Origin of the sequence: Salegentibacter lacus (assembly GCF_020164555.1) — a bacterium.
GTDB classification, from domain to species: domain Bacteria; phylum Bacteroidota; class Bacteroidia; order Flavobacteriales; family Flavobacteriaceae; genus Salegentibacter; species Salegentibacter lacus.
Map to the genome: position 1 here is coordinate 1 of NZ_JAIQZB010000022.1, position 57,671 is coordinate 57,671.

A 57,671-nucleotide genomic window follows, 5' to 3' on the forward strand; every position below is an offset into this window, starting at 1 on the left:
TTCTGTTTTAGGATCAACCGATCTCAGAGCAAGGCTACAATATTCAATAACCTGATCACAAAAATGGTTCAGGGCAATGTCACCTATCAATCGCAAATTATAAGTAACTAACTACTGACCTCTAAAAAATAATATAACAATATATCGGTAGATGATAGATAGTTTATTTAAAATTTGAGTGCCTTATATAAAACCTTTTACTCTAATTATTTTATAAATGTAATCCTCATTCTACGGAATAAGGCCGGAATTCAATAAATTTTTGCCAACGTCCCGTATAAAAACTGTGCGAACGGGCTAGCGTGATTGTCCGTAGGACAATCGGTCGTTGCAAGCGAGCACCAACTTTCGAATAAGCAATAAATATAGCATTGGTTTTATACACTGTTGTAAACTTTGGCGACACGTGTAATTGCTAAGGAATAATACGTGAAAGCAAAAATAATATTAGCTTTATTGGTTTATCTTGGAAATGATTTTCACTATTCAATATTCCGCACATTGGATTCTGATTCTTTTTCCTTTTTCCTATAGTTTTACGGGCTAATATTCCCATAACAGATCCAAAAGTTATGAAATGAAATAAAAATCTCCATAACTGGAAACTTCCACCATCAACTAAATAGTAAAACCCAGCCATTCCTAACGCGAAAGTTAATCCCGAAATAAGAAAAGTCTTTAATAACATTTTGTTTTCACTTTCATTTCTAATTCTTTGTTTTTGTCTGAAGCCCTTGTTTACAACTTCTCAATAAATGCAATGGTACATTTATTCCTTTTATAAAAATCCAAATTTAATATTTTCAAGGAATGCCTAATCTATGTAAACCATACTTTATGTACGGTTTAAGTTATTAATTTTAAAATAATTTGATCTGTAAAATTACGGTTCAACCATACATAGAGTAAGGTTGTTCCATTGGATTTAAAAAAGAGAAAATATATTTTTGTCTCTCCCACGGGTCTGTAAATTATAGCAGGGTTTATACTATAAAATTCAAAAGTATTTATGAAGCATTTAAATGTTCTGTACACTAAATTGGTATTGGTTTATCATCACAAACAGAATAAAGATAGAAAAGAAGCGGAAAAACTAGCATTTGTTGCCATTCGGAATATGTTCGGCGTAATTCTATTTTTCTCAATCATATTTCTAATCTGTATCTTGGAACTTTCCTTTAATTCCGTTGCGGTTTCAAGTTCTATAAAAAATTTCCCCAGATTGTATTCATACGGCATATTCGCAGGTTTGATTTTTTTGTATCTGCATATTATGAAATTAATCCTCCAACCAAGATTAATTATAATTGATCGCATTGAGACTAATAAGAACTTGAAAAAATATAATAGGGTTTATTTAAAGCTAATTATCGGAATGGCATTATTTGGCGGATTGTGTTTTGTTATAATTCGTTTATTGTATTTAAAGTTTTTATAAAGATGAAGCCTTTAATTCGTCGTCGATAATAAATGGTGGCCAAAATTATAGTTATTTGGACTAACCGCAAGACAATCTGGCTTTGGAAGTTACCAGGAAATTTGGATTTGAGATTGATTTAAGCCCTGTTTTAAAGATATAATGTCACCCAACAATTGTTAAGATGTTTAATTAATTTTATAAAACGATCCGTTTGAAAATTCTAAATATTCAATTCCCTTTTCTGAAGAATAAAGTATTTTACTAATTTTTGAATCAGCACTACAATTTTCGAAAACTAACACATTTGTAAAATCATCTCCTGCTAAGGAAATATTAGTAATTCTTTCTTCTATAGGTTGATCTAAAAAAATTCTACATCCTTGGCTAAAAATATATGACTCACCTCGACCGATCTCAATTGTAAATTCGCCATCATATGATTTGTTTATTTCCAGCTTAAGAGTAAAATCTTCTGAACTAAAAAATAAATGGCTGTAGGATCTTTCATATTCAGTAAATGAACAACTTTCAGGTCCAGGCTTCCATCTGTCGCTTTCTATTTTAGTCGGTGTACTCTGGGCAAGAATGATTTGGCCATCTTCATTTAAATATTCGATCTCATCGTAGCCGTTATATGGTATAAGCTCCTTTTCATAATCTGAGAGAGGATCTTCTCCAAGAACTTCTTCTTTACAACAACCTGTAAGGAGGGTGACTAAAATTATTAAATAATATTTTCTCATAGTTTTATTTCATGTTGGGTAACGCTCCGTTTAAAAACAATGCGAGCTAGCGTGAATGGTTCTCCACAGGACAAACCACTAAGCAAACAAGCACTAATTTTTGATTTTAGACAAGTTTGTAGCAAGTTATTGTTCTTCTAATTCTACCGAAATTATTTGTTGATTTTCAAGCTTAGGAATTAATACGTGATAGGTTACAGTCAGGGCTACAGCTGCCTCATTTTGAGTAAAAATTACTTTTAGAATTAAATTTTGTGTAACACAACTTTTTGAAAGTTCATAATTAATGGACTGATTGCCCTGGCTGAGTGATTTCTTTCCAATTATTAAATCATACTTAGAAAAATTTATTTCAGGAGTACAGCTAACCATATTCAATTCTTCAAAACTTTCCTGGTTTGAAATAATTAAATAATTTTCTTCAATATCAACATCGGAATATCTTATATCAGGACAGCCATATTCATTTTCTAAGCTGGTAATATTTATTTTGTTACTTGTACAATTGTCTTTTTTGCTACAGGAAAAAACCACAATTATTAGTGTAAATAGTAGAAATCTTATCTTAAAAATCATAAAATTAAATTTATATCAATATTTACTTTTGGATTAGAGAATTATATCCTTTATTTCCTTAAATTCTTTTTTTGAAACATTAATTCTTATAATTCCATTATTAGCTCTAGAACCGTACAATGCTTGGTCTATGATTTCATTACTAAAATTAATTGACTGAATTTTTCTTTCGTTTAGAAGTGGAGTAAGGCTATTAATAGTTTCTTCAGATGGATTGGCTGACATTATAACTGGCTTCATATTTTCTGAAGTAAACATATAAATAGGTCTATAAATTGTAGTAGCATTATAACCTTCTTGCTCTTTAACACCATGTGGATTTCCAGATGTTTTATAAACATTCTGATCATTTAATATTCTATTTTTAAATAATTTAATTCTACCCTTTAGATTTTCATTTTGAAAATTTAAAATCCATTCGGAATTTTGTTCTTTAGTTACTATAATATCTTGACTATAAACTAAATGAGTGAAAAAAAGTGCGAAAATTAGTAGTGTGAAATTCTTCATTTTTTTGATTTTAAATTTATTATAAAATGGGTTATACTCCTTTTAAGATGAATAATATGTAAGAAAGTTGCTTATAAAATTTACTACAATTGTAAATATGAATGCATTGGAGCATTTGTATCTTTAAAAAACCAAATTTAGGTTTTATTAGGAACTTCTTAACGATGGTAAACCTTACTATTTATACGGTTTGTATGAATAACTTAATTTTTTATACTATTCAAATTTACCATATGCGTTCAGCAATAAATCCTTAAAGCTTTAAAGGATTAGAATAAATTGAAATATCAATACCCCACTCAGCACATTAGCCCTTCGTCCCTCCAGGCTAAAGAGCTTCATTTAACAGCACCGGACACAAGTGAAAAACCGCCACCTCCATTTCACTTTTTCCGCACAAATGGCGGAAACGCTTCACTCCTTGTTCTGGTTTTCCACTTAAGTCCTCTAAATGATTTCATAATTAATTTAATTCCGCTTCCTGCTCCTTTCCTACTCTTCCATTTCCAAATTAGCATTTCCCCGACCTTCACTGCCACTACCTTTTTTCTGTAATGCAAAATACCAAAATTTAGAAGTTAGTCCAGACTGCATAAAGCCGGTCCCTTCACTCCCTTTTTATAAGTCCTTCCTAATTCTAAATCTTGAAAGTGTATCAGCATCAAAAAAAGGTAACAGTGACGGCTCTACGGGAAGTAAATCTAATAGCGGAAAAATGAAATCATACAAAATCCACAAAAAGGAAGCGGAATTAAAAAAATCAAAAAAGGAAAACGCTCAGGATACAATAAGTAAATCAGTTAAAAATCAATTATAAACCTTTAAAACTTTTAGTTATGAAAACGCTTAGAAACACAGTACAGTTAATTGGAAACGTAGGAGAAGATCCAAAATCCCACAAGTTTGAAAATGGAATGTTAGTGACCCGATTTTCTCTGGCCACCAATGAACAATTTTTTAAAGACGGAGAGAAAATTCAGGAAACCCAATGGCATCAGCTGGTCGCCTGGAGTAAGCAGGCGGAGCTTGCTAATAAGTATATCGCTAAGGGAAAGGAAATTGCTATTAAAGGCAAATTAACTTATCGCTCCTATAACAATGAAGCTGGAGAAAAACAGTACATCACAGAAATTCTGGTAAATGAGATCCTTTTATTGAACAGCTCAAAACAGGATAATAATTAATTAAAAGCAAAGAGGGCGTCATCGTCGAAAATTGCGCCCTCTTTCATTATCTAACTTTAAACAAATCAATAATGGAAACCAAAGTTAATGAAATCGCAATAAGTTATAGCGGAAGTATTAAAACAAAATTACTTCCCAAAATATCTTCTTCCCGTGATGCTGCTACCCTTCTTTTTGAGCATTGGGATAAACAAAATATTGAACTCTTTGAAAGTTTTAAAATGCTGCTCCTTAATAATTCAAATAAGGTAAAAGGTATTTACACGCTCTCTACAGGAGGCATCACCGGAACTTTAGTAGATATAAGAATCGTATTTGCTGTAGTTCTAAAGTCCGTTACGACCTCTATAATTTTAGCACATAACCATCCCTCGGGAACCCTTAAACCCAGTCAACCCGATAAATCACTAACGGAAAAGATCAAAAAAGCAGGGGAACTTTTTGATATTAAGGTATTGGATCATTTGATACTTACTCCCGATGGGGATTACTTCAGTTTTGCAGATGAAGGGATGTTATAATACACTAAAGTAAGATTTTTATAAACGGGTTATGAGCATCATGATCCGTTTTTTCTGTTTACAGAATTCTCAATTATTCTTCCAATTCTCTACAGTTTATTTCAAAGATTTTCTTTCCCAATCATAAAAAATGAGATTCCGTTTTTTACTAATTAAAGCGCTATTAAATTCAATTTAATAGTTGAAATTTTTGTCCCTGCGGGACGAAAAGGTAAAGCAAGAGGGTAACGGGCAGAACCCCGTTAAGAATCACCTTTTTGAATATAAATAACTGTTTACCAGTTATTTAAATAATTTTATTCAAGGGTCAAAATTAAAATGAAGTTGCTTTATTACTAAAAACCTTTGAAACCCATTGAGAAATGGCAGAAAATTTACTAAAAAATGGATGAAGAATATAAAAAAGAGAAGTTCGAGACTCTTAAGATCAAGACTTCCGTAGCTAAAAAATTTAGACGGTTCAGCCGGTCTTTATCTAAATCTCAATCAATGACACTATTATCGATGGTTGATTTTTTTGAAATGAATAGTATTTCTCCAAATGAAATGATGGGTCCAAAAATGGAGACTCTGGAAAACCTTATCAAAAAAAGAATAAATGCAGTAATCGCAATTTTGAAGGATATGGAGAAGAATAAAGTAAACCCCACTTTAGGCATTTTGGAAGCACTAATGGAAGCTGCTGATCCCAAAAATAACTACGAAAATCGAAAAAGAGATTATGAGCAAGACGATACTCACCCCGACTTTTATAAATAACTCGCTATGTATATCACTATTACACCACAGAAACTGGGATCAAATTATTCTCAAAGTGCCGCAGGCTTTGTTGATTACCTGGAGAAAGAAAACCAGCTTCCCGGTATGGAAAAAGATCATGAGTTTTTCTTTTATCAGAAAGAGGATGGTATTTCTCCAGAGGTGGTCATCAAGGAAATAGATGCCAACACCGCCAAGCTCAAAAAAATTGAACCGAAATTTTACTCAATAACCGTAAATCCCTCAGCATACGAACTAAAAAAACTACAAAACAACTCAGAAGCTTTAAAGCAATATACCAGGGAACTAATGAAAGATTATGCCTCCTGTTTTAACCGGGAAATTAATGGTCGTCCTGTTACCGTAAACGATATTAAATATTTCGCAAAAATCGAACACCAGAGAGCATTTAAAGGAACTGACTTTCAGGTAAAAGAAAACCAACCTTATGCTTCTAAAATATTGCAGCTTAAAAATGAGGTTCGAAAGATCGAACGTGGCGAATTGGTGGGGGATATTAAAGCCAAAGAAGTGCAGATTCTTAAACTGGAAAGGGAAGCTCCTTACCAGCAAAACCGACAACGCATTGTACAGGGAATGCTTAAGGAAGGTAACCAAAGCCATATCCATATTATTGTAAGCCGAAAAGATGCTTCCAATTCCTTTAGTTTATCCCCTGGAAGCAAATACAAAAGTTCTGAGGTGGAAATGAATGGTAAATTGATAAAAAGAGGATTTGACAGGGATCTTTTTTTTCAAAAGGCTGAAAAGACATTTGATAAGACCTTTCAGTACCAACGCAATTTCGTAGAAACTTACCAGGCCCGGAAAGACTTTATTAAAAGTCCGAAATTATATTTTTCTGCAATTGTGGGACTTCCCGCTTCAGAAAAAGCATTGGCTATGAAAATGCTTAGGGAAACCGGAATTCCGATGCTTCCTGCGGTACCACTTTCTAAAGCCCAACTAACTGTGAAATTCATTAAATCTATTCAACGAGGAATTCATTTAGCCTCAAAATCTGCATCAATAGGAATTTAAATTCATCTGCTATGGAAACAAACTTCATTAATATAATATTCTGTATTGCTATCGGAAGTGGCATTTTTTTCCGAATGTATAAATTAACGTCATTCGCTTTTCCTTTAAATTTACTGCTTTCCAGTTTATTTATTTGGGGGATTTTACCTGATGACCCGTCCTTCAAAGAAATAGCAACTATAGGTCTTTACTTAGGTTGCCCCCTTTTGTTAATTAATACCGTCCTTTATGTGTTTATACCTAAAAAAGAACCGTCAAATATTGAGATTAAATACCAGGTGCAGTTTAAAACCCAAAATGGTAGATTTCAAATCAATAATGTTAAGCGAGGGGTTTCTGTAATAGGCGCTGCAGGTAGTGGCAAAACAGAAAGTGTGGTCTATAACCTGTTGGATCATTTCAGCCGAAATTCTTTCTGTGGACTTATACACGACTATAAAGATTTCGAAATCACCGAAATGGCTTACCCTCTCTTCAGGAATCGGAATACACCGTCTTATATCCTCTCTTTTGATAAAATAATTCATCGGGTAAACCCTATTGCACCGAGATATATGGTAAATGAAGAGGATATTAATGAGGTGTCTCGAGTTTTAATTGAAAACCTCCTGGAGCAAAAAGAAACAGGTGCCACAGGAATAAATAAATTTTTTAATGATGCCGCGCAGGGATTAATTTCCGGACTTATATGGAAACTAAAAGTTTCTTTTCCTGAGTATTGTACCCTCCCTCATCTCATTGCTATTTACCAAAACCTGGACACCGATGAGCTTATTGATTTTTTGAAATCTAACCAGACTTCCCGGGCTTTTGCAGATGCTTTTATTAGTGGTAAGGATTCTGAAAGACAAACTGCCGGAGTAAAAAGCACGCTTTCTACTGCCCTGATGAAGATTAGTAGTAAACGTATTTTCATGGCACTGGCAGCAGATGATATTCCTCTCAATATTAATAATCCTCAGAATCCAGCGGTGATTTCTTTGATAAATAACCCAAAATATGACTCCTCATATTCCCCGATCATCGCCACTATAATGCATACCATTGTAAAGCAAATGAGCGTGAGGCATTCCAGGTCATCTTTCCTCCTTATTGAAGAAGCTCCAACTATAAGGCTATTAAATATGCACCGCATCCCGGCTACCTTGAGAAGTTATGATATAGCCACCGTATATGTGATGCAGGATAAAATTCAGAACGATATGATGTATGGGGACAAAGCCAGTAAGGCAATTTTAAGTAACCTGTCCTATCAGTTCTTTGGAAAAGTGAATGATCCTGACACCGCACGCTTTTACGAGCGTTTTTTCGAAATTATAAAAGATGAAACAAAAACAGTAATGCGGGGAACCGGTCTGGATTTCGATACAAAAATTTCTACCGGAGAAAAAGAGATTTATAAGGTTAGGGCTAATGTGTTTTTTAGTCTGAAACAGGGAGAATTTATTACTTATGCTGATGGAATTGATAAAAAAGTTCAATTTAAACAGCAGAATATTAAACGGGAACTACCCGATGTGACAAAGTTCTTTTCCGAGGAAGACATCAATGAAAATTATATAAAGATTTATAGAGAGGTTCGCTCAATCTGTAAGGATAAAAAAGTAAAGAAAGATCTAAAATAATCTAAATAAAGTTTCAAGTATCACAAACCAAAAAAAATTATATCTTTGTATTATACAAGATGTATAATACTATATGTTTATGAGCAAAGATTTATTACCCGATCTACTCTCCTCCTGGGAAGAAACCTATAAAAAAGGGCAATTAACTTTATGGATATTCCTGGCATTGAAAGATGGACATAAATATGTTGATGAAATCAAGAAATTTATTGAAGAAAAATCCAAAAACACTATCCAGTGTGAGGAACAGAGCCTTTATAGGAATTTACGCAAATATGAACATATTGATGTAGTAAGTTATGAAAATAGAAAGGGAAATAAAGGTCCTGATAGAAAATATTACTTCTTAACCCAAATAGGAATGGAATTACTTGAAAAATTTATTGACAGAAATATCAATTTATTTTTCAACCCTGAAATAAATAACCTTTTAAAAAAATAGATATGAAAACTCTAATAACTTCTAACCTATTAAAATTCACTTTAACTGCAACAATACTTACAATTATCTTCCGGTTTGGTTTAAGTATGTCCCTAACAAATCAAATGTTTATAGCAGTCTTTATCTGTGCAGTGTTTTATGCTGTATTAATGTTTCTTAGTGGAATGTACTTTGGGAAAAAAGAGTATTATGAGGATCTGCCAATTTATGATATCGGTTTTAGATTTCATCTTTGCACATTTTTGGCATATAACTTAATCTCATTTTTCTGGTTTATATTGGGTTTTCAATCTAGCTATGAAAATATTAGTAATATTTACATCACAGCAATAATCTGGGCAGTATTTCTAATTATTCATTTTATTTATTATTTATCACTTAGAAAATCCAGTATCAAAAACTTGGATAAAAACGACATCTTCGAATAAAGATTTTAGTTTTTAGTACTCTTGAGCTTGCCCACGATGTTAAGGAAAACCGGTTCGAACTAAAATTGCTATAATCAACAGCCCACACAGGCTTTAAGTATGGATAGAAAAGAAATACTTACACTAGTAATAATATTGAAATCCAAGGGGCCAGAAGAGTTGTTTTTGATGTTACCTTCGATTAAATTAAATTTGTGATTAGTATTGGCTCGGAAAAACATCCAGAAAATTAAAATAAGATTTGTGGGAATTGCAACCAGATTTATTTACTAAATTTATCTTTTTCCATCTAAAGCTATTCTGTCAAGTTTAATTCTATTAAAATTTGGTGTTAGATTTGAGAAGATTTAAATTTAAAAATTACCTCTTTATTAATTGAATAATTATACGATGAAAATTACCAAACCATTAATATTAATATTTTGCCTTTTTTCAAGTTTATCATTTTATGCACAAACAAAAGATTCCATAAAAAGCATATCATCTAAATTTTATACTCATGTTGGCTCTTCTGCTATAGATCAACCTTTATCTCTCAAAAAATTAAACTTCCAAAGAAGCACACCAAGCCTTGTACTATATAACAGTACAACCAACTTGTACGATATTTATTTAGATGGGAATGGCAGTTATAGCTACAGTGGCTCTAATATTAGGTTCAGACATAAATCAAATTTTTTAACTACTCTATTTCTTGGAAATGATTCTTTTACTGAAAGTAATACTCTTTTACCAAACAGTACTTTATTATTAGACGAGGACGATACTTACAGAGTACGGGATTCTTTTAATCCCCATGGGGCTTCTAATATTTCTGAAGCTCTGATAGGTGGAGTTTTAGGATTATTATTTAATTAATGCGCTATTGCGATTAATGATAAGTGAGTAAACAGAGTATTTTCAAAATAGAATTAAAATGCCAGTCAAAATTAATTGGCACAAAAAACCACCAGAACATGAACTAATCGGTGGGTTTTTGAAAATATAATGAATATCTAAAAAAACTTCCCTTGTTCCCCCTCTGTATCTTCCACAGGTTCTAAAATTTCGGGGGTATTGGTATTAATATTGCGTTTATAGATATTGGCTACCGAATGTGCTTTAAATGGTTCTCTCATAAAGCTGGTTGCCAACACTTCTTTAATTCCACTATCATTGAGATCTGGATCCAACCATTCCTTTACAAAATCAGGATCCAGAACCAGGGGCATCCTTTTTTTCTTATTATGAATTTTTTCAAAAAAATCATTAGCTTCAGTGGTTACCATGCTTACAGTCCAATAATCATCATCAATTTCGGTGTAAATTCCTGCAAAGGAAAATAGCTTCCTGCCTTCCAGGTAGCAATATTTTGGAACGGCCTTAGCTTTGAAATTGTCATTTGGATAATGGGGTTCAAAGAATCCATCGGCAAGGATTAAACAGCGTCTTTCCCTGGTTGCTTCCCTATACAATTTACTTGTCAGTAGTGATTCTCCTCTTGCATTAAGTGTGTTATAGTTTTTTCGGAATCCCTCAATATCTATCTCTTCCTTCGGAACTAAGCCCCACTCCATAGCTAAAATAGCATCCGGTTCGTTCATTGGAATACAGAACATATAAGGATGCAAATGTCCCGACAAATGATACCAGGGCTCGTAAACTTCCGGATATCGCATAATTGCGTCGGTTTGCTTTTCAATAGCCCTTAATTTTTTGGTAAGACTGGTTTCGTAACACATAATTTTAATTTTGGATTTATTCCTATTATATGGATTTTTACCTAATTTTGCTTTTCAATCTGTGACTAATGAAAATTTACGAAAAATATTCTTTACATAATTTAGTATTTCCCATTTCTTCTAACGGAATTTCTGCCGGTTTTCCCTCTCCGGCAGATGACCACCTGGAAGATCTTATTGACCTTAACCAACAGCTAATCAAGAATAAAGAAGCAACATTCTTTGGCCGGGCAGAAGGTGATAGTATGATTGGTGCCGGGATTGGTAATGGTGATTTATTGGTAATTGATAAAAGTCTAAGACCAAAAAATCAAAATATTGCAGTATGCTTTTTAGATGGTGAATTTACCGTGAAACGTATTAAAATTGAAAAGGATATTATCTGGCTGGTAGCCGAAAATGAAAAATATAAGCCAATTAAAGTGACTAGTGAAAATGATTTTGTGATCTGGGGAATTGTTACTCATTGCATTAAAGACCTATAATATGTTTGCCCTGGTAGATTGCAATAATTTCTATGCGAGTTGTGAACGCGTTTTTGATCCTTCCCTCCGGAATAAACCCGTTGTTGTGCTAAGCAATAACGATGGCTGCGTAATAGCGCGAAGTAACGAAGCTAAAGCAATGGGTATTCCTATGGGTGCACCGGCTTTTCAATTTGAGAAAGATTTTGAAGCTAAAGGAATTTCGGTTTTCTCCAGTAATTATTCCCTTTATGGAGATATGAGCGGACGGGTAATGAATATCCTATCCCAGTTCACCCCGGATATTGAAATTTACTCCATAGATGAATCTTTTCTTAAGTTTAATGGTTTTGAATTATACGATCTGGAGCGAATTGGCAAAGAGATGGTGGAAAGTGTGCTCAGGCAAACCGGTATACCTATAAGTGTTGGTCTGGCTCCTACCAAAGCTCTGGCAAAAATTGCTAATAAGATCGCCAAGAAATTTGCCGAACGCACCGGTAGTGTTTATGCAATTGATTCTGAAGAAAAGAAAGAAAAAGCACTACGCTGGACTAAAATTGGTGATGTATGGGGAATTGGCCGCCAACACGAAAAACGATTACTGGATATTAACGTAAAAAATGCCTGGGATTTTATTCAGTTACCCAATGAATATGCTCTGAAAAAAATGAGCGTAGTAGGCTTAAGACTAAAACGGGATTTATCAGGTGAAAGCACCCTGGATTTTGAAGAAGTAAAAAATAAAAAGAACATTGCAGTAACCCGAAGCTTTGAAAAAATGTACAGTGAGTTTGAGGATCTTAGGGAACGGGTAGCTACCTATGCGGCAAAGGCTGCGACAAAACTACGCAAACAGGATTCCAACTGCACCATACTCTATGTATTTCTACTTACCAATCCTTTTAGAAGCGACTTAAAGCAGTATCGCGCCAATATAGTGGTAAAACTATCCAACCCTAGCAATTCTACTATGGTATTGACCAAAGCTGCATTATATGGCCTTGAAAAGATTTTCAAGCCCGGTTACCAATACAAAAAAGCAGGAGTAATTATTATGGGAATTACACCGGCCTCTGAACGTCAGCTTTCATTGTTTTCTGCGGAAGATCCCCGACACCATATACTTATGAAAACTATAGACCGGCTAAACACTACGGAAAATGGAAAAGTAAAATTTGCTGCAATGGATCTTGGCCGAACCTGGAAAATGAAACAGGAACGGTTGTCAAACAGATACACTAGCAGGATTGATGAGATTATTCGGGTTAAGTGTAATTAAATTTTATTGTGAACAAAACTTTTCTCGAAATCGTCTTTATTAGCATTCTGCTCTCTATTTAAATAATTACTTTCCGTAATAGTATAATTGCAATAGCCAAAATTGTCGCACGAATAGAAATTCCCATAAGGACCCTTTTTAAACATCAATTTTCCTGTTGTACACCATTCACAATTGGGCCTTTCATCCTCTTGAACTTCCTTGTCAATTTCCTCTACAAATTTAGAAGGGTTTGTCAAGTCCTTTAGTAAATAAACACGTTTTTTAGCACGGGTTATGGCAACATAAAATAATCTACGTTCTTCACCATTTGGAAATTGATCTGCTGAAGAAAGTAAAATGCTCAATAATGGATCATCGGCAACTTCTGATGGGAATCCATAGGTTCCTCCTTTTCCATTAATAATTATTACGTGATCAGCTTCCAGACCTTTTGCTGAATGTACTGTCATGAAATCTAATTTTATTTGAGGACTGCTTTTTAAGTAAAATCTAAATCTGTTCAATTTAGAATCAAATCGTTGAATTATCAATTCAGAATTTTTAAATATTTTTACGTCATGATTATACCTACCCAACATCATTATTGAAGTATCTAACTTCTCGGTTTTGTTAATTATTTCTTTCAAAATTTCATCAACTACAGAGACTGCTTCTTTATTCTCATAAAATGGAAAAATACTTAAAACCTCCTCTTGGTTATCATTTCCGCTTATAAGATTTTTATTTAACTGATTCGGGTTTTTTAAAATAAATTCACTGGATAGATCAATAAGCTCTTGATTAAATCTATAGGTTTTTTCTATAAATTGCTTTTCTGTTTTTCTATTAAAACCACTTATTTCTGAACTTCCAAATCGTTTCTCAAATTCTGTAAAAAACCCAATATCACTGCCTGTAAATCGAAAAATACTTTGCCAGTCATCACCGACACAGAATAATTTAGTTTCCGGTTGAGTATCCAATAAGGACTTTACTAATCCGTAACGAGCCTGAGAAATATCTTGAAACTCATCTATGATAATATATTTATAAGGAGATTCAAATTTTCCATTACCAATAGCTTCGGTAGCCAGATTTATCATATCGCTGAAATCAATCTCCCCTCTACTATTAAGGAAATTCTCGTAAAGTTTATAGACCGGTTCAAAGATTTCCAGAAATTTTAATACTCTTTGATTATTATTGTTTTTAGCAGTTCTTTTTAAAGTCTGTATATCCTGATTATTCGACTTCAATAAAACAAGAAAAGTATAAAGTAATTGAGTTAAATCACTTATTTCCCTAGGGTGATTAGCTTTTATAAAATCCCAAAATTCCTTATCCGTCATAGGATTGAAAGTAACTCCTTTCTGAATAAGCTTTTTTTCTAATTCATCCAGCAAAACCCCATTTCCTTGTTGGTAGGAATATGTTTCGACAAGAGTTGTTCCGTTTTTCCTGTGCTCATTCTGTTTCCAATGAATCCCTTCCGTATAAATCTCCTGAGCAGATCTTTCCTGACCATCTTGAAACCAGGAAGGAACATTTCCGTCTTCGCCAATTGCAAAATGTTCAATATAAATATCACTATCTGTTAGATGGAAATCAGGTTTATACTGTCCGAATTTTTTACTCGCAGTTTTAAATTTATAGGGCTCTTCATATTTATATTTTATTCGGTTTCTAAATAAAAAATTTGCAATGTTAACTTCTTCCTGACTTTTATACTTTTCCCTAAATTTTCCCTTCCCATTTAAAAAGCTTATTTCCTTATATCCATACAACTTCTGCTCGCGAATATAATTGTAATAATCACTTTCGCTCTCAAAACTGTCCGGGTCCTTGTATGGTTTTAGATAAAAGCTTAGAAATTCGTTTAGCTTATTAAAGTATTCGTTATCTTTTTTAGCTATGGAAAGTAATTCTTCAATAAGTTCAAGGTTTTGCTTCTGGCCGAAACCAAGAATAGTAGGTTTTTCATTCCCCGCTTCTGCAATAATTTCCAAACCTAGCTTGTGAAATGTTTTCACGGGAATATTTAATTCCATTTTATCCCGAATTCTTTCATTCATTTCATCTGCCGACTTTTTTGTAAAACTGATAAGTAATATTTCATCTTTCTTATAGTCGCACTTTTCTAAAAGGTATTTTACTTTCCCGGCTATTGTGGTAGTTTTCCCGCTTCCAGCACCAGCAACTACAATATTGTTATCTTCATTTTTAATAATTGCGCTACGCTGCTGGTGATCTAAAGATTTTCCTTCAATATCATTGAAGTACTGTTGGGTTTCTTTCAATTCTTTTTTTAAAAATTCTTCATTATGAGCTATCACATTTTCAGATAGACCAGAAAAATAATTGAGAAATTTATTGAAGACTTTAGTTTCACTTTGAAAATCTGGTAAAATTTGATAATCAGAATTATTAAGGATTCCGGCCAGATTTTCTAATGGCCTTCTGTGCTGATAAATTTGATAATTAGACAAGTACTCATCTCGTCTTAAAAAATCCTCCGTAGACTTTACAAACTGAACCGCTATTGGGATGAATTTTATCAATCTTTTCTTTAACACTTCATGGGCAGCCCTTAATTCCGCCTGTTTTCTTTTATTTTTTCTAATAGTTTGAAAAATGAAATAGAAAATTAAAATGAGAAAAATAGTAAAGAAATAGTACATACGGGGGGGGGAATTAGATTGATACTGTCAAAAGTATAAATAACTCACTTATTTTTTTAAAATCAGAAAATTAATCCTATTGAAATTATTTTTTCTCATTCGCACGTAATTCTCACATCTCTTTAACTTTTAATCATTTTTGTCTAAATTGTACCCCATTAACAAGCCCTACCTTGGAACATATTGAATTTACTCAAACTATAGGGAAATTGATATGTCATTTTTGAATCGACCCCAATCAATATGAACAAGAAAGATCTTTCTGAATCTGATACCAGAGCAAATTTTATTGACCCAAAATTGGCTGAAAGCCTATGGGAATCTATTCATATTGTGCGAGAATATTATTTTACCGACGGAAGAAAGTTGTTAGGAAATAAAAGGGGAAAACGGCTTTTTCTGGATTATCTTTTAAAGTTCAACAACAAAAACCTGGCAATAGTAGAAGCAAAAAAGTTAGATGATCATCCTACTAAAGGCTTACAACAAGCGCTAGAATATGCCCAAAAGTTGAAAATTAATTTTGTATACGCCACCAATGGGAAGCGTATATACGAGTTTGACAGACAATTGGGGAAAGGCGACTATATTGAAGAATTCCCCACGCCACAAGAACTTTACGAACGTCTTTTTGGAGAGAAAAATAAACTTAAAGAAAGACTTCATAACATTCCATTTTTATTAACTGGAAATTTTGCACCTCGCTATTATCAGGAAATTGCGGTTAATAAAGTAATGGAGCATATTTCCGATGGGCACATGCGTATGTTATTAACGCTGGCAACAGGAACAGGCAAAACCTTTATTTCCTTTCAAATTGTACATAAATTGTTACAAGCAAAATGGAACTTGGAAGGTGATGATCGAAGACCTCGTATTTTATTTTTGGCTGATCGAAATGTTCTTGCCGATCAAGCAATCAATACATTCAACCCTTATGAAAAAGATGTTGTAAAAATTGATGGAGAAGAAATTCGAAAAAGAAATGGCGTAATCCCTACAAATGCTTTTATATTTTTTGCGATCTATCAGGCTATAGCAGAACGTGAAGATATCGGTGGTTACTACAAAGAATACCCGAAAGACTTTTTTGATTTAATTGTTATTGATGAGTGCCATAGAGGAAGCGCAAACGAAGAAGGTTCCTGGCGGGCGATACTAGATCATTTTAGCCCTGCAGTACATTTGGGGTTAACCGCTACCCCAAAACGCGATGATAATATAGATACCTATAAATATTTTGGAAAGCCCATTTATGAATATTCCCTAAAAGAAGGGATTCAAGATGGATTTTTAACTCCGTATAAGGTAAAACGGGTCACGACCAATATAGATGAATATATCCATACCAACGATAGCAAAATTATTCAAGGAGAGGTGACCAAAGACCGTTATGAGATCAGCGATTATAACAAAAGTATCACTATCAATCAGCGTACAGATTTAGAGGCTAAAATAATTTTACAACAAATTGGGGAAATGGAGAAAACTATCGTTTTTTGCTCCAATCAGGATCACGCCTTAGATTTAAGAGACTATATAAACAAGCATAAAAAAGTTTCAGATCCGGATTATTGCGTTCGCGTTACCAGTGATGAAGGTAAAAATGGTCGCGATTTTCTGGAAGCATTCCAAGATAACGACAAAGATATACCGGTAATTTTAACTTCCTCTAAAATGCTAACTACGGGTGTTGATGCTCGTAACGTGCGCAATGTAGTCTTAACGGCTCCCATAAGTTCTATGGTAGAGTTTAAACAAATTATTGGAAGGGGAACACGTATTTTTGAAGGAAAAGATTTCTTTACCATTATTGATTTTGTTGGAGCTTCCAATTTGTTTTATGACGCTAATTGGGACGGCGAACCAGATGTTCCTTCTGATGAAGCCGAAGGGCTCGGAGAAGAAAAGAAAGTCCGAAAAAAACGTACTCAATTAGAAGCTAAAGAAGATGGTGAAGAATACCAGCGTAAGGAAAAGCTAATTGTAGATTTGTCTAACGGCAGACAATTAAAAGTTACCGATATAGATATTCGCTATATCGATGAAAACGGAAGACCACTTACGGTAAGAGAATTTTTAGAAAAATTAATTGGAGAATTACCGGCGATTTATAAAGATGAAGCTCATTTGCGCAAAATATGGTCAAATCCAGATACCCGTGCCGATTTACTGGCTAAACTGGGGGATTTAGGTTTCGATAACGCCCAGCTAAATGATTTGCGGGATATGATTGCTTCTCCAGATTGTGATATTTTTGATGTCTTATCACATATTTCTTTTTCTTCAGAATTAATGACCCGGAAGCAACGTGTTAAATTTGTAAAAGATGATGTGCAATTTTTTGAAGTCTATAAAAACCTGGAAGCCAAAGATTTTTTGGAGTTCATTCTAAAACATTATGAAGAATATGGAATTGAAGAATTGCAACGCGATAAACTGGGAGATTTGGTAAAGCTAAAACTAGGCACATCAAAAGATGCCAAAACAGCCTTTGGGGATATGAAAACACTTCTAGGGGCCTATTACAAACTACAAGAAAATATTTATAGAGCGGGATAGACTTCCGCAGAAAAGATTAACATATCAATGAGCATACAAAACAGTATCGATAGAATTACCGATATATTACGTCGTGACGACGGTATATCTGGTGCAATGCACTATACCGAGCAAATTTCCTGGGTTCTATTTCTAAAATTCTTAAATGATTACGAAGACAATAGAGCAGATGAAGCTTTTTTAGAAGGAAAAGATTATAATTATGTACTTCGGAAAGATTTACGCTGGAATGAATGGGCGTCACCAAAAGATGAAAATGGAAAGTTAGATGTGAAACGAGCACTAACCGGAGACGATCTCATAGAATTTGTGAACAATACTTTCTTTCCGTATTTAAAAGCTTTTAAAAGCTCTACTAACGATCCTAAAACCTTAACCTATAAAATAGGTGCCATCTTTGAATATCTCGATAACCGTATAGCCAGCGGACATACCTTGCGTGAGGTTTTGGATATTATTGATGGATTAGATTTTCAAAGTAGTGATGAATTGTTTGAACTTTCACAGGTCTACGAAACTCTGTTAAAAAGTATGGGGAGTGACGGCGGTAACTCTGGTGAGTTCTATACCCCACGGGCAATTATTAAAGCTATGGTAGAAACCACGCATATTGAAGTTGGCGATACCATTTATGATGGTGCTGCAGGTAGTGGTGGTTTTCTCGTAGAAGCTTTCGATTTCCTGACTGCAGGAAAAAAGAAAGAAAAACTCTCGGCTCAAGAATGGAAAACCATACAGAATGATACATTCTTTGGGCAAGAAAAAACCAGTCTGGGTTATGTGATGGGGATGATGAATATGATTCTGCACGGTATTGAAAGTCCCAATGTTTATAAAGGGAACACCTTAACACAGAATATTCGTGATTACCAGGAGAAAGACCGGCACGATGTAATTTTGGCAAATCCACCCTTTGGAGGAAAGGAAAAGAAACAAATACAGCAAAATTTTCCGGTAGAAAGCAATGCTACTGAAATTTTATTCTTACAGCATTTTATGAAGATGCTGAAATTAGAAGGTCGTGCGGCCATAGTTATTCCGGAAGGAGTTCTGTTTCAAACCAACAATGCTTTTACTAGGGTAAAACAAACCTTATTGGAAAATTATAATGTACACACTATTTTGAGTTTACCCAGTGGTGTGTTTTTACCCTACAGTGGTGTAAAAACCAATGTTCTTTATTTTGATAGGAAAGGCGCCACCAGTGATATTTGGTATTACGATGTAACACCACCCTATAAGCTCACCAAAAATAAACCCATCGCATACGAGCATCTTAAAGAGTTTGTCCACCTTTTCCATCACCCGGAGGAACGCAATAAAACTAACGCTAAACTTCCAGTTTCTTCGAACGGAGTTGAGAAGGAATGTAACAACTGGACAGTGAACGTAGCTGAAATAAAAGACTATGATCTTAGCGCCAAAAACCCGCATAAAGTAGTAGAAGTGGTACATAAAACGCCAAAGGAACTACTGACTTCCTTTAAACAGAATGACAAGGAAATAAACTCATTAATGAACCAAATAAAAAGTTTGATTGATGGGTAAATGGCAAAAAAAAGCAATAAGTGAGGTTTATGATGTAAGAGATGGAACTCACGATAGCCCAAAATATTTAAAGGAAGGATACCCCTTAGTAACTTCAAAGAATTTAAAGAATAATGAAATTGAATTATCGAACGTAAAATATATTTCCCAAGATGATTATGATTCTATTAATAAGAGAAGTAATGTTGAAATAGGAGATGTCCTATTCGCAATGATCGGAACTATCGGCAATCCTGTTTTAATTAAAGAAGAACCAAACTATGCCATTAAAAATGTTGCTTTATTTAAAAAGAAGGATGTAAATCAAGACTCGAAGTTTTTGACTTATTACTTGGGTTTTGAGAAGACTATAGAAAAAATGACTTCTGAAGCAAGAGGTGCAACACAAAAATTTGTGGGATTGACATATCTACGAGATTTCAAAATACCCCTCCCATCGTTACCAGAACAAATAAGCATAGTCGCCAAATTAGATGGATTATTTGAGAAGATAGATCGAGCAATTGGTTTGTTAAAAGAAAACATAGCACACACAGACGATTTAATGGGTAGTATGTTGGATGGTTTATTTGATAAAATTTACGCAAACTATAAAACTGTTCCACTACTAAAGCACGTTGATTTTGTTGGTGGATCTCAGCCGCCTAAAAGTTCATTTTCATATGAAAAGAAAGAAGGTTACGTAAGATTAATTCAAATTAGGGATTACAAAAGCGATAAACATTTAGTTTATATAAAAGAGGATAGTACAAAGAAATTTTGCGAAGAAGATGATGTGATGATTGGAAGATATGGGCCACCTGTTTTTCAAATCCTGAGAGGAATAAAAGGAGCATATAATGTTGCATTAATGAAAGCAATTCCAGATGAAGAGGTTATCATAAAAGACTACTTGTATTATTTCTTGATGAATGGAAAAATCCAGAATTATATTATTTCTATATCTCAGCGTTCAGCAGGACAATCAGGAGTTAACAAAAAAGCACTCGAAGCTTATGAAATAGCAATTCCTCCAATGGAAGTTCAGAAAAAAATTGTTGCTATTATTAAGGCAGCTATTCCAAAGATTAATAAAACTCAAAACTTAACAAGACAAAATTTAGAAAATTTAAAAGCTTTAAAGAACAGTTTGTTGGATCAGGCATTTAAAGGGGAGTTGTAATTATGGATATCACAAAACTAGAAACCTTACTCGCAGACTCCCGTGAAATTGTAAATGAGCACCAGAAAAATATTATAGAAAAAGGAGAGGACTTTAATGTTTTTTCAATTCTGGATTTGGAGACAAGTGAAACTAAAACACATTCTAAATTTTTAGTGGCTCTATTAGATCCAAAAGGAAATCATTACTACAAAGAGAAATTCTTAGCCTTATTCCTTGAAGAAATCGGGTATTACAAAGAAAGAAATTTAAGCTCCGCTAGAGTAGAAACAGAATATTATTTAGGTAAAATCTCAAAAGGTTATAAAAGCGGGGGTTCCATAGATATTTTAATCACATTTCCTTCGGGAAAGGCTATAGCTATTGAAAATAAAATTAATGCAAAAGATCAAAAAAATCAATTATATAGATATAGCCAATTTAAAGGTGGTGACTGTTCATTATACTATTTAAATCTTTTTGGAAAGTCTCCCTCAAAAAAGAGTCTTCACACTTTGACAAATTCAGATTTTGAAATTATTTCCTACAATAATCAAATTTTAAAGTGGTTAGAAAAGTGTCTTTATATAACTAAAGATGGTTCTATATTGCAAAATGCCATTAAGCAATATCAGATTTTAATAAAAAACCTTACAAATACTATGGAAAAACCATTAGAGGATAATTTAAATAACCTTATAGCAAACAATCTCGAAGAGGCAAAGTACATCAATGCTCATTATCAAAAAACAGTAGATGGTATAAGAGAAAAATTCAGATTTGCGGTTATGGATAAATTAAATAGTATGCCACTGGTGGTTAAAGCTAATCTTGGCAATAAAATTCATTACAATCATTCTCAAATATGGCTAAGTTCAGATACACTAGATAGAAAAGGAGTGAAATTTGGTATAGAATCTTTTTCCGGAAAAGGTCATAAGAATGGCCGTATTTTTATAGGAATCTTCGATGTAAAAAACAATTATAGCCCTAAAAGGGATGGAGATTATAGATTAAGTGCATATTGGCCTATAGTTAGTGATATTAATACTCCAGATAATAATCCTCTAAATTTATCAAGCACTAAAATTTTGGAAGGTTTAAGTACTGATAAGATTTATTTTGAAAAAATGCTAAATGAACTTACAAAGCAAACTAAAGCATTTATAGAAGCCTATTATTCTGAAATAACTTAAACAAAAGCATACCACCATAACAACCATTTTAAAAAACAGTTTTTAATGAATAAAGAAGAATATAGCTATATTATCGTTGAGAGTTACAAACCAGAAATAAATAGAGGCTACCACGGTGAAATTCATATTAAACCAATAGCAGGGCAAGAACCTTTTACAGAAGATATGCACGTAGAATGTAATAAGGTTTTAAGTAACGAATATGACCTGGGAACTAGATTCAAAATTAAAGCAAAAATTACAAGTAGAGAAGGTAGCAAACCTTTTGCCTATAGTCATTATAAATGGCCATTTGAGGTTTTGTAACTAAAACCGTAAGTTTACAGATTATATGGGCCAGAAGGTCGGAATGTTACGTTTTATTCAGTAATACCAATTAAGATATACGTTAGTTGGGAAGGATGATACCATTCTCCAAATAATTTCCCAGAAATGTGAGAACATTGGAGGAGGTTGATAACAGTGTAATAACTGTTAGCTTCCTGAAGTTGTATTTGCTGTAAAGTGATTTGAGCATTGTTAAGATGTTTAAGAACCTAAATACAAAGATAACAATTTCTATACCTGAAAAGAGTAGCGTCGCAATAGCTCAAAAGAGTGAAAGCTTCGAGAGGCATGTACATTCTAAACCTGCTACTATTAGTATCTGGCCCTATTTTTAACTATGGAAACAGCAGACTGGTTTAAATTAAAACGATACCCACATATCGAGGAGCAATTGACCCTAAAAGATTATCAGTGGGTCAAAAAGTATGTTGAAACTCCAGAGAAAATTAGAAAACATAGTTTCCTTCCTCTAATCCATAAATGTATTGTTTCCAGAAAATATCGTGCTGATTTCTCCAGCCCTTTTAAAACTAAAAAAGGTGAACGTAAGCGAATCATAGGAAACCCCAAAATAAGACATATATATTATGCCTCACATTTAGACTCTATCGTCTTCTCTTACTATAATCACCTAATCAATAATAGCTATGAAGATTTAATTCGCACTAAAAACTTTAATAAAAGTATTGTAGCATATCGCAAATTACCTGTAGCACCTGGTTCGGATAATAACAAATGTAATATTGATTTTGCCAAAAGCACCTTTGAATTTATCAAAGCGAACAGGCAAAAAAAGCTATCTGCAATTGTTGCAGATGTAACCTCATTCTTTGACAATTTAGATCATAAAATCTTAAAAAAACAATGGTCAACGGTGCTTGGCGAAAAAACACTCCCTAAACATCATTATAATGTATTTAAAGCCTTAACTAGATTAAAATATGTGGAAGGAGATCAATTATTTGATGCATATGGCCAAACTATGCTTGTGGAAAGAGGTGTCCCAAACTCTTCTACTAAGAAACAATTAAAGCGTGTTCAAATTAAATCCAGCTCTTATTTCAAAGAGAAAAATGCGGTAGCTTTCTGCACCAAAGATGAATTTTTATCTAATAATTTGAATTTAGTTATATCTGCAAATAACAAAAAAGGAATTCCGCAAGGAAGTCCTATAAGTGCTACATTAGCCAATGTATACATGTTAGATTTTGACCAGGAAGTTTACAACAAGGTTGAATCTGTTAATGGATATTACCAAAGATATAGTGATGATTTAATTATCATTTGTGAGCAGCAGTTTGAAGATGATATTTTAAATTTTATAAGGAATCAGATCAAAAATTTAGCTAAGCTCCAAATACAGCCTAAAAAGACTGCGTTATATAGGTTTGAAGGGATTAACGGTTCTTTTAAAGGGTTTAAAATAGATGAAGACACCAAGGCTCCTAATTACGGTAAAACCCTTGAATATTTAGGCTTTTCATTTGACGGTCAGCGAGTATTAATTAAGGATGCTGGTTTTTCTAAGTATTATAGATCGATGAAAAGATCATTTAAAAAATCAACTTCCTTAGCTATTAATAGTAAAAATCCGGATAACAGAATTTTTAAATCTAGATTATATAAGCGCTTTACCCATAAAGGTGCCAAAAGGAGAAAATTATATCATCCATCCAAAAATGATCCAACTAAGTATATAGAAACTAGAAAGTATGATTGGGGAAATTATTTAAGTTATGTTTATAAGGCAAATGAAGCGATGAAACCAATTAATGAGTCCGATGTTATAAAAAGACAAAGTAGAAAATTTTGGAGAAGATTTCATCAACTAATGATGTTTCATGAAAGTAGATTGAATAGAAATTAAAAATATTGTTTACTTCAAATTTTCAATTTGCAAAAGCTTCAACTATTGAATTATATAAAAACGGAGAAACCAAGGCTGTTAAAAACAAAAAAGCCTTGAAAATCATACGATTAACAAGACTTTAAGTACTCGGGATAGGGCAGCTTCCTCATTGATTTAGAAAGGCGCCTTCTCCCCCATTCCAATTTCTGTTACTTTCCAACTTCCATTTTCCTTGATCAGTTTAAAGGTTTCCGGATTTTCCTCGTAATTCGTTTGAAACTGAACCCAGGAAATATCTCCGTTTTCGGTTTCCTGAAGAACATTAAAATTAGAATTTTCATCCTCAGCCGCCGGGAACATATCCTGGATATTCATAAAGGCCTGATAGCTTTCTTCTGTTGTATATTCTTTCAAGGTTGGAAGATCCTTTTCATAAAAACTTTCCACCACTATTTTGGCGGTTTCGGCAGGGGATTTCTCCGCTTCGGAACACGCAATAAAGATGACTAAAACTGCCATTAACAAGATTCTTTTCATAGTTATTTCAATTAGGGTTATTTATAAATCTCTTTTTTATTTTAAGTTTTATATCGCGTTCGCCTTGCTGCTCTTTTAGGTCTATTACCACAATCTTATCTTCAGCAATAGAGAATTTGGGCAGCACATAAACAAATCGACTTGTCTTTTTCTGAGGAATTATTTCCGGCACCAGATATTTATATACTGGAGAAACAGGCAGTTTCTGGATTGATTTCTTCCTTCCCTGTTTTCTTGTTTCCACAGAAATATTTAAAAATGCCGGTTCGTAATCTATGGGAGAATTATTATTAATTTCCAGCACAAAATACAATTCCGAATTGTGGAACACTATATTTTGAACCTTCAGCTCCACTCCATCTTTGCGCTTTCTTAGCTTGCCAATTCTTTGTTTGCTTCTTAATAAATGTGAACTAAAATCCTGGTAATAGGTATCTTTATCTGCTAATTCTTTTTCAGCTTTAGGGTCTGAAAAAAATGCCTGGTCATCAATGAGTTTTTCAGGAAGACCTGGAATCTCATTTCCGATTTTACCGGTTTCTGCTATAAAATAGTTTAGCTTTTCCAGCTCTTCGGAGTACTTTACAATATACGAAAAAATTGAACCGGTTGCACTGATAACCAGCAAATTACTCGCCTCTCCCGGAATAGCCTGAAGCAATCCCAGGTGTTGTTCTTTTTCTCTGTTGTAGGTGAATACAAAATTCTCTGAACCTGTTATCCCCTGCCGAATTGGTTCCGGGAAAATAAGGGCTACATTCATTCTATCGTTGGCATAGATGGTATCTAAATCTATGTTGTTCTCCTGGGCCATTCCCTTTACAAAAGCGGCCATTACGAATACGAAAATCCAAATCTGCTTTCTCATAATTTCTATTGCTTTTAGTTTCTTTTTAAAATGAGTTTATAATTATTGGTGACCTGCACCTTAACATTCCTGTTGTTTCGCTGAAATAATTGCTTAAGCCCTCCTACCTGTGGCACCCCTGCAACATTTATATCCTGGATAATATCACCTATCACTTCCTTACTGGCATCTGCACGAATATTATTCTCAATATAAATCCCTTCACTACCATCCTGAAGATCATAGGCTTTTAACTTAACGGTATAATGCGCTATGTGCTTAATTTCAATCAAAGCCCTGTTCGGTTGAAAACTGATGAATCCATAAACAGGGGTGTTTGCAGGGAACTGGATATTATTGATCATAGCGCTATCTTTCAATCTCATCTTTAACCGGTAACCGGCCTGAACAACCTGGTCTCCATCTACTTCTACCAAAATATCAGTAGCTGAATAAGTTTTCGGATTCTGAATTTCCACTTCTGGGACAGTTGCATAAAATAATTGATGCGCTAGCCTCATTTCCTGTGGTTTTGGAGAAGTTTGCGACGCATCTGGTATCTCCTGAATATCCGCTTCAAATTGTGTTTCCCATTCTTCCTCATCGTATTCATTTTCAAAGCCATAATCTTCATAGTTATTAGTGTTGACTTCATAAATGCTATCTAAGATCCTTCCCTTTTCCCGCTGTGGAAAATCAGGATCGTAATAACCCATAGAATCCAGGTATTTTTCATCATAAATGCTTGGAGTTGTAGTCTCCCTTACCTCCTTTAAAGCATTTACCGCATCAAGCTTAGACTTAAAGTCTTCCTGCTCTTGCTGGAGCTCTGGCACCAGGGTGTTTTTTAGTTCAGAAGGTTCTTCACTGTTACCGCCAAAGATCAGCACGCTGTAGGCTACTATAAATAATACAATGGTGGCCAGCACAGCGCCAAAGACAATTTTTTTCTTATCAATTTTCATCGTTCAATTTTTTTAAGGTGTTTTCAAAGTAATTGGTGATCAATAACCCGTGGGTATTGTTTGGAAAGTTTCGGTCTACGTTTATTAAGTTCCCCGATGAAATAAGTTCATACCGGTCCACTATTTTTCCACGGTTAATTTCAAAGACCGTCCTGGTCTTAAAAGTGTATGGTTCCATTTCAATATTTACTTCTGACTCAATACTTATGACTTTCTGCACGAGAGAATACTGTAGCAACCTGTTATAAACTCCATCGGACTTCTTTTGCCGGTAAACATTGTCTACAGAACTGTTTCCTAGCCAGAGTGCTTTTTCAAGGTTACGCTCATAGTTAGTAGCATCGATATTGTAGAAATAGGTATGAAAGAGATCCAGATGGGAAAGAGCTTCAACCTCCAGGTTTTCTTTCTGAGTAACCCACTTTAGCGGAATTACACTCCCGTCTGTATTTATCGCAAAAGCATTATTTAAAGCAGAGCGGTGAATGTCAAAAACCATCCATCCAAAATATAGGCTGGAAATTATTGCCCCACATACGGCAGTGAGGACTATAAATCGGTTTATTTTTAAAACCGAGTAAATACTTCTATATGGTGTTTTCATTTTCTTAATTTTTGGTGTGACTAATTGATATTAATTATAGGCTTAGCGGTTGAGTGATTCTTACCTATCCAGTAAAAAGTCTTATTGTAAATGAGGTAGCTCGGGTGTAGAGCTTAAACTTTAGAAATACGATAAATGCGATAGACCCTGCTTCGACTATAATTCGAATAATATTATTGTCTGTAGATGTACCCAATAGGTTAGACCAAAAGTTGGTATTGATTTCTGCATATAAATTGTTGACGAATACATTCACCAGAAAGAAAGCCGGCACCAGCATATATACTGCGGCATATAACCTAAAGAAGTTATAGGCCATCCCCCTGAACTTTTCAAAAACAGCAAGGCTAATCACCAGTGGAAAGAAAGCCTGCATAATCCCTAAAAGGAAAAAGCGTTCTGCCAGAAATAATGGGTAGATAAATAAATCTATCACCCATAAGAACAGGCCTACCACAAATGAAATCACCTTAACCGGATAGAGCGGTGTCACCAGGGCCTCATATAGTAAAGCCATTGCTTTTTTAGCTACTTCAAGCGCGCCAACTTCCTGTTCAATATCTATGTCCTGTAGTTGAAGTGGAATAAGCCCCGGCGCGGTATCTGCATACTCAGTTTCAATGCTTACCAGGATTCCATCGAAAACACTTAAGATTTGTGTGGAGAAAATAACGAGAAGTACTATAGCAAAATTCTTTGCCAGCTCTCCGGGGCTCAAGCCCCAGGTATATCCGTCATTATCCGCAATCCCTTCATTGTATTTCTTCAGAATATTTACCAGAAAGAACATCACTGCTAGTGACTTCATTCCCGCGATTGTATATTGGGAAAAGTCACTGCTTTTGATCGTTTGGAAAACCGCGTCTACATACTCCAAACCAATTCCTAAAAATATGCCCCCTATCATTTTTAGTAATTTATAGTTCTGTTATTGATCTTATTCTGCATCTCCCTAAAGGAAATGATGTCGTTATAGCGTTTCGTTTTTAGCGTGATCTCTGCAACCATTTCTTTAGACTGCAGTTCTCTTTCCCTAAGCACCTGTGCCCTCTCTGCATCACTCATTTTGAAATAGTCACTGGTCAAAATCTTCTCAATAAAGTCAAGATCATCCAGAGAGTTTTCCATAATGGCATTAAAAGAATCAGAGATTCGAGCGATTTCCTCAGGCTTTATATAGGGTGAGTTCAGAATGTTACGAAGGTCATCCCGCACTGTTTCAAAAAGAATCTGATTATTCCGAGTCAGTTCCCTTACCGCTTTCAGCTGCCTTACCACATTATTTACCTTTTCGATATTCTCTTTTTGTGTTTTGAGAAATTCTACTGTTTTTAGTAGCTGTGTAGTCTGCTTTGCCGATTCAATTAAGGATTTGGCGAGGCTAATAAAATTGGTGTTGTCATACACCGGCATCCCCTGGCCCCTAACTGGAGTTTGCACAGTTAAAACTAAAAAGCCCATCAGCATTAGTGTTGTAATCTGCTTTTTCATGATTTTATGTTTTAGAGGTGAATTCCTGGATTGCTTTTTCCATATTTCCATGCTTTTCATAGAGCTGCATAATGAGGTCGTTTTCTGTACCGTCAGTGAGATATGCCGCGTATACTTCTTTGGGGACTTCGAGACGAAAGACATTGCTCTCTTTCCCGATCTTGATAAAGATCTCGGTGTACTTTCTTTCTCCTATGAAGTTGTTTTTTATTGATTTTAGCTGGTTTAAATCGTGACTGGAAAGGTTTAATCTCTTTTGAAGCTCTTCATAACCCTTTTCATTTCGAAGGCTGTAGATCACCTGTGTGTTTTCCAGAATACTGGCAGAAGTCGAGTTATTAGGAAGCTGATTTATAGATTGAAGAATAATTCCAATGGCACCATTCTGTTTCCTAATGGCCTGGTAATAAAATTCCACACTCTCCAGTACATTTTCAAACTTTAGTTGCTTGGCAAACTCATCAAATAAAATGATCCCCTTCTCTGCCCGGTTCTTCCAGATGGTTCTTTGGATGGCAGATTTGATAAGCTTCAGCATTACCGAAAGGATCTCTTTATTATCTTTCACTTCATCTAATTCAAATACTATTAAGCACTTGTCTTCAATTTTATAGGTTTGGTCTTCACCTACTTCAAATAGAAAACTGTAGATTCCGTCTTCCACATATTCCGACATTATGTGCAGGAAATTATTGATGTTGAAGTAATCGGGATGGATCTTAAGCACATGAAGAAGATCATCACTATGCCTTTCTACATAGCGGTAAAAGCTTTTCAAAGAATAGTCTCCATTATAATTTATATAATAATCAAGTAAAATCTTTTTAATGGAAACAGACTGGGCTTTGGTAACCTCCATATCTGAAGCAAATAATTCAAAAAGAAACTCAGACAGGTCCTCAAGCCGATCGGCCGTGAGATCATCAGGGCTGCTTATATAGAAAGGATTAATTCCGAGGCTCTTCCCGTTCTCATAGCGCAGAATGCTGTAATCATTAGGATAAAGCTTTGCGAATTTCGTATAAGATCCGCCAAGGTCTATAATCACTAAACGAACCCCGCTTTCAAAATATTGACGAAGTATATTGTTGGCCAGAAAAGATTTACCTTCTCCTGTAGGGGCGAAAATGGCAAAATTCCTGGCCTTTATTCTTTTCTTGCTTTCATCCCACACATCTTTTAAAACCGGGATGTTATATTCCCTGTCATTAAAAATCACTCCTTTAGCATCTGATTTATAATTACTGTTATTAATAAACAGGCACAAAGCGTGTTTTAGATCGGTCACATAAAGATCCTCATTAGAGAAATTTGAAGAAAAACAGAAGTAGCTATTCAGAAAATAATTCTTGCGCTCCTCCCCTTTTGGGTAATAGGGAACAATGTCCAGGAGTTTAAACTCAGTTTTTATCCTGGCATTAATCGAAGAAAGATTAGTACGGTCATTATCCCAATAAATCACATTTAAGTGCCCACGGATAATTCTGGAGGTATCATCGTTATTTATTTGGTCCAGAATATGCTGGATTTTCTTAAGGACCACTTTATTCTGTGAACCAAAATTTGAACTCTTATTTAGTCTTCAACCTTCGCATCAAGTAGTTTTCTCCATTTTTGGCGATCATCGAGATAGATGACTTGGTTTACAATATGGTTTTCCTTTAAATTCAGACCCAGTCCGTCAATAAACCCCTGGTGAAAAACGAAATCATCTGAAGTAAACTTATCATTGGTTTTACTACTTTGAACATTCTCTCCAAAGCACAATTCACTATTTACCGCCAGCACGTCAAAATGTTTGTCGCCAATACTGATGTTATTTTTATCCAGTAAAATATTGGTATCAAATCCATCCTGGAAACCATTAAAATATTTAGTGGAGAACCTATTAATTTCGTTCTCAGTAAGAGGAATAAGCTCCAGCTTTCGGCTATTGTTTAAAAAAGAAACCGTATCATTTACTGAATTCTGAAATCTTTTTAAGTTATCATCCAGGTCTCCCGGAATATTCCTGCTCACTTTTTTGAAGGGATTTACATATTTGGGATGGTTGAAAGATTTGTTCTTTGTATGAATGAAGAAGAGATAACTACGATGTTCTAAATGTTCCCTGCCTTTAAAATAGGAATGGGTAGCTTTTTCCAAAAATGTATGGTTTGGTAATTTCTCTGCCGAATAGTTTCTTTTTAAATACACATCCTGTTTATGAACCACTGTTCCTGTAGGTAGTGATTTTAAAGCCTGAAACCAGGCACTATAAATTTCTTCAAAATCATTCTCTGATAAACTATAGATCTCCGGAAGTATCGCTTCAAAAGCCAATACAACATTCCCATTGGCAGCAAAAACCATATTTCCACGTATATCGGCGATGGGTGGTATAGAAGAAAGATTAATCTTGCTCATAATGAAAGTTGCTTAATCGTTTAGAAGAAATAGTTTCTGGAAAGACTCTTGAAACCTGGAAGACCTGCGGATTACTGGTTAACCTGGTTAAGCAGATATACAGAGTACAGTTGAAAATAAACACGCAAATTACCGCTCCGAGACTGAAGGAAAATATAATTACCAACAGTGATCCTACCACGGCTATCATCATAAGGGCAAAGAGCGAAACCGGCAATCCCCAGATCATCGCTCTTTTCCTGATGTTTCGGTATACTTCGAAACTTTTCATTACACTACTATTCCAATGAGGTATGTAAATATTCCTACAACCGCTCCTGCAATAAGCGTAAAGACCAGCACCCGGGTAATTCCTTTCTTTAAATCTGCATTCTCACCAAAGAAGTGACCTGCATTAAAGAGGAATCCGACCAGGAAAATAACCCCGAGAATGATGGGGAAAATAGCTCGAATAGTATCGGCTATGTCTGCAACTGAATTTTCAATGCCGCCAATTTGTGCAAAGAGCGGATAAGAAACCAGCGTCAAAAGGACTGATGAGTAAATTGTTTTTTTCATAATGTTCGTTTTTTTTAATCTGCCAAAGCAGAATTGATTGATGATGACCACTTGATGATTAATTTTTGAGAAATTTATTATGAAAGGGAAAGCCTGGAACAAACCGCCCAAACTTTAACGCGAGTTGAAGTTGTGAGCAATAAGATTCTTATAAAATGGAAGGATTAATTGAATTTTATTTAAAGGGAAGAAGAATTTAAGAGCCTAAAAAGAGGTAAGAATTTCTTAAGCCAAAGAATATATGGATCTATATTTAGTTTGGAATTATCGCAGCACTTTGTTTATCCGGGATATTATTATTTTAAAAATGTATATTGTTTGCGATTTCACGAGTTGTGCTTAATGCTCAAATTGAGAAAATCTTATCTTAAAAAAAAAATAACTGATTTTTATGATCGATCAGAGTAAAAAAATTTCTCCACAAGCAATTACTTCTTTAAAAGAAGCTTTATCAGTTATTTATTGGACAAAAAAGAATCTCAGAACATTTTTAAAAATAACCCTTACCAATTCAGCAATTCTAACCACTATTGATTGGGATAGCTATAAAAGATCCATTGTAAATGAATTGATTGATCGGATGATAAATAATTCTAAATTGTATCAAGAAGATTTAATGAATCTTTTAATTGCTGTAACTGACTTTACAGATTTTGAACATTTAAATTATTGGGATGAAGATGGTTCAAAAAAGAAAAAAGCCAAACAAGCAGTTGAACATTTAAGAAAACAAACAAAAGGATATATAGAAATCACTAAAGAGAAAGAACTAGCAAGAAATAGAAAAATTGAAGTAGAAAAAAGAATAGCAAAAAGTCAATCTTTAGAGAAAGAACTAAATGATTTAAAACTTGAGTTTTTTAAAATTTCTTCAAATAAAAATCTTCAAGAAAGAGGTTATCAGTTAGAAACATTTCTAAACAAGCTATTTCATTTATTTGATCTTGACCCAAAAGGTTCCTTTAAAAATTTTGGAGAACAAATTGACGGAGCTTTTACTTTTGACAACAACGACTACTTACTCGAAGCTAAATGGAAAAAACAAGTTGATCGAACCGACTTATCATCATTTTCAACAAAAGTTGAGTCGAAATTAAAAGTGGCTTTAGGTTTATTTGTTACAATTGGAGGCCTAACTAAAGAAGCAATTGCACCGCAGTTTAATTCCATAATTGTAATGGATGGTTCTGATTTAATGGCTGTTTTAGAAAGTAGAGTAACTTTACCCGACTTGCTTTACAAAAAAAGAAGAAAAGCCGCAGAAACAGGAGAGATATTTGTTAGTTTTTTCAATTTGTAATTCTGCATTCACACTAAGCACTAAATCGTTATAGCAAATAGTGGGTTTTGCCGAAAAAGTGTAATTTAGAAAACCAGGAAAGAAAAGGTTAAACCGACAAATTAGCTTCCCTACTCCCGCTACTTGTCCATAACCGTGACCATATTGGCAGAAATTTATCATAAATTAAACTTTACAGGTATGAAAAACTTTTTCTTCTTATCAACCGCACTATTAATTTGTCTTTCAGTTAACGGACAAGTTTCAGATTCAACTAATAATGAAACTAGAAACATTAGGATATACTGTAAAGCACAGGACTTAGAAAATGTACCTTATTTTGTTCTCGTTTTAGACAAAAATGAGATTGAATTCGATAACGAAAAATTAGGTTTAATTGATTTAGGTTGGGTTGAAAATATAAATGTTTTGAAAGATGAAATAGCTGTAAAAAAATTTGGATCAAAAGCTGAACACGGTGCCATATTAATAAAGATAAAAGATAAAAATCTTAAGGACCTTAAAGAAAAACTAAGGACTAATAGGTGGTGAGGGACAGTAGCCAGACGGCTAATCGCCAATAGTCGGCAGTGTTAGAAAGAAAATAATTAACTTGACCAAGAAACCAATACTAATCCGACAAATCCGCATACCTTACCCCGTAAACCGGCGATAAGCGGGACCATTACCTGCAATTATTACAATGAGAAATACTAAAGAAATTGATAAAGAACTTTCAAATTCCTTAAAAGAAACAATTTCAAGTTCTGAACTTAAGAATATTGCGTCTGATATTGGTGAGATTACTATTGATTCCATATTAAAAGATGGAATTTTAAAGGATTTTCCAATTATCGGATCACTAACTGGTATTTGGAAAACAGGAGTAGCCGTAAATGATTATTTATTCTTAAGAAAATTAATAGCTTTTCTTAATGAATCTTCGAAATTGTCAGAAAAAAAACGATTGAAATTAATTGAGAATTTAGAGCAGGAAGACTATCAAAAAGAGGCTGGTGAGAAACTGATTGCTATTATTGATAATTTAGAAACTAAATCAAAAGCTATTTTACTAGGAAAAGCTCTAAACTTATTTGGACAAGATATAATAACTAAAGAAGCGTTTTGGAGTATAGCATTTATAATTGAAAAAATTCCAATGGAAGACATTCGAGCACTTAAAAGTTGGAAACAAACTGACTTGAATAAAGTAACAGATATTAGAAGACAATTATATCTATCCGTTGGAATTGGTTGGTTTGTTCTTAATGCTTCTTCAACTGGATTCTGTTGGCAGGAAAGGATATGTGGAATATTCTCTGATTACCTATTAGAAGATTAGAAAAAAGCTGACAAATAACGGTTCATCGAAAATAGGCGGCAACATTAGAAAGAAAATAAATAACTTGACCAACAAACCAGTACTAAGCCGACAAATTCGAGTCCCTATTCCCGAAACTTGCGAACCATAAACGATAGCTCCAAGACTTACAATTGGTTCAAGGACCGAATTTTAAATTTCGATTTCAATATGAATAACAAATTTCAATACAGACTATCAAATGAACTAAAGAAAGAAATCGCCAAAAATCTAATCGATATTCTTTGTGGAGATGTAAAAATAAGCGAACCAACAAGAATATTCATTTCTAATTGGATTCTTACTGGTCCTGATGAAAAGAGGAAAGCCTTTTATGACGTTTGGGAAATTGTGCTAAAAAACTATTTACCAACGAAAAGACCAATTTTATTTAGATCCTGTGAAAGAATCAGTAAAAATTCTAAAATAAAAAGTTTTACAGGGCGTATAGAATGTGCAAAGAGATTTTGCAAAGGAAAAGGTTCCTTAATTATATGTGACACCAAAGAAAGTCTGAGGTTTGAAGAAGAACTTTACAAGATTGGTAGTTACAAGAACACATTTTATCCACTCGTTGATGTTTTGCTTAAAGCTAAAAGATCTGGGAAAAGCGGATTCTCTCAAAGAATTTTGAATGATTACATAAAAGAAGATGAATATATTATGAGATTTGAATATGATAATATCTATACCTTAAAATGGACCAGGTAAAAAAAAATTGCCCTTAATCAAGTAGACGGCTCCGCCGTTGATTGACGGAGTGCGACTCTCACACCACTTTACGTACGGGTCTTGGATACGGCGGTTCGATTATTAAACTTAAACCCAGTTTTTTTAAACAGGAATACTAAATTAAAATTGAATAAAGATTATAAATTAAAATCTACCCAAATGGCAGGATGCTCACTGGCTGCATGGTTTTTATGATTCATATTTTTATATACCGCCCACATAAGTCGTTTCTCGGGCCAGATGCCTTTTCGGTTTAATCCGCTGCTTTTAACTTTATCAAAAAGACAGGGGGATAAAAGCAGGTAATCTTTTTGCTTGATATTTACTCCCATCCTGTAAGCTCCAAGACTATAATATCCCGCATCCTCTCCTTTATCGAAATCCACATTGAATGTTGGATGTTTGGTGACTTGTTTTAAATTGGTTTTTTGAAGTAAAGGAGCAAGGGAATTACAATAAGAAACTGTATTAAGCGTACCCATCACCGCGATATGCTTTTTACCTTCAGAATATAATTTATTATAAACTTCAGCAATTTTTTCGGCCTGTACTTTTCTAATAGAATCTGAAAGATACTTTTTTTCTGTTTGTTCTTGTAGATGTGTAGCGAGGATCCAAAGAGAATTTCCTCTGGCAGTAAGTATTTCATATTCCATCAGGTCCTTATCAAAAACAATATCTCCAAGGAAATTTAAATAATAAATATGACTTCGCACAGACTGAATCTCGTAACCTTTGCGGGTAAGAATACCTATTTCCTGACCGCGTTTGCTATTTCCCTGCATTACACAAGTTTTTTGGAATGGTTTGCAACCAAACCGGGAAAGAAACTCATCATTAAATTCTTCAAGTGATGCGCGGTCTTCAATCTCCTGGAGAACTAAAATATCCGGATTCACATCTGCGATTACCCTAGCTTTATTTTCTACTGCTATAGGATCTAGAGGATAATTCTGAAGTGCTATCCAGCCGTTCCAATCAGTCAATTCCGAAGCTTTTAATTCTTTTGAATAATTCTTGCCTTTCAAAAAAAGCAACCCGGCTTTTCTCCTTAAAACGGCATAAGGTAGCTGATTGCTATTATCCATTCCCACTAAAGGCGACAATTCCCTGATACGTTCATTATCCGCTAAAGTTTTTTTGTTTTTAACAAGTAGATAATCTATTTCAGTCTGCCAGTCAGAACTACATTCATTGAAAGGCTTTTCCTTAAAACTTCTGTCCCGATGGAATAAATTCTGAATATTAAAAGTGGCTATTTTCATTTTATTTTTCAGGTTTAAACCCAAGACCTAACGACCATTTGGGATTTTGTTCATCATCAAATTATTCCAAAATCATTTGCATTTTACAAAAGGAAAGCAATTTGTTAGTAAAATAAAATTTGATCTACTTTGATTTAATTTGATCTCAAATGAGATCAGAATTCAGGAGATTTAAGAAACAGCTTGTTAATAACTATAAAGGCAGGTGAAAAGTTGGAGGTAAAAACGTCAGTTTTGTGATTTTGAAGATGCAAAAATGAGTGTTTGAATACTTGGGCAAAATTAATTTTAAGATTTCTTCTATTTCCTCTTATCAGTAGTTTTTTCATCAAAAGAGATCAGGTTAAAAAGTTCGCGCATTCTACTCCTAACCCTGGAGCCATAGCGCTCTTCAAGTTCACCGGCATTTAAATTTGTTGTAGCGTGGGTTCTTACTTTATGATTCAAAAATAATTCATAACGGGAAAGGAGAATTTCCCCCATCACATTACAATCTTTTCCGTAAAATCTTCCAACCGGCTCCACACCAAGATCATCAAAACACAGATAGCTGCTGTTTCCATAATCCTCAATGGTTTTATAGCCAAGATGATGAAAAGCAAAAGCGATATTTCGGCAGGGAATTACCTGATATTCTTTTTGGTGCGGCACCAGGTAGCGTAATAATTTTAAAAAACTCGTTTTTCCACAACCTACCGGCCCGGTTAATAAAATTCCTTTAGCGGGATCAATATCAAATTTTTTGCATTTTTCTTTATCCGCAATTATATAATTACAGAGCTTGAAAAGAAGCGGTTCATCTTTTTTGAATAAGCGGAACTCCTTACCAAAAAGCAGTTTCCCTTTAATTTGCAGGTATTCGAGCATTAGGGGGAAATCATACAACACTTCTTTTCCCTTAAATCTCCCAATCTTGTACACAACTCCGCCTTCAATTATTTCACAGGGGTTCTCCATAGTTTTTATTTTTTTCAATTTTTAAATAGTCCTGGTTTTTTAATTTTAAACCTTGTTGAATTTCTTCGGCTTTTTTCATCCATCGATGAGCCAAAGCCTGCCAGTTTACCACTTTAGTATCCCGGTTAATTTTCCAGCCTACAGCTTCGTAATGATGATAAAATTTTGAAGCTTCTGTATCTGGCCAATTTTTCTTTTTAAAAAAATTTAAAACTTCAAATTCACTTTTTGGCCAATAAGTTTTATCATGTTTATCATGTTTAATATTGTTTGTTTCATATACCAGAGCTCTTACATCACTCTTATCGAACTCTTCCACTACTTGACCAGGAGAAGTTTCGAACTTGTCTAGTTCCTGTTCACTGCTTGTCGCCTGCTTGTCCATTACTTGTTCATCACATGTCCAAAAAATGGACATCTTTACCTGACTTCCTTTTAAAGGGTTTTTAGATGGCATATAAAGAATGTAATTCCAATTACTAAGCTCCCTGATACATTTATGATAAGTAGTAAGCGAACCTACCTTGGAAGCCTGCATAATCTCTTCTCTTTGAACATAAAACTGTTTACAGAACCTAAATACATTCCAGTACTGAAATAAGGCATAATATATACTTACATGAGAGGGATTAAGCCGGTGGTCATTATTAAACTTCTCAAAAACCCCCGTAAGGTGTCTTATGTAATTCATAGCTAATAATTATTATCTACCCTGTATTTCTGCATTACTCGTTGTAAATCTTCGGTGTCATAATAAATAGTACCGCCTATTTTGGTGTAGGGAAGTGTACCATTTATTCTCATATTCTGTAAGGTGCCAGCACTTATATGCAAAAATTTCATCACTTCTGTAGATCTCATATACCTCCTGAGATTTCCTTTTAAGTGATCTGAAAGGAGTTGCTTCAGTTCTTCAAACAGTTCTAATTTAAACTCCATAAGGTCTTCGGTGGTGAGTACTGTAACTGGCATATTAAAATGTTTTAATAAAGATCCCACCGATGGTTATAGCTTTTACACGATGGGATCTTGTTAGTTTGATTTAAAGCAAAATTGAGGAGCCTACGGAAATAAAATTCACTATGTTGACGTAACTCCGATAAAATTTAACAGTACTAGGATTTACAGGTAAATAGATTTAAAAACCACAAAAACTGGAGATATTTTCCGTTTGTAAAGGCAGGGAAAGGTTGAAAAATGCCATTTCGGAGTTACGCTGAGCTACCGAAAATTAAAGGGCGTCACCCTGATTTAATTTCTGCTCCAAATGCCAGGTGATTAGGTCCAGAAATTTTGTTCTCCTCCCCTTTCTTCCCTTGATCTCAGAAAACTTTTTATAGGAATTATCAAACTTCTGACTAAAAATCTCTTCAAATAATGAAACGATATCAATAATATTACCAGCCCCGTTATTAATTGCTCCGGAAAAATGTAAGGCGTAAATAAGTTCAATTAGGTCTACTTTAGAAGCCGTCCAGTGTAGATCGTGTTTACTGATAAATTCACTTTGTGGCTGATCTAATAATTCCATTTGTCTCTGTAGAAGCGGAAGCAGCCTTTTGTAGGCTCTTAAATAAGCTAAAAGAATATCGTGAGAAGTATTGAATTCAGGATCCCAATATAGCGAAGTATCATAGTGTGCCACTTCATTTTGAAATTTCCGGGTAAAATAAAATTTATCCATATTGGTTTGTTCCAGATCTATATATAGCTGAAATTCCCTGTTACGCTGAAAAAACTTATTAATCTTTTTAATCTTCCTGGATAAATATTTCATTCTGAATTTAATCGATGAAGTTGATTCAAGTTCAAGAGCACGAAGGTTTGTATAGTAAATAAGCTGACTAAGAGGAATTTGCTTTTCCTCTTTAAAAAACTGAACCTCTTCGGAAATAGATTTAAATTTGAGAACCCTTATATTGTTTCGGTAGGTTTCAAGAACTTCGCGGCTGTATTTGATAATCCTATTAAATGCAATGAGCCTAGAGGGGGAAGATTCCTCTATTTTTGAAATTTCTTTCAAAAGTTGTTCCGATGTTATTAGAAAATTCACCTCTTGAATTATAAACCATTCATTAAATTTCAGGTAAAAGAGGTTAGAATAAAAATTGGAAGGATTTCGGTTTATAAATCAAAATGCTACATTTATAAACAAATATTGTTAAGAAGTGCTTGCTGAATTATTCCTTTCATTAATAAATAAGTTCATTTATAAATGAGTAGAAATTATTAGGCTATCGAACATACAGAACAAAAATATTTGGAAGATGGGAAAGTGTGAAGCCAGATTTGAAGATGGCTATTAATAAGATTGGGGAGTTACTTAGTGATCCTGTCTCATGTTACTCCTGGCAAAACTAAAAATTTTGCTATAAAGCTTCACAGTCTCATCGCTACCCTGGCCTTCGTGACCGTAGTGAAAATCAATATCCATTAAAATGGGAGTTTCTCCTTGTGATATACTCTGTAACTTAGCTATATACTTACCACTATCCCACAAAGGAATACGGTCATCTTGAGATGCTGGCAGTATTAAAGTCGGCGGATATTTATTCTCTGAATTCAAGTTAAAGTAGGGATCCATTTTTACCAAACCTTCAAATTCCAGGCTATCTTTTACTGTTCCATACTCCAGATAACTTGTACTACTAGCCGTAGCAGAGGATTCCAGACCTAAAGGATTTAATCTGGGTACTTCTGCTATGTATGAAGAAAAAAGATCCGGACGTTCATTTACGGCCATACCTGCAGTAATTCCACCTGCACTATATGTATATAAAGAAATTAATCCTTTTTTGGTAAAACCTTTTGTGATTAAGGCTTCTGTACAAGAAATAAGGTCTCTCCAGGAATTATGCTTAAGTGTTTTCTGACCCTGTAAATGCCATTCTTTGCCCTTTTCTCCACCTCCTCTTACGTGAGGAAAAGCGAGAATACCTCCCTGGGCTGCCCAGTCTAAAATAATAGGATAGAAAAAGGGACTTAGGCTTTCACCGTATGCGCCATACACATAAATAAATACCTCATTCTCTGAATTTAGCAAGTTGGGATCGTAAATTAGAGATAATGGCACCTCTACCCCATCGTGACTTTCAACCATAATCTGCTCTGTAATAAGATTTTCAAATTCAGGATATAAAGTTTCTGTTTTCAATCCCTCCTTCTGTAAATCTTTATTTTCTGTAATAATGAACCTGGTATAGTTCGAGATCCACCCATCTAATTCTACTCCAATAAGATTAGTTTTTACTGAACCCCCAAAAAATGTGGCGTACCCCGGTACAAATGGTGTTTTCAATTTGGCTATATTCTTTTCCTTATCAATTTCCCAGAGACTAACTTCAACACCTAACTTAGATTTTGAGTAATATATTTTATCCTTAGTGATATCAAATTGGGTGATTGGATTTTCTTTAGTTCCTTCTGCAAGTACCTCTGGATTATTAAAATTAGGGGAATGGAACTTGACACGGCTTACTTGATTTCCGGTGTTATTACCCTGCCGGAAAATAAATTCATCACCCCTTATATCTCCCTCAGTTGTATAAACTTTCTGCTCTACATTAAAAAAAGGAATCCAATTTTCATTTCCTGATACTATATCTGAAACTCTAGCAATGTATGCGTCATAGTAATCATTGGAAGTAGCAGAATATCCAATGATATATTTATCCTGACTGGAACCAATTTTTACTTTCGGATAAAAATCTGCAGAAATATTAACTGTGTTACTATTGCCAAAAACTTTCTTCTTTTCAGCCGGACTATTCCCTAATTTGTGAAGAACGGAATAAGAATTCTTTTTGTAGTCCGGTTTATTTTGATCTACTACTGGAAAATAGAGATAGATAAAACCCGAGCTATCAGGCAACCATTCAATCCCCCCAAATGAAGGATTTATATTGATGATCTCTTCTTTATAAAATTTCTTATTTTTCACATCAAATATTCTAACCCTAGATGAAAAATTTTTATCGGGTTGATATCCAATGGCAATTTTCTCTCCATCGAATGAGGGTTTTAGATAGGTGATCTCTGTTATCTCATCATTATTTCCAGGATCAAATAGTTCCTCCTCCTCTGATGATAGATCTTTTCTAAAATATAGTTTATTCGTACCTGATGTATCATCATATTTTAAGTAAAAATAGTTTCCTTCTTCATTCACTTTAATCATACTGGTTGTTCCGTTCTCACGATTTTGGTATTCTTCAAATTTTTCCAGATAATCTTGCAAAAGATCATTTTTAGAAAAATAATCTTCCGATAAAGAGTCCTGGGTTTTTAACCATTGGTCTATTATTGGGTCTTCAAGATTATTCAAGTTGTCATAATCATCCTGAAGTGTGACACCAAATTCATTAATGGTCGCCACTTGCTTGGAAAGAGAAGGATATTGTGTAAGTTTTTGTTGACCAAAAGAAATGGTTATTGATACTAAGCTCAAGCATAGTATTAGGAGGTGATCTTTGTTTTTCATTACCCTAAATTTTGAAAAGCCCAGAACATTCCGGGCTTTTTTTTAGTTACAACCGTTAATCCCTACTTACCAGGTCTAGGTCGTCTCACCTTGTCACGATCAATTACAGGGTTTCCCCCTCCCTTAATCTTTTCCAAGTTTTTTAAAGCTCTTCCCTGGTAATCTTTCAATGATTTTTTCATGATTAAAAAATTTAATTGTTAATAAATATTTGTTTGCTACTAAATAACTACATCGGACATCAAATAGCAATATTTACATACCTGCCATTTATAAATGACCGTCCACTTTTCTTGAGTTCAGCTCCTTTATAAATTTTGAAGGGTACACACCTGTGATTTTATAGAAGGCTTTAGAAAAAGATTCACTTGTTTTAAATCCAAACACTTCAGCTAATCCCTGGTTACTAAATTTTAAAAGTCCAGGATCATTATTTAACATCCTGATGGCTTTAGCTACCCGGAGATCTTTAAGATAATTAGGAAATGTTTTCCCTTTATATGTATTAATAATTACAGAAAGGTATGAGGTGTTAGTTTCCAGCTCTTGCGCCAGGGAAGACATATCTAATTCTTTATCTAAAAATCTTTCCGAGTTTTCGAACTTTTCCAGCTTATTTAAAATATCATTTCTTATATCTTCCGGCACAGAAGTAGGGTGATTAGTAACTGGCTTCTCATTTACTATTTTTTCTTTTACTATACCTTCTTCCATTAAAACTTTCAATTTTCTTTGCATACGGACCGATCTCATAAAGAAAAAAATTCCCGTAAAGCTTCCTAAACCTGCCAGTAATCCAACTCCGGTTATGATTGTTTTTTTATTTTCCAGCTGCGCTTCGGCCTCCCTTTTTTGATGCTTTAAATAAGGAATATCATAGGAGGCCATAGCTGCATTTGTCACATTTTCCTGCTTTATTGAATGTAAACTATCGTAGGTAATTAGCTTCCCGATGTATTCTATCTGACTCTCCTTGTCATTCTGGCTCATAGAATGGAGAATTAGCTGATGATAAACTTCTTTAACCTCCAAAAATGGATCTTCAGTTGCAGTAACTATAGAATCAATTTCTTTGAAATATTTAATTGAAAGATCTTTATTATTTAATCTCTCCTCTATTTTACCCAGATAATATAATTTAATGGCTTTACCGGTACCACCTAAAGAACCGCTGTATTTGAGGAGTGTATCCCTGGCCTTATCATAAGCTCCCTCATAAAAATTGATTTGTGCGTCTAGTAGAATGAAATCCTGAAAATTGACATTGTCCTTCAATTCTAAGGTTAAATCAATGCCCTGATTAGCATAGTACCTCGCCGAGTCTAAAGATTGTAATCTTAAATGTGTAAGAGATAGATTAAAAAGCAAAAGGGTATAATCTTCATAATATCGTGTCCCAAGATTTTTCTCGTTTTTCAGTAATTTTAAATATTTATTGTAAAGTTCAACCGCGGCATAATGCTGTCCGTAAAGATTTCTAATGGCGGCAATGGCTAACGAAAATTCTTTTTGCTGTTCAACATTATTTTTATTCAAAGCAAGATTATAGGCCTCTAGGTAATTGGAAAGTGCTTCCTGGAAATTTCCCGACTCATAATGGAGATGCCCCTTAAGAGCATAACCCATCGCAGGATAATTTGGATGAATACTCTCTTTAGTAATCACAATTATAGAATCTGCATATGCCAATGCAGAAAGAGTGTTCTCTAAATTTGTATAATAATAAAAAGCTCTGGCTTTTTCAATATTATTCTTCTCTGCAGTAGCTTTTCTCAGGTGTATTTTGATAAGCAACTCTAAAGCCTCGCTATCTTCACTTTGAAATGCTTCGTATTCCAGTTCTTGAATTTCTTCATAGGATAATTTTGTCCATACTTCTTCATTACTCCTATTATGACTATTCTGGGAATACCCATTAAAAGATATCATACCACTTAATACAAACATTAAATAGAGAAAGATTGATTTATATGTTGTCGGGATTGTTGCCATACTTAAATCATATTAGGTTGTCCAAAGCTGTCGAAACTGATAAAAAACACGCTCAAGCAAGGTGACTTCTTCAAGCACTATTTCTGCGGTTCCTATTAATTCTTGATGGAGAATTAGCTCCTTTCCATAGGAAGTCACTAAACTATCTACATCTAAATAAACAATATATGCTGGCACTGCATCCCTGCTAGGAACCTCTGAGATCGAATTAACACTGGCTTTAATCATTCCCCATTCCCGGTATGGATAATTGTCTAGCTTTAAATAAACCTTTTGCCCCCTATTAATCTGACCTGAATTTTGAACAGGAACAATACATTTACCCAACAAATCCTTTCTCATATAAGGAACAATGGTAAACACTATTTCGCCTTCTTCAACATTCTGATGTTCTCCCCAAACCTGATTATAAGAAAGCCTACCTGCAACGGGACTTTTTATAATATTTTTATCCTCCCACTCTGAAATCTCATTAAGAAGATTTTGCTGTGCAAAAACCAATTCCGCCTCCTGAAGACTTAATTTTCGTTCTTCAGAAGTCCTTAAAATTTCAAGATCGTTTTTCGCCCTGCTCTTATCAGCCTGGAGTTGGATCATCTGTTGTTTCAGTAAAGAGTATTGTCGATTCTTCTCGGTAAATTCCAACTCAACCTTTTCCAAATCAAATTTTGAGATCACTCCTTTTTCAAATAATTGCCGATGGCGATTTATATTTTCAGTTGAAATAGAAAGACTGTTTTCCATCAATTGAAACTCCTCCTCTTTAGAATTTAATATTGAGCCCTGGTTATCAATATTTTGGAGCAAGCCTTGCTCCATTATTTGGTTCTGGCCAAGTGTATTTTCTAAGATAAGCTTGTGATATTCTTCTAAAAACCTATTGTATGCTGCCTGTAAGGAAGTTCCCAGACTTAAGTTTACCGGAAATTCGGTTAGTAATGCTTCCAGTGATAATACTTTTAGAAAATCTTTCCCTAATCTTTCTTTTAGGAAAGTTATATCTTTTTGTTTTGCAGGATTATCAAGTACTGCAACAATATCTCCTGCTACTATGGAGTCTCCGGGTTTATAATAAATAGCAGAAAGCTTTCCATCTCTTTTCACTTTAATTTCAACAGGAGGATTCTTTGAAGTAAGAGTTACCGATCCTTTTACCACCTGATTAAAAGAAATAATACCGGCCAGAATTAACACTAGAAAGAAGAATACAAACATATAGGCTGTACCGCGGCGCAGTATATAACCAGGCTCAATATTCAGGGAATTGCTTCCGTTCCTATTAAATTTTCTATTTTCCACAATCTCAAATCTTTAATTGGTTTTTGATCAGGTTATGGTAAACTCCTTTATTTTGAATTAAATACTGGTGACTCCCCCTTTCAACAATCTCACCCTTGTTCATAACCAGAATCTGATCAGCAGTCATTACTGTGGATAGCCTATGGGCAATTATTAATACCGTTCTGTTTTTATAAAAAGGATTCAATTTATCAGTAATAAATTTTTCGTTTTCTGAATCCAGGGAGCTGGTGGCCTCATCAAGAAATAAATAATCTGGATTTTTATAAATTGCCCTTGCCAGTAAAATTCTTTGTCTCTCTCCGCCACTAAGGAGCTGTCCGTTTTCACCAATCTTTGTCTGGTACCCCAGAGGTAGTTTCTCAATAAAATCATTTAGATTAACCATTTCCACAGCTTTTCGCAATGAGATTCGATCCACCGGAATATCTGGTTGTGATTCTGTAATATTCCTTTCAATGGTATCGTTAAAAAGACAACCATCCTGCATTACCACTCCACATCTACTTCTCCAAAAAGATGTATTAATATCACGAAGATCTTCATCCCCAACTTTCAAAGTACCTTTCCAGGGTTTATAAAATTTCAGAAGCATTTTTAATAAAGTTGTCTTTCCAGAACCGCTTGACCCAACAATTGCAGTGATCTTTCCTTTGGGAATAGTAATATTCAGATCATTTAGCAAGGGAGGTAAGGAAGGGTTTCCATATCCAAAACTTAGATTCCTTAGCTGAAGATCTCCTTCGGGTATGGTATTGTCATAGCCTCTTCTGTTATCTTCAGGTGTTTGATTATGGACTTCAGACAACCTGTTAAAAGAGAGTCTGGCGCTCTGATAATCGGTAAGAAAATTGATGATATTCGATATAGGTAAGGACAGAGAGCCAATAATAAATTGGATAGCCAGCATAGCCCCTAAAGTAATTTGCCCGGTGATCACGGCTTTTGCAGACCCGAAAATTATCAAAATATTGGTTAATTCATTTAAGAATAAACCGCCTTTAATCTGAGCTTGCCCTAAGCTTAAAATCTTTGACTTTATCCTGAAAAGACCATTTTGGTTAAGTTCCCACTCCCCTTTCCTCCTGTTCTCAGAATTGTTTAATTTAATTTCGGAAACAGCAAGAATGATCTGCAGAAATAGGGATTGGTCTTTCCTGTTAAGGTCGAAAAGCTGGTTATCCAAAAGTTCCTTTCTTTTCATAAATAATAATGACCAACCGAAAAACAAAGAAGTGCCGGTAAAGAAGATAAGTGCAATATGGGGATGGAAGTAAAACAGCACTAATCCGAATACTACTATAGAAAAGATATCAAAAGGGATATTTAAACCACGGCCGGTTAGAAACTCGTCTATCCTTTGATGATCATAGATTCTTTGCATAAAATCGCCGGTGTTTTTTGATTCAAAATATTCTAAAGGAAGGCTCAATAGTTTCCCTAAAAAATCTGATAGCATTTGAATATTTACTCGGGTACTTATATACAAGAGAATCCAGTCTCTGATCACTTCTGATGCAGAACGCGTAAGAAACAAAAAGAACTGTGCTAATAATATAAGGTTGATAAAACCAAAATCTTCATAATTTATTCCATAGTCAACCAGGCTTTGTGTAAGGAAAGGAAGCATTAACTGAATGGTAGCGGCAATTATTAAACCCAGAAATAACTGGTTTATATATTTCTTATATGGTTTGAGATAATCAATTAGAAATCTCAAACCATTTTTATTTTCCACTTCCGGAGGTTCCTCGCCCAGGAAATGATCAGTGGGTTCTACAAGAAGAAGAACACCCTGTTCTTTCTCTGTCTCAGCCCATTTACTGATGAATTCACTATGGAGGTATTTCAACTTGCCATAGGCCGGGTCTGATACATAAATGAACTTGTGATTAACCTTATATATAATTATAAAATGATTCCCCTCCCAATGTGCAATAGCGGGAAGGGGTATTTCTGAAATTAATTCCTGAAAATTCACTTTGATCCCGACAGATTCTATCCCCAGTTTGCTTAATGCTTCGGAAAGTCCTCCCAAAGAAGCGCCATCTCTTTGCAGAAAAGAGATTTGTCTTAAATATTCCAGATCATATTTTTTTCCGAAGAATTCAGTGAGCATCTTTAAACAAGACGGCCCGCAATCCATCTGATCCAGTTGACGATACAAGGGAAAATCGATAGTCCTAAACATAACAAATGAAACTAATTACAGTTAAATTTAATTTGGAATTGATTAGGTTCCATCTCAAATAATCGCTGATTTATAAATCACGTTCTTTTGGAATAGAAATAGGGGAATATCTTTTCCTATAATGTCGCTTATTATAAGATTTGTTTAATCGAGGGTATGTTTAAGCCTTCCAATCGATTGGGCAGCAGAAAATTAAGAAATAAAATAATATGTTTTGAATAAATTTTATTATCAAAAAGAGAAATTTTAAAGTGTGAAAAGTTTAAATTGATTTGTAAGCTATTTGGAACAATGTTTTGAATACCGATGAGTTTGTTCGGGTTTCCAACACCGATTTCGCCTATGTGCAAAGTACTTACAAGCTGAGACCTTCACAGGTTTTGGTGAGTCTGAAGTTTAGTTTTTAGTTTATTTCAAATATATCCACTCTCCCTGGCTTTTTCCAATAATGCCTTATTACCTTCTCCCCTAACTCCAAAGACATCTTTAAGTTTTTTCTTTCTGTCCTCCACCGCTCTTAAAGAGAGGTTCACATATTTAGGAATATCCTTAGTCTTGGTACCTAAAGAAAGCTGGTAAAGCATCACTCTATCTATTTCATCGATTGAGGATTTCTGGGCTACTCCCGAACGAAGAAGATTTGAAATTTTAGAACCATAATAAGGAGGTGAGTATAAGACTTTCTCTAAACAATGAATTAATTCCTTGGAAGTCGTTTCGCCCTTTATTAAAAAACCATCTGGTTGAATATTTGAAAGAATGTTGAAAATTCTGAAATGATCTTCTAAAACAGTAAGAATTATAATTTTAATTTCGGGAAACTCAGTTTTTATTCTAACCCCCAGGTCTTCCCCCGAATGGATTTTACTATCTTCTAAAACAGGAAAATTAATGTCCAAAAAAACCACGGAATAATTGCCTGTTTTAATTTTTTCCCAGGCATATTCGCAGTTATCTGCCATTTCAATATTAAAATTGAGAGCACTGAAAATTTTAGCTTTAGATATTACGTTTTTATAACCTTCCATAATCATATGGTGGTCATCTATTAATAGAATATCTAAATCTTCTTTTGACTCTTGCATTTATATTTTCCTTTTCAACGATTAATTAAATGGAACCGTCAATTTTATTGTGGTTCCTTTCCTATTTTCACCTAATGAACTTATAGTAATTTTTCCCTTTATTTTTTTCACCCGGGCAAACATATTACCAAGCCCTATACCATTTTTTGTCTTTTCTGGAGAAAACCCGATACCATTATCTGTTATCCCTATAATCAATTGATCATTTAGATTTTCAAATTCAATCCTGGCTTCAGTAGCTTTAGAGTGTTTATGGATATTGCTAATAGCCTCCTGAAGTACGCGATATATATTAATTTTAATATTATTATCTATTGTATCCCAATTAATTGACTCCTTAAATTCGATATGAAATTTTATCGTTCCGGCATTTTGACTTTTTATAAGTTCTTCAAGTACCGTTTCAAAATTTACATTGCTTAAAGAAGTTTTATTTAATCTATGGGAAAGCAGGCGAATTTGATCTGATATTTTTTGAATTTCTCTAATATATTTAAATCTTTCTTTTTTGCTTTGGCTATCATCTTCTTCGTTCAGAGAGTCCAGATTCAGCCTTATCCCAAAGAGTTTCCCTAAAATCCCATCGTGTAATTCCCTGGAAATGTATTGCTTCTCTATATCACGTCCTTCTTCAAATTTTTTCTGTTGGTCTATTACTAAATTATAAATCTCCTGGTTTGCCGTTTGTTTTTGTTTGATAAGCTTATTTTTTGCTCTTTGATTGCTAATAATGTATAATAGAATTATTACAAGGATTATTCCTGCAGAAATGAAGCTAGTTTGTGAAATTTGTTGATTTAGCCTATTTGCTTTAGAAATATATTCGTCTGTTTCAAACTGGATTCGGGCGAATTTATTTCTAATTGCTCTTTCTTCTTTTTGTAGGCTATCATTGATTTTTATATATTCATTTGTATAGGTTAAAGCATTATCCTTATCTGCAGTTGACAATATAAGCAGGGAGGATAGCAAATCCTTAAAATTGTTGGATTGCCTCGACAATTCTTGAACTTCGCGTGCATATTCTATTCCCTTGATAGTATCATTCTTATTCAGAAAATACTCAGCCAAGTGAAGTTTACTTGTTGTTACGCCATAATGATTTTGTAAACTATCTCTTATGCTAAGAGCCTTATAAAATATTGATGGTAATTCTGCGGTTGTATCTTTAGATTTAAATCTTGCATAAGCAAGATTATCCAGGAGCATAGCATAAAGTTCTGTATCACTAACGAATAGGCTGTCTTGCTCTAAACCCTGTTCAAAATTTTGAATAGCATTGCTATATTTTTTTTGATTAACATATACAACGCCTATATTGTTTAGTGAACCAGGAACTCGATTTGTCAATCCTGATTTTTCAATATATTCTAAAGCTTTTCGGTGGTAGTAGATTGCCCTATCATACTCCCCCAGTTCGTTAAAAACTATTCCCAAATTATTATAGCTACTATATAACTCCCCATACCCTTTTAAAGGTTTTAACATAGCTATAGCCTTTGTTGTAGTTATTTCACTTCCAGTATAATCCTTAATATTCTTCTGGATTATTGCCATATTGATCAATAACCTCGCTGCATCGAATTTGTTTCCAATTAACCAGTATATTTCCTGACCTTTATTATAATAATAAAATGCGCTATCATTCTTGTTTTGAATGTCACTATAAAAATTTCCCAATCTCCAATAGCATTTTGCTATAACAACAGAATCATTTGTCGTTTTAGCTAATTCCAAAACCTGATTATTTAACTCTAAAAACCGAGAGGTATCAGGTAATTGATAATATGCATAAACAAGATCTAAATAATGAGGTTTTTTTAGGGAGTCCTTTTTTATTTTATTAATTAAGTTATAAGCCTCTTGTAAATTTTCCTTTCTTTCTAAAAAATCTATTTTCTTGTTTTTAGAACTGTCTATATGAGCGGTTATAGAATCGGTTGCCTTGGTTAACATTTCAGCATCTCCTGTATCTTTTTTACAAGATAAAAAGGACAGCAATATTACTAGAAGAAAATAAAATTTGAGTTTCAAAAATTCAAGGATATGGGTTGCAAAGTTAGATTCTTTATTGAATAAAAAAAGTACATATTTAATCATCAGCTGTTTCCTTACCATCTAATTAATATCTGTTGTAACCATTTAAAACCCGTCAACTGCTAAAGCATTAACCAGTCCCCTACCTAAAATCAATAACCCAATTATTTTCCTATTGAAATTAAATTGTGGTTTTACCACGTAAATAATGTGGGAAAATTTTATTGCTAATAGATTTTTAAAATTAATTTCGTTAAAAATTTAACACAGCTCTAAAAAACTATTCAGACTTTACTTTAAGTGATTAGTTTAAAAGTTTATTGGAAAATAGAAGGACTGGTGCATTTATTACTAAGTTGGCAAAAAGCGAACAAAATAACAAATATGAAAATCAGATTTAAGAAAAAAAGAATTTATCCAAATTTAATACTCGGACTATTCTGGATGGTTCTTGGCATTTATAAATTAATAGAAGATAATGATTTAAGGTGGCCGGATTATTTATATCTGATTGCTGGCATTCTGTTTATCAGTTACTTTTTTTACGATTTAATTGATCAATATCTGACAATTGAAACTGGTACTATTCGAAAGAATATACTTTACGGATATCCAAGGAGAATAAATTTAGACGAAGTAAATTTGATTAAAAAGACTGCTGGAGGTTATACACTACAAACCGAATCTCAAAAAATGAAAATTAAGACAGATTTAATAGAGGGTAATTCCCTTACTGAATTAAAAAATGTTCTGGAATCATTGAATTTACGATCCGATAAAACGCCATTTGCCAACAATAAAAACAATGCTTAAATCAGTCTGGAATCGAAAGTCTTTGCTCGCTTGCTTAGGGGATTGTCCTGCGGACAAATCACGCGTGCCAGCTCGCACAGTTTTTATACGAGACGTTTTGCCCACAATTCCCCACATGAAGAAACTCCATTAATTTCTTCGGCTAACGTCAGATTTTTGGATTTTTTTTACAAAAAATAGATCTTAAAAATTGGTAAGAGCCTACCAATAAAAGGATTAGAACAAATAATAACTAAATTTGACGTTAGTCAGAATATGAAAAAAATTATACTTACATTAATAATTCTGGTTTTTGGAAAAGCTTACTCGCAAAATAAATTAGAGGGAGTAATCCTTGATGAGAGCACTGGAAAACCGATTGAATATGTCGATATTTTTAATAATATGGACTTTACTTCTACAAATGCGGAAGGTAAATTCCTATTTAAATCAATGGAGGACTCAATAAATATTCAACTTTTAGGATATGAGCCAATTCATTCGACATTCGAGCAATTTTCTGCCGACACAATTTATTTACAAAGCAAATTTGAGCTACTGGATGAAGTTATTTTATCCCAACCAAATTCAATTAAAACAGTATTTAAAAATATTCATCAGAACTATCCTTTTGAGCCATATACAGAATCCTTCTTTTTAAGATCTGTTTTAAAAAAAGATGGCCATATTGTAAAATTACAGGACTTAAATGGTCTTCTTAGTAGAAAAACTCTTTTAGCAACATCTAAAAATCCTATGCCAAGAAATAATTATACGGTGGAAGTGCAGAATATGCGTAAAGCAGAAATAAAGGATAATGAGGTATACTTTGAAATGTTCAGCTTTGACCAATTTTTAACGGCAATTACCTCAATCGCAATTAGTCCAAGTGTATTTGATTTTACTGCGATTGAATCAGATGATAATTTATTAAAATATAAATTTTCACCGAAAAAAGAAACGGAATTTACAACTACAGGTTATTATTTGGTTGATACTAATGATAATAGCTTCAACGAATTTTATTTATTGGATTTCGATAATGAAAAAGATTTTCAAAAAAGACGGGACCTAAAATATCGCACAGTTTACTATGAACTTTTTGTGTCCTTTAGCAAAAATAATCCAGGAAATAAATATTACCTGGACAAGGCTAAACTAATAGCTAAAGTTGAGGTGATAGGTAAGGATGAAAAAACTATCCAATATGAAACCGAATATGTATGGATAGCTTCACATAGAACAAATAAAAAAATCAATAAAAAAGCTTCACTTTCAAAGGATATATTCAAATTGGATATACCATATGACGAACATTTTTGGAATCATCAGAATTACCTCCAGTTAACAGATGAGTTGAAATTATTCATCGGGGATTTAGATAGCTCAAATAATGATTTTGAAATACAAACAAATATTGAATAATACTATAATACTGTGGGCAACAGTATATAAAAACAATGCTTAAACCTGTCTCAAATCGAAACTCACTGTTCGCTTGCTACGCTGATTGTCCTGCGGACAATCACGCTCGCCAGCTCGCACAGTTTTTATACGGGACGTTAGCCACCATTAAAGCCAAATAAACTAAAATGAAAAAAATCCAACTATTTACTGTATTAATTCTATTTTTCAATCTTGTCCAATCCCAAGAAATTAAAGGCGACTGGTATGGCAATTTAAAAGTTTCTGGAACTGAAATTCCACTAATTTTTCACATTGACAGAAGTGACGCTGGTTTTTCTTCCACATTGGATAGTCCTAAACAAGGAGCATTCGGTCTTAACGCTGAAGAAACCTTTTTTGAAGATGCCGTTTTGAAAATTACCCTACCAGGTAGGGGAATAACTTACGATGGAATTTACGATTTCGAGAACGACATGTTCAAAGGAACCTTTAAACAAGGTGGTTTAGAGCTGCCCTTAGTTTTAACCAAAAATAAAGAGATAGAGGGAAATGGTTCAGAAAAACCTTTACGACCCCAAGAACCCAAAGCGCCATTTTCTTACCGTTCAGAAAATATAACTTTTACAAATCCAAAAGATAATATTACACTATCAGGCACCTTGACTCTTCCTAAAAGTTTGGGAAAATACCCTGCTGTAGTGCTGATTAGCGGTAGCGGACCTCAAGACCGAAATTCTGAAATTTTAGGGCACAAGCCTTTTTTAGTAATAGCAGATTACCTTACTCAAAATGGGATCGCTGTTCTACGTTTTGATGAAAGAGGTGTAAAAGAGTCGCAGGGGGATTTTTCGAAAGCCACATCCAAAAATCTTGCAACGGATGTTCAAGCTGCTCTGCATTTTTTACAATCTATGGAAGAAATAGATCAAGATAAAATCGGATTGATAGGCCATAGTGAAGGAGGAATAATTGCTCCAATGGTCGCAGAGAATTCTAAAGAAGTAGACTTTATTGTTTTACTTGCCGGTCAAGGACTGCGAGGAGATCAAAACTTGTTACTGCAAAAGAAACTGATGGAACAAAGAAGTGGAATAGATGAACTAACAGTTAATCAAGGTCAGAAGATCTTCAGCGGGGCATATAATATCATTAATGAATTAGAAAGTGAAGAATTACAATCAAAATTGAAAGAATATTTTCAGCAACAGTTTTCAGGTGGTTTAAATGAAAATCAAATGCAAGCACTGATTCAACAACTGACATCACCTTGGATGCGATTTTATTTAAGTTATGATCCTGCACTTGTTTTGGAAAAAACCACCATTCCTGTGTTAGCCTTATTTGGAGAAAATGATTTTCAGGTACCGCCTAAGGAAAATTCGGGGATTATTACGGAGTCATTAGAAAAAGCTGGAAATAACCAAGTTAAGGTTATTGTTTTTGAGCAATTAAACCACCTGTTTCAAGAGAGTTCCACTGGTTTTCCAAATGAATATGCCGAGATAGAACAAACCATTTCTCCCAAAGTATTAGAAACTATTTCAACCTGGATTCTCAGTCGAGAATAAAAAACGGTGGCTAACAAAATATAAAAACAATGCTTTAATTTAGTCTCAAATCCAAACTATGTGCGTTTTTGCTACACCTGGTTTTTCCTACAGAAAAATCATTGCCTGTAAGCAGCACAGTTTTTATATGGGACGTTGTGCGGCATGCGGAAAATTAAAAACCGAAAAACAAAAACCAAATAACCAAGAATCACAATGAAAAGAATCTCTATTTTATTCACATTGCTAACAATTACTTTATTGACTTCTTGTAGCAGCAGTAAAATCACAACTGTAGAATTTCAGAGGATCGACCACAAGATTGTTGCTGAAGGTAATTCCTCCAAAGCAAACCAAAAACTTCTGTTAGTCACATACAACAAATACTTCAACAAAGACAACTTCGGACCTGAATTTATCGACAAGCATAAACTCGATACCATAAATTTCAGAAAGAATATGCTTGTTGAAATTTTTCTGGGAGAGAAATCCCAGACTGGCTATGAAATCATAGTTGACAAGATTGAAGAGAACAAAGATTTAGTTAAAATTTACTACTCAGTGACTGAGCCCGACAATCCAACCGATAAACCTTCTCAGCCATACGTAATTGTCCAAACTCACAAATCCCGAAAACCAGCGCAATTCTATGAGAACGGTGAAAAGGTACAGATGAAACCACAGAATATCTACATGAACTAAAAAAAGCACGATCGCACAACACAAAATAAACGCAAGTCGGCTTTAATCCTTTTCAGGATAGGCGCTTTCGGTGGACAGAGAAACATCTCGTATCTTTTATCTACCGTTGACGAAGCCGCCCTACGTTTATTAAAACCGTTGCCATTCATTGTAAAAAATCAAAAGAACAAATTATGAAATATAAAATTGGTTTCAGATTAGATTGGCTGGAGATGATATTTTTATTATTTACAGTTTTTACAGCAGGATTTATTACAGCCAGTGATTTAAATAATAAATTTCTTTATACTGGTTTGATAATCCTTTCATCAGCTGGTTTGTTGTTGAAAAAAAGGGTTAAGTTACCCCTTAAGTAAATCGAAAAAACACAGATAAAATCTAGCGGACTTTGAAGCAGTTGAGAAAATATGTGCCAAGGGAATAAATTTATTGACAAGTTTCTGATGACTGTTTTCAAGTAAAGCCTCTACGGATTTTTAATCTAACCCTCAAAAACAACGAAATGGCAACAATGTATAAAAACAATGCTTAAATCAGTCTCAAATCGCAACATCGTGCTCGCTTGCTTAGCGCATTGTCCTGCGGACAATCCAGCTCGCCAGCTCGCACTATTTTTATACGGGACGCTGCCACACATTATAAGAACCTGATGATTGAAAATTTAATTAATCGAACTAATACAAACGAGTTTTATCAAAATGGCTATTTACGTCTGGTGGATTTAAAAGGTCGAACTGGGAATAGTCGAACTCTAGAGTTAAATTTTATTATTGAGGGACAGGATGATTTTGGAGAAATACAAAACATTGAGCATTGGACTATAATTGCTAAAGAAGCCATAGATTTTAAGGGAATTTTTGCGGACTCTTACCTTCCCTATATTAAATTGAATATTTTAACCGACCATCCCTTACTTTGGGTTTTTAACCATCCGGAGTTAGAATGTGAATTAAATAAATATCCAGAAAATCCGAGTGAATTTATAGGGGATTTGTTCTTTGAATATGAAAGTGTCGGAGGTAATTGGATTCCACTTCACAAGAATTTTTGGGCTTTAAATAAATTTTACAAAGAAACTAAAAATAGATATTTATCTATCCCAAGCCCTTTAAGAGGATCGATTGAAAAAGTATGTGAAAAACACGGAATTGAATTTAGAGTGAAAAAAGAAATTAACGGATATAACAAAGGTTATGCAAATCGACCAAATGCTAAACTTTTGATATTTGGAAATGATGAGGTCTGCCCTAATAGTTATAGTTTAGGACAGCCATATATAATTGCTGACGAGTTTATTGCAAAAAAGAAGTAAAAAACGTGTGGCACAAAATACAAAAACAATGATCAATCCTGAATCAATTCGAAACTCTGTGCTTGCTTGTTGTGCTTGATTTTTATACTAGACAATAGCTTTAATTATTATTTATGACACAACTTCAAAACGCAAAAATTTTATCTTCATTTATTATAGTTTATTTTTTAAGTATAAATATTCTAAATGCTCAAAATGATGAAATTAATAAAACAACAGAAAAATATAATAATAGTTCATATCTGACAATGAATGTACTATCTCCATTAAACACTAAAAGTCCGAGATGGCGATTTGGTTATATCAAAAATATTAATGACAGATGGAAAATTGGATTAGATGTTGGTTATGGAAATCATAGTTTAACCTTTTATGATTTAGGAGACAACTATGAGTTATGGGAGGTTAGACCAGAGTTTTATTATTTTTTAAAAACTAAACGAAGAACAAAGAAATATTTATCTGTAGAACCATTTTACATTCACCACAAAGATTTATTTTTTGATGGAACCTACTTTCCGGAAAACGGAGAATCACTCAGTTATGATAAAGCAGATTATAAGAGACAGAAATACGGAATAAACTTTAAATATGGTTTCTTATTCAATTCAAAAAAAAGAATTGGGTTTAATTTATACACAGGATTAGGAATAAGAATAAGAAAAAACACATTCACAAATACTGTAAACCCAGAGATAGTAGATTTGGGACCTGAAGGTGGTGATATGTTCGGATTTGATGATTATCGAAGGATAGAAGGAAACAATTTCGGAGGAAATTTTGTCTTAGGTTTAAAAATATATTATCGATCAAATAACTAAAGCTAAATAACTATATAAAAGCAAAGCTTAAACCTGTTTCTCTCCTATAAAATACTATTTCGAGATTGGGATACGTGGAAAAAAGTTTTATAGTCTTGTAGAAACAGAGAGTCTTTCCCTTTCCCCGATACTTAAGTTCAGTTTTTAATTTACCAACGTGATATTAAACTACTATACAAAAAAATTATTAGTGCTAATAGTATTCTTATTGGCCTCTTCACTGTATTGTCAAAAACAGGAAAAGATATATACGTCTACGAACATTTTAGAAGTTTATAAAAATACAGAGGAGAGTCTTATTCACTATGAAAATCAGCTAAATACTGGTTGGGGTTTAGAATTAAATTCTCTGCATGGTTTTTATATCCTCAGGAAATTTGTTTTATCGGCTGGGTTAGGAATAAATTTAAACATAAATGAGAATTATAGAGCCATACCAGCTATAGTAGAGTTGAAGTTTCATTTTAGTGACTATGGCATTAACAGTCCTTATGTTTTATTGAACACCGGGAAAAATTTAAAGATAGGAAGTTTCCAACCGGGTCAGACTGCCAAATTAGGATTCGGTTATAATTTTGAAAGCGATTATATTTTCCAGTATACTATTGAATTTTTTAAAAAATCTAAAACTTATTACACCAGCGAAAGCCTGGATGTTAATTATAATTACCGAGCCAACGGCTATGGAATTTCTGTTGGGATCACATTTTAAATAATTTACCTATGATAAAAAAAATACTTCTTTTAATTGCAATTTCACTTATTACTCAACATTCCTGGACCCAACAAAATACCGCTGTAGAAAAATCTGTTTATGGATTTCAAGCAGGGGTATTAGGATTTTGGGCACATAATGAATCCAGGTTGGATAGAAATATATCCATTCGCACCGAATTAGGTTTTGATGCAGGAATCTTTTCCTCAAATGCAGATTTTAGCGGGTCTAAAGTGGGCGTAATTTTTATTCCTTCAATTACCCTGGAACCACGTCTATATTATAATCTTC

The 57,671-nt window shown here is 33.9% G+C and carries 52 protein-coding genes and 2 pseudogenes (1 of these 54 running past the window's edge); 29 read left to right on the forward strand and 25 right to left on the reverse strand.

Features of this window, described 5'->3' with window-relative positions:
* Positions 1-111, forward strand: a pseudogene (locus tag LB465_RS15460) (IS1595 family transposase); the annotation flags it as partial.
* A gap of 1,494 nt (positions 112-1,605) precedes the next feature.
* Here the strand turns inward: LB465_RS15460 and LB465_RS15465 are convergent.
* The 3 genes from LB465_RS15465 to LB465_RS15475 all read right to left on the reverse strand — a co-directional run bounded on the left by LB465_RS15465 (position 1,606) and on the right by LB465_RS15475 (position 3,249).
* Positions 1,606-2,163: a hypothetical protein gene (locus tag LB465_RS15465; protein WP_224470829.1), complete on the reverse strand. Its 558-nt coding sequence runs from the start codon at positions 2,161-2,163 to the stop codon at positions 1,606-1,608.
* A gap of 126 nt (positions 2,164-2,289) precedes the next feature.
* Entirely contained in the window at positions 2,290-2,739 is a 450-nt protein-coding gene (locus tag LB465_RS15470) for a hypothetical protein (RefSeq protein WP_224470830.1), read from the reverse strand.
* A 33-nt stretch (positions 2,740-2,772) separates the two neighbouring features.
* Positions 2,773-3,249: a hypothetical protein gene (locus LB465_RS15475; RefSeq protein ID WP_224470831.1), complete on the reverse strand. Its 477-nt coding sequence runs from the start codon at positions 3,247-3,249 to the stop codon at positions 2,773-2,775.
* 836 nt (positions 3,250-4,085) lie between these two features.
* Here LB465_RS15475 and LB465_RS15480 point away from each other — a divergent pair.
* The 7 genes from LB465_RS15480 (at position 4,086) to LB465_RS15510 (ending at position 10,107) form a co-directional block, all read left to right on the forward strand.
* Positions 4,086-4,433: a single-stranded DNA-binding protein gene (locus LB465_RS15480; protein WP_224470832.1), complete on the forward strand. Its 348-nt coding sequence runs from the start codon at positions 4,086-4,088 to the stop codon at positions 4,431-4,433.
* Positions 4,434-4,504: 71 nt separating this feature from the next.
* The gene (locus tag LB465_RS15485) at positions 4,505-4,954 is read left to right on the forward strand and encodes a JAB domain-containing protein (protein ID WP_224470833.1); all 450 of its coding nucleotides are present in this window, start codon (positions 4,505-4,507) and stop codon (positions 4,952-4,954) included.
* Between the two features lie 384 nt (positions 4,955-5,338).
* Positions 5,339-5,713: a BfmA/BtgA family mobilization protein gene (locus tag LB465_RS15490; protein WP_317198443.1), complete on the forward strand. Its 375-nt coding sequence runs from the start codon at positions 5,339-5,341 to the stop codon at positions 5,711-5,713.
* A 6-nt stretch (positions 5,714-5,719) separates the two neighbouring features.
* Positions 5,720-6,754: a MobB family relaxase gene (gene mobB / locus LB465_RS15495; RefSeq protein WP_224470835.1), complete on the forward strand. Its 1,035-nt coding sequence runs from the start codon at positions 5,720-5,722 to the stop codon at positions 6,752-6,754.
* A gap of 11 nt (positions 6,755-6,765) precedes the next feature.
* On the forward strand, positions 6,766-8,379 hold the full coding sequence (locus LB465_RS15500) for a type IV secretory system conjugative DNA transfer family protein (RefSeq protein WP_224470836.1): 1,614 nt from the start codon (positions 6,766-6,768) through the stop codon (positions 8,377-8,379).
* Between the two features lie 79 nt (positions 8,380-8,458).
* Positions 8,459-8,821, forward strand: a complete 363-nt coding sequence (locus tag LB465_RS15505; RefSeq protein ID WP_224470837.1) for a PadR family transcriptional regulator — start codon at positions 8,459-8,461, stop codon at positions 8,819-8,821.
* Between the two features lie 818 nt (positions 8,822-9,639).
* Positions 9,640-10,107, forward strand: a complete 468-nt coding sequence (locus tag LB465_RS15510) for a hypothetical protein (RefSeq protein ID WP_224470838.1) — start codon at positions 9,640-9,642, stop codon at positions 10,105-10,107.
* Positions 10,108-10,244: 137 nt separating this feature from the next.
* On the opposite strand, the gene LB465_RS15515 is transcribed toward LB465_RS15510, so the two are convergent.
* Positions 10,245-10,970: an SOS response-associated peptidase gene (locus tag LB465_RS15515; RefSeq protein ID WP_224470839.1), complete on the reverse strand. Its 726-nt coding sequence runs from the start codon at positions 10,968-10,970 to the stop codon at positions 10,245-10,247.
* 68 nt (positions 10,971-11,038) lie between these two features.
* Between LB465_RS15515 and LB465_RS15520 the strand changes: the two genes are divergently transcribed.
* Positions 11,039-11,455, forward strand: coding sequence for a LexA family protein (locus LB465_RS15520; RefSeq protein ID WP_224470840.1), 417 nt, complete (start codon positions 11,039-11,041; stop codon positions 11,453-11,455).
* 1 nt (position 11,456) lies between these two features.
* Positions 11,457-12,716, forward strand: coding sequence for a Y-family DNA polymerase (locus tag LB465_RS15525; protein ID WP_224470841.1), 1,260 nt, complete (start codon positions 11,457-11,459; stop codon positions 12,714-12,716).
* Here LB465_RS15525 and LB465_RS15530 read toward each other — a convergent pair.
* Positions 12,713-15,256: a UvrD-helicase domain-containing protein gene (locus tag LB465_RS15530; protein WP_224470842.1), complete on the reverse strand. Its 2,544-nt coding sequence runs from the start codon at positions 15,254-15,256 to the stop codon at positions 12,713-12,715. The two genes, LB465_RS15525 and LB465_RS15530, sit on opposite strands and share 4 nt — an antisense overlap.
* A 363-nt stretch (positions 15,257-15,619) precedes the next feature.
* Between LB465_RS15530 and hsdR the strand changes: the two genes are divergently transcribed.
* From hsdR to LB465_RS15560, 6 genes are all read left to right on the forward strand, one after another.
* Positions 15,620-17,938: an EcoAI/FtnUII family type I restriction enzme subunit R gene (gene hsdR / locus LB465_RS15535; RefSeq protein WP_224470843.1), complete on the forward strand. Its 2,319-nt coding sequence runs from the start codon at positions 15,620-15,622 to the stop codon at positions 17,936-17,938.
* 27 nt (positions 17,939-17,965) lie between these two features.
* On the forward strand, positions 17,966-19,486 hold the full coding sequence (locus LB465_RS15540) for a class I SAM-dependent DNA methyltransferase (protein ID WP_224470844.1): 1,521 nt from the start codon (positions 17,966-17,968) through the stop codon (positions 19,484-19,486).
* The gene (locus LB465_RS15545) at positions 19,479-20,648 is read left to right on the forward strand and encodes a restriction endonuclease subunit S (protein WP_224470845.1); all 1,170 of its coding nucleotides are present in this window, start codon (positions 19,479-19,481) and stop codon (positions 20,646-20,648) included. Before LB465_RS15540 ends, LB465_RS15545 begins: the two co-directional genes overlap by 8 nt.
* 2 nt (positions 20,649-20,650) lie before the next feature.
* A complete protein-coding gene (locus LB465_RS15550) occupies positions 20,651-21,823 on the forward strand; it encodes a PDDEXK-like family protein (RefSeq protein WP_224470846.1) in 1,173 nt (390 codons plus the stop codon).
* A 45-nt stretch (positions 21,824-21,868) separates the two neighbouring features.
* Positions 21,869-22,129, forward strand: coding sequence for a hypothetical protein (locus LB465_RS15555; RefSeq protein ID WP_224470847.1), 261 nt, complete (start codon positions 21,869-21,871; stop codon positions 22,127-22,129).
* Between the two features lie 358 nt (positions 22,130-22,487).
* Complete coding sequence (locus tag LB465_RS15560) at positions 22,488-24,017, forward strand: reverse transcriptase domain-containing protein (RefSeq protein ID WP_224470848.1); 1,530 nt, start codon at positions 22,488-22,490, stop codon at positions 24,015-24,017.
* A gap of 156 nt (positions 24,018-24,173) precedes the next feature.
* Here LB465_RS15560 and LB465_RS15565 read toward each other — a convergent pair whose 3' ends face one another.
* The 9 genes and pseudogenes from LB465_RS15565 to LB465_RS15605 form a co-directional block, all read right to left on the reverse strand.
* Entirely contained in the window at positions 24,174-24,536 is a 363-nt protein-coding gene (locus LB465_RS15565) for a nuclear transport factor 2 family protein (RefSeq protein WP_224470849.1), read from the reverse strand.
* 7 nt (positions 24,537-24,543) lie between these two features.
* Positions 24,544-25,404 carry a DUF4138 domain-containing protein gene (locus LB465_RS15570; RefSeq protein WP_224470850.1) on the reverse strand — a complete coding sequence of 287 codons (861 nt, stop codon included), beginning with the start codon at positions 25,402-25,404 and terminating at the stop codon, positions 24,544-24,546.
* A 14-nt stretch (positions 25,405-25,418) separates the two neighbouring features.
* Positions 25,419-26,348 carry a conjugative transposon protein TraM gene (gene traM, locus LB465_RS15575; RefSeq protein ID WP_224470851.1) on the reverse strand — a complete coding sequence of 310 codons (930 nt, stop codon included), beginning with the start codon at positions 26,346-26,348 and terminating at the stop codon, positions 25,419-25,421.
* Complete coding sequence (locus LB465_RS15580) at positions 26,338-26,952, reverse strand: conjugal transfer protein TraK (protein WP_224470852.1); 615 nt, start codon at positions 26,950-26,952, stop codon at positions 26,338-26,340. Before LB465_RS15580 ends, traM begins: the two co-directional genes overlap by 11 nt.
* A gap of 64 nt (positions 26,953-27,016) precedes the next feature.
* Positions 27,017-27,859: a hypothetical protein gene (locus tag LB465_RS15585; protein WP_224470853.1), complete on the reverse strand. Its 843-nt coding sequence runs from the start codon at positions 27,857-27,859 to the stop codon at positions 27,017-27,019.
* A gap of 2 nt (positions 27,860-27,861) precedes the next feature.
* Complete coding sequence (locus tag LB465_RS15590) at positions 27,862-28,419, reverse strand: conjugal transfer protein (protein WP_224470882.1); 558 nt, start codon at positions 28,417-28,419, stop codon at positions 27,862-27,864.
* A 28-nt stretch (positions 28,420-28,447) separates the two neighbouring features.
* Positions 28,448-30,849, reverse strand: a pseudogene (locus LB465_RS15595) (TraG family conjugative transposon ATPase).
* Entirely contained in the window at positions 30,836-31,120 is a 285-nt protein-coding gene (locus tag LB465_RS15600) for a hypothetical protein (protein ID WP_224470854.1), read from the reverse strand. Before LB465_RS15600 ends, LB465_RS15595 begins: the two are co-directional and overlap by 14 nt.
* Positions 31,120-31,407 (reverse strand): hypothetical protein, encoded by a 288-nt coding sequence (locus tag LB465_RS15605; RefSeq protein WP_075327789.1) that lies wholly within the window; start codon positions 31,405-31,407, stop codon positions 31,120-31,122. Before LB465_RS15605 ends, LB465_RS15600 begins: the two co-directional genes overlap by 1 nt.
* Positions 31,408-31,798: 391 nt before the next feature.
* Here LB465_RS15605 and LB465_RS15610 point away from each other — a divergent pair, with 391 nt between their 5' ends.
* The 4 genes from LB465_RS15610 to LB465_RS15625 all read left to right on the forward strand — a co-directional run bounded on the left by LB465_RS15610 (position 31,799) and on the right by LB465_RS15625 (position 34,757).
* Positions 31,799-32,707: a restriction endonuclease gene (locus LB465_RS15610; RefSeq protein ID WP_224470855.1), complete on the forward strand. Its 909-nt coding sequence runs from the start codon at positions 31,799-31,801 to the stop codon at positions 32,705-32,707.
* Positions 32,708-32,887: 180 nt separating this feature from the next.
* The gene (locus tag LB465_RS15615; protein WP_224470856.1) at positions 32,888-33,238 is read left to right on the forward strand and encodes a hypothetical protein; all 351 of its coding nucleotides are present in this window, start codon (positions 32,888-32,890) and stop codon (positions 33,236-33,238) included.
* 151 nt (positions 33,239-33,389) lie between these two features.
* Entirely contained in the window at positions 33,390-34,028 is a 639-nt protein-coding gene (locus tag LB465_RS15620; RefSeq protein WP_224470857.1) for a hypothetical protein, read from the forward strand.
* Positions 34,029-34,217: 189 nt separating this feature from the next.
* Positions 34,218-34,757: a hypothetical protein gene (locus LB465_RS15625; RefSeq protein WP_224470858.1), complete on the forward strand. Its 540-nt coding sequence runs from the start codon at positions 34,218-34,220 to the stop codon at positions 34,755-34,757.
* Between the two features lie 158 nt (positions 34,758-34,915).
* Here the strand turns inward: LB465_RS15625 and LB465_RS15630 are convergent, their stop codons facing one another.
* The 11 genes from LB465_RS15630 to LB465_RS15680 all read right to left on the reverse strand — a co-directional run bounded on the left by LB465_RS15630 (position 34,916) and on the right by LB465_RS15680 (position 50,165).
* Complete coding sequence (locus LB465_RS15630) at positions 34,916-36,043, reverse strand: exonuclease/endonuclease/phosphatase family protein (protein ID WP_224470859.1); 1,128 nt, start codon at positions 36,041-36,043, stop codon at positions 34,916-34,918.
* Positions 36,044-36,343: 300 nt separating this feature from the next.
* Complete coding sequence (locus tag LB465_RS15635) at positions 36,344-37,000, reverse strand: P-loop NTPase family protein (protein WP_224470860.1); 657 nt, start codon at positions 36,998-37,000, stop codon at positions 36,344-36,346.
* Complete coding sequence (locus LB465_RS15640; protein ID WP_224470861.1) at positions 36,984-37,691, reverse strand: hypothetical protein; 708 nt, start codon at positions 37,689-37,691, stop codon at positions 36,984-36,986. Before LB465_RS15640 ends, LB465_RS15635 begins: the two co-directional genes overlap by 17 nt.
* A gap of 2 nt (positions 37,692-37,693) precedes the next feature.
* Positions 37,694-37,972, reverse strand: coding sequence for a helix-turn-helix domain-containing protein (locus LB465_RS15645; RefSeq protein WP_224470862.1), 279 nt, complete (start codon positions 37,970-37,972; stop codon positions 37,694-37,696).
* Between the two features lie 259 nt (positions 37,973-38,231).
* Entirely contained in the window at positions 38,232-39,023 is a 792-nt protein-coding gene (locus LB465_RS15650; RefSeq protein WP_224470863.1) for an RteC domain-containing protein, read from the reverse strand.
* Between the two features lie 300 nt (positions 39,024-39,323).
* Positions 39,324-41,480, reverse strand: coding sequence for a prolyl oligopeptidase family serine peptidase (locus LB465_RS15655; RefSeq protein WP_224470864.1), 2,157 nt, complete (start codon positions 41,478-41,480; stop codon positions 39,324-39,326).
* 270 nt (positions 41,481-41,750) lie between these two features.
* Complete coding sequence (locus LB465_RS15660) at positions 41,751-43,472, reverse strand: helix-turn-helix domain-containing protein (protein WP_224470865.1); 1,722 nt, start codon at positions 43,470-43,472, stop codon at positions 41,751-41,753.
* Between the two features lie 12 nt (positions 43,473-43,484).
* Positions 43,485-44,771: an HlyD family efflux transporter periplasmic adaptor subunit gene (locus LB465_RS18430; protein ID WP_224470866.1), complete on the reverse strand. Its 1,287-nt coding sequence runs from the start codon at positions 44,769-44,771 to the stop codon at positions 43,485-43,487.
* Between the two features lie 4 nt (positions 44,772-44,775).
* A complete protein-coding gene (locus LB465_RS15670; protein ID WP_224470867.1) occupies positions 44,776-46,962 on the reverse strand; it encodes a peptidase domain-containing ABC transporter in 2,187 nt (728 codons plus the stop codon).
* 413 nt (positions 46,963-47,375) lie between these two features.
* Complete coding sequence (locus LB465_RS15675) at positions 47,376-48,047, reverse strand: response regulator (RefSeq protein ID WP_224470868.1); 672 nt, start codon at positions 48,045-48,047, stop codon at positions 47,376-47,378.
* Positions 48,048-48,068: 21 nt separating this feature from the next.
* Entirely contained in the window at positions 48,069-50,165 is a 2,097-nt protein-coding gene (locus tag LB465_RS15680; protein WP_224470869.1) for a tetratricopeptide repeat-containing sensor histidine kinase, read from the reverse strand.
* Between the two features lie 303 nt (positions 50,166-50,468).
* Between LB465_RS15680 and LB465_RS15685 the strand changes: the two genes are divergently transcribed.
* The 9 genes from LB465_RS15685 to LB465_RS15725 form a co-directional block, all read left to right on the forward strand.
* On the forward strand, positions 50,469-50,897 hold the full coding sequence (locus tag LB465_RS15685) for a hypothetical protein (protein ID WP_224470870.1): 429 nt from the start codon (positions 50,469-50,471) through the stop codon (positions 50,895-50,897).
* 255 nt (positions 50,898-51,152) lie between these two features.
* Positions 51,153-52,301, forward strand: a complete 1,149-nt coding sequence (locus LB465_RS15690) for a carboxypeptidase-like regulatory domain-containing protein (protein WP_224470871.1) — start codon at positions 51,153-51,155, stop codon at positions 52,299-52,301.
* A gap of 167 nt (positions 52,302-52,468) precedes the next feature.
* A complete protein-coding gene (locus LB465_RS15695) occupies positions 52,469-53,851 on the forward strand; it encodes an alpha/beta hydrolase family protein (RefSeq protein ID WP_224470872.1) in 1,383 nt (460 codons plus the stop codon).
* Positions 53,852-54,046: 195 nt separating this feature from the next.
* Entirely contained in the window at positions 54,047-54,532 is a 486-nt protein-coding gene (locus tag LB465_RS15700) for a protease complex subunit PrcB family protein (RefSeq protein WP_224470873.1), read from the forward strand.
* Between the two features lie 173 nt (positions 54,533-54,705).
* Positions 54,706-54,888: a hypothetical protein gene (locus tag LB465_RS15705; protein WP_224470874.1), complete on the forward strand. Its 183-nt coding sequence runs from the start codon at positions 54,706-54,708 to the stop codon at positions 54,886-54,888.
* A gap of 293 nt (positions 54,889-55,181) precedes the next feature.
* Positions 55,182-55,844: a hypothetical protein gene (locus tag LB465_RS15710; RefSeq protein WP_224470875.1), complete on the forward strand. Its 663-nt coding sequence runs from the start codon at positions 55,182-55,184 to the stop codon at positions 55,842-55,844.
* 113 nt (positions 55,845-55,957) lie between these two features.
* A complete protein-coding gene (locus tag LB465_RS15715) occupies positions 55,958-56,665 on the forward strand; it encodes a hypothetical protein (protein WP_224470876.1) in 708 nt (235 codons plus the stop codon).
* A 157-nt stretch (positions 56,666-56,822) separates the two neighbouring features.
* A complete protein-coding gene (locus tag LB465_RS15720; RefSeq protein ID WP_224470877.1) occupies positions 56,823-57,377 on the forward strand; it encodes a hypothetical protein in 555 nt (184 codons plus the stop codon).
* Positions 57,378-57,388: 11 nt separating this feature from the next.
* Positions 57,389-57,671: the 5' portion of a hypothetical protein gene (locus LB465_RS15725; protein ID WP_224470878.1), read on the forward strand. It continues 296 nt past the right edge of the window; 283 of the gene's 579 nt are visible here — the first part of the coding sequence; the start codon lies at positions 57,389-57,391; the stop codon falls past the right edge of the window.

Excerpts from the sequence above, each read along its gene's own strand:
- LB465_RS15605 (WP_075327789.1), bottom strand. The coding sequence starts at position 31,407 with ATGAAAAAAACAATTTACTCATCAGTCCTTTTGACGCTGGTTTCTTAT.
- LB465_RS15555 (WP_224470847.1), top strand. The coding sequence starts at position 21,869 with ATGAATAAAGAAGAATATAGCTATATTATCGTTGAGAGTTACAAACCA.
- LB465_RS15600 (WP_224470854.1), bottom strand. The coding sequence starts at position 31,120 with ATGAAAAGTTTCGAAGTATACCGAAACATCAGGAAAAGAGCGATGATC.
- LB465_RS15470 (WP_224470830.1), bottom strand. The coding sequence starts at position 2,739 with ATGATTTTTAAGATAAGATTTCTACTATTTACACTAATAATTGTGGTT.
- LB465_RS15630 (WP_224470859.1), bottom strand. The coding sequence starts at position 36,043 with ATGAAAATAGCCACTTTTAATATTCAGAATTTATTCCATCGGGACAGA.
- mobB (WP_224470835.1), top strand. The coding sequence starts at position 5,720 with ATGTATATCACTATTACACCACAGAAACTGGGATCAAATTATTCTCAA.
- LB465_RS15570 (WP_224470850.1), bottom strand. The coding sequence starts at position 25,404 with ATGAGAAAGCAGATTTGGATTTTCGTATTCGTAATGGCCGCTTTTGTA.
- LB465_RS15510 (WP_224470838.1), top strand. The coding sequence starts at position 9,640 with ATGAAAATTACCAAACCATTAATATTAATATTTTGCCTTTTTTCAAGT.
- LB465_RS15540 (WP_224470844.1), top strand. The coding sequence starts at position 17,966 with ATGAGCATACAAAACAGTATCGATAGAATTACCGATATATTACGTCGT.
- LB465_RS15715 (WP_224470876.1), top strand. The coding sequence starts at position 55,958 with ATGACACAACTTCAAAACGCAAAAATTTTATCTTCATTTATTATAGTT.
- LB465_RS15500 (WP_224470836.1), top strand. The coding sequence starts at position 6,766 with ATGGAAACAAACTTCATTAATATAATATTCTGTATTGCTATCGGAAGT.
- LB465_RS15700 (WP_224470873.1), top strand. The coding sequence starts at position 54,047 with ATGAAAAGAATCTCTATTTTATTCACATTGCTAACAATTACTTTATTG.
- LB465_RS15635 (WP_224470860.1), bottom strand. The coding sequence starts at position 37,000 with ATGGAGAACCCCTGTGAAATAATTGAAGGCGGAGTTGTGTACAAGATT.
- LB465_RS15645 (WP_224470862.1), bottom strand. The coding sequence starts at position 37,972 with ATGCCAGTTACAGTACTCACCACCGAAGACCTTATGGAGTTTAAATTA.
- LB465_RS15590 (WP_224470882.1), bottom strand. The coding sequence starts at position 28,419 with ATGCTGATGGGCTTTTTAGTTTTAACTGTGCAAACTCCAGTTAGGGGC.
- LB465_RS15680 (WP_224470869.1), bottom strand. The coding sequence starts at position 50,165 with ATGGTAAGGAAACAGCTGATGATTAAATATGTACTTTTTTTATTCAAT.
- LB465_RS15525 (WP_224470841.1), top strand. The coding sequence starts at position 11,457 with ATGTTTGCCCTGGTAGATTGCAATAATTTCTATGCGAGTTGTGAACGC.
- LB465_RS15480 (WP_224470832.1), top strand. The coding sequence starts at position 4,086 with ATGAAAACGCTTAGAAACACAGTACAGTTAATTGGAAACGTAGGAGAA.
- LB465_RS15670 (WP_224470867.1), bottom strand. The coding sequence starts at position 46,962 with ATGTTTAGGACTATCGATTTTCCCTTGTATCGTCAACTGGATCAGATG.
- LB465_RS15505 (WP_224470837.1), top strand. The coding sequence starts at position 8,459 with ATGAGCAAAGATTTATTACCCGATCTACTCTCCTCCTGGGAAGAAACC.
- LB465_RS15705 (WP_224470874.1), top strand. The coding sequence starts at position 54,706 with ATGAAATATAAAATTGGTTTCAGATTAGATTGGCTGGAGATGATATTT.
- LB465_RS15560 (WP_224470848.1), top strand. The coding sequence starts at position 22,488 with ATGGAAACAGCAGACTGGTTTAAATTAAAACGATACCCACATATCGAG.
- LB465_RS15580 (WP_224470852.1), bottom strand. The coding sequence starts at position 26,952 with ATGAAAACACCATATAGAAGTATTTACTCGGTTTTAAAAATAAACCGA.
- LB465_RS15690 (WP_224470871.1), top strand. The coding sequence starts at position 51,153 with ATGAAAAAAATTATACTTACATTAATAATTCTGGTTTTTGGAAAAGCT.
- LB465_RS15515 (WP_224470839.1), bottom strand. The coding sequence starts at position 10,970 with ATGTGTTACGAAACCAGTCTTACCAAAAAATTAAGGGCTATTGAAAAG.
- LB465_RS15625 (WP_224470858.1), top strand. The coding sequence starts at position 34,218 with ATGAATAACAAATTTCAATACAGACTATCAAATGAACTAAAGAAAGAA.
- LB465_RS15660 (WP_224470865.1), bottom strand. The coding sequence starts at position 43,472 with ATGGCAACAATCCCGACAACATATAAATCAATCTTTCTCTATTTAATG.
- LB465_RS15695 (WP_224470872.1), top strand. The coding sequence starts at position 52,469 with ATGAAAAAAATCCAACTATTTACTGTATTAATTCTATTTTTCAATCTT.
- LB465_RS15710 (WP_224470875.1), top strand. The coding sequence starts at position 55,182 with ATGATTGAAAATTTAATTAATCGAACTAATACAAACGAGTTTTATCAA.
- LB465_RS15610 (WP_224470855.1), top strand. The coding sequence starts at position 31,799 with ATGATCGATCAGAGTAAAAAAATTTCTCCACAAGCAATTACTTCTTTA.
- LB465_RS15485 (WP_224470833.1), top strand. The coding sequence starts at position 4,505 with ATGGAAACCAAAGTTAATGAAATCGCAATAAGTTATAGCGGAAGTATT.
- LB465_RS15520 (WP_224470840.1), top strand. The coding sequence starts at position 11,039 with ATGAAAATTTACGAAAAATATTCTTTACATAATTTAGTATTTCCCATT.
- LB465_RS15465 (WP_224470829.1), bottom strand. The coding sequence starts at position 2,163 with ATGAGAAAATATTATTTAATAATTTTAGTCACCCTCCTTACAGGTTGT.
- LB465_RS15685 (WP_224470870.1), top strand. The coding sequence starts at position 50,469 with ATGAAAATCAGATTTAAGAAAAAAAGAATTTATCCAAATTTAATACTC.
- LB465_RS15545 (WP_224470845.1), top strand. The coding sequence starts at position 19,479 with ATGGGTAAATGGCAAAAAAAAGCAATAAGTGAGGTTTATGATGTAAGA.
- LB465_RS15620 (WP_224470857.1), top strand. The coding sequence starts at position 33,390 with ATGAGAAATACTAAAGAAATTGATAAAGAACTTTCAAATTCCTTAAAA.
- LB465_RS15640 (WP_224470861.1), bottom strand. The coding sequence starts at position 37,691 with ATGAATTACATAAGACACCTTACGGGGGTTTTTGAGAAGTTTAATAAT.
- LB465_RS15475 (WP_224470831.1), bottom strand. The coding sequence starts at position 3,249 with ATGAAGAATTTCACACTACTAATTTTCGCACTTTTTTTCACTCATTTA.
- LB465_RS15565 (WP_224470849.1), bottom strand. The coding sequence starts at position 24,536 with ATGAAAAGAATCTTGTTAATGGCAGTTTTAGTCATCTTTATTGCGTGT.
- LB465_RS15585 (WP_224470853.1), bottom strand. The coding sequence starts at position 27,859 with ATGATAGGGGGCATATTTTTAGGAATTGGTTTGGAGTATGTAGACGCG.
- traM (WP_224470851.1), bottom strand. The coding sequence starts at position 26,348 with ATGAAAATTGATAAGAAAAAAATTGTCTTTGGCGCTGTGCTGGCCACC.
- hsdR (WP_224470843.1), top strand. The coding sequence starts at position 15,620 with ATGAACAAGAAAGATCTTTCTGAATCTGATACCAGAGCAAATTTTATT.
- LB465_RS15675 (WP_224470868.1), bottom strand. The coding sequence starts at position 48,047 with ATGCAAGAGTCAAAAGAAGATTTAGATATTCTATTAATAGATGACCAC.
- LB465_RS15655 (WP_224470864.1), bottom strand. The coding sequence starts at position 41,480 with ATGAAAAACAAAGATCACCTCCTAATACTATGCTTGAGCTTAGTATCA.
- LB465_RS15615 (WP_224470856.1), top strand. The coding sequence starts at position 32,888 with ATGAAAAACTTTTTCTTCTTATCAACCGCACTATTAATTTGTCTTTCA.
- LB465_RS15550 (WP_224470846.1), top strand. The coding sequence starts at position 20,651 with ATGGATATCACAAAACTAGAAACCTTACTCGCAGACTCCCGTGAAATT.
- LB465_RS15490 (WP_317198443.1), top strand. The coding sequence starts at position 5,339 with ATGGATGAAGAATATAAAAAAGAGAAGTTCGAGACTCTTAAGATCAAG.